Source organism: Bradyrhizobium sp. UFLA06-24 (assembly GCF_054967145.1).
The window spans coordinates 1-57,195 of the sequence record NZ_JADFUE010000024.1 but is presented as its reverse complement, the minus strand read 5'-3'; the positions used below and the strand labels follow the sequence as shown (position 1 = coordinate 57,195).

Here is a 57,195-nt window from a genome sequence, read left to right as displayed (position 1 = left end):
AACGCTTTCGCGCCTTCATACACCAGGCCTTCGGCGACGAGCTTGTCGGTGACCAGACGACGAAGATCGTCGGCCGCCTTTCCTTGCATGCGCGCGGGGATTTCTTCCGAAAACAGTTCAAGCAAAAGATCGGGCATCAGGCCGCTCCGCCCGCTTCAGTGTGGATCCAGGCTTCGCCGCAGGCTTTGGCCAGTTCGCGCACCCGAAGAATGTAGCTCTGCCGCTCGGTGACCGAGATCACGCCGCGCGCGTCGAGCAGGTTGAAGACATGGCTTGCCTTGATGCACTGGTCATAGGCCGGCAGCGCCATCAGATGCGCCTCGCGCTTGCCATCCTTCCAACCGGCGTCGAGGTATTTCTTGCAGGCCGCTTCGGCCATCTTGAATTGCTCGAACAGCATCGCCGTGTCGGCGACTTCGAAATTGTGCTTCGAATATTCCCGCTCGGCCTGCAGGAAGACGTCGCCATAGGTAACCTTGGCATCGCCCTCGCGGCCGTTGAAGTTGAGGTCATAGACCCGGTCGACACCCTGCACATACATCGCGAGGCGCTCGAGCCCGTAGGTGAGCTCGCCCGCAACAGGCGCGCATTCGAAGCCGGCGACCTGCTGAAAGTAAGTAAACTGGCTGACTTCCATGCCGTCGCACCAGCACTCCCAGCCGAGGCCCCAGGCGCCCAGCGTCGGGCTCTCCCAGTCGTCCTCGACGAAACGGATGTCGTGCACGGCGGAATCGATGCCGATCGCGGCGAGCGACTTCAGGTACAGCTCCTGAAGGTTCGGCGGCGACGGCTTCATGATCACCTGGAACTGGTAGTAGTGCTGCATCCGGTTCGGGTTCTCGCCGTAGCGGCCATCCTTGGGCCGGCGCGAGGGCTGCACATAGGCGGCGTTCCAGGGCTTCGGCCCGAGCGCGCGCAGCGTGGTCGCCGGATGGAAGGTGCCCGCGCCCATCTCCATGTCGTAGGGCTGCAGGATCACGCAGCCCTGCTCGGCCCAGAATCGCTGGAGCGCGAGGATAAAGCCCTGGAACGAGCGTTCCGGGCGCATATGGGCGGGCAATGAGGCGTCCATCGTCAGATCAGGCTCTCGCGGGGGGTTTTGAATCGCGCGGGACCGTATCGACGGCGGGGGTGGGAATCAAGGCAAAGGGGGGCGAAAATGGCCGTAATTCCGGGGCGCCCGCAGGGCGAGCCCGGAATCCATTGTGCCTTTCGCTCCGTGGTTCGATGGATTCCGGGTTCTCGCTTCGCGAGCCCCGGAATGACACTTGAGCGGACGGACCCTACCCCGGCCTATAGGCTCCGGTCACGGGGTCCCGCTTCAGCGTCTGGACGGTCCCCGTAGAGGCGGCTTCAGCGACGCGCGACAGGCGCATCTCCTCCAGCTCCTCGTTGATCCTGATGGCGGTCTTGTAGGCCCAGCGGACCACGGCAAGCCCACCCAGGACGCCCGCGAATGCGACGAACGGCGGCATCGGTCGATCCTTGTTCAATGCTCAACCCCCACACGCATATTCGCGCACTCCGGGCCGCGCCGCAATTGGCCCGGCTCCCGGCATCCTTGGGACCAAATGGCGCGGGTGGCCCCCGCCTAGAACCCGAATTTCGCCCAAATCGCCCGCGTCTCGACGGCCGAGATCACCTCATCCGGCAGCCCAGCCATTGATTCTATGGCCGAAAGCTGGCCCGCGCCGGGCGATTTCCGCCCAAGCAGGCTGGAGAGCAGCCCGGTCGGCTGCGCGATCACAGGGGTGAGAACCTTGTCGCCAAAGCGGGCACGAAGAGTTGAGCGGAGATCGCCGATGCCGTCGGCGAGCCCCAGCGCGACCGAGGTTTCGCCGGCCCAGTACTCGCCGGTGAACAGCGTGTCGTCGGCCCCCTTCAACCTGGCGCCGCGGCTCTCCTTCACCAGCGCGATGAAGATCTGGTGAATCTCGCGCTGAAGCGCCTTCAGCTTGGCGACGTCGTCGGGGTTCTCAGGCAGGAACGGATCGAGCATCGCCTTGTGTGCGCCGGCCGTGTAGAGACGCCGCTCGATGCCGAGCCGCTTGATCGCCTCCTGAAAGCCGAAGCTGCCGCCGACCACGCCGATCGAGCCCAGGATCGAAGACGGATCGCAGAAGATCTCGTCGCCGGCGCAGGCGATCATGTAACCGCCCGAGGCCGCGACGTCCTCGACGAACACCAGCACGGGCAGCTTCTTCTCCGCCGCAAGCTGCCTGATGCGCAAGAAAATCTGGCGCGACTGCACCGGCGAGCCGCCGGGCGAATTGATCACCAGCGCCACCGCCTTGGCATTGCGCATGGAGAACGCCCGCTCCAGCACCCGCGCGACGGCTGCGAGCGTCATGCCCGGACGCAGCGGCGTCACCGCACCGATAACGCCTGACAGCCGCACCACCGGCACCACCGCCGCGCCTGGCCGTAAGCGCGCCGGCAGATATTGCAGGAGCTTGTCGGCAAGGCCGGAATTTTCGCGATCGTTCAATTGTTCGGCCATGGCCTTACCTCTGGTTAACCATTCTTTATCACGCGACTGTCATTGAAGGTGCCTGGAACGTGTTTTGCAGAATGCCCGTTGGCAAGCTGCAATAAGGCAGCGGAGGAAGCGACATGAAGGTCTATCTGCTGTTGATGCTGATCGGCGCGCTTTTCACGGCGATTCGCTTCACGTCCCCGCAAGAACAGCAGTCGGAATCGCTGCCCCAGTAAGCCGTCACGGCTCTGCCAGCGGCAAGACCGCTCTCCCCTCCAGAATATTCCTCACCTCATTTTTAGGCGCACGTGACTCATCATTGAGCATGAGGCCCGGCAGCAACCGCGTCGGCGCCCGGCCACCCTTGGCGGCGCGCACCAGCACACGGATCGCCGGCCTTCCCGCTTCGCCATGAACCGGCAGGATCGAGACGCTGCCGAAGCCGCGTGACAGCGCTGCCAAAACGTCAGCAACCCCATCCGCGCGCCAGATCAAGGTCAGCACACCATTCGATCGAAGGAGCCGCCGCGCTGCATGCACCCACGCATTCAGCGTCTCCTCCGTCGCGACATGCGCGGCATGACGCGACTCGTCTGGCGAGCCGCGATGCCTGAGGGCATCGTTGAAGGGCGGATTCATCAACACGCAGTCCGCACTGTCGGGCATGAGCCCATGTGCGGCAAAAGCCTGCGCATCCGCGGTGACATCGAGCACAATCACGTCCGCGGCAATCGCATTCGCAGCCGCATTGCCACGCGCGAGGTCCGCCAGTTCCGGATCGATCTCGACGAGGCAGAGGTCGATCCCGGCGACACGCCGGGCCAGCGCCAGGCCGGCCGTGCCGACGCCGGCACCCAGATCGACCACCCGATCGCCTTCGCGGGCCTCCGTCGCAGCGGCAAGCAGGATCGCGTCGTGGCCAGCGCGGTGGCCGGATCGCTTCTGCCTCAGGAGCAACTGGCCGCCGAGAAAGGCGTCCTCGGTGATATCGGTGACGACGTCAATCATCGCCGCGCAGTTCGTGGCTGAGCCCGGCCTCGGTCAGGAGCGCCCTCGCCTCGACGGCGTCGTCCTCATGGACCAGGATCCGGCGCGGCAGGACACCGAGCGAGCCTTCGATGATGCTCATGTTCTGGTCCAGCACCAGATGGTGGATGTTGGCGCCGTCGAGCAGCGCGCCGATCGCCGACACCAGCACGATATCATTGGTCCGAACCAGTTCACGCAAACGAGCCTCCTGCCTGAAAGGGGTTAAGCGGCAAATGTCAATGGTTCCGCAGCACTTGCCGCGTCCGCCTCCAGTTTCTATTGTCTTTCCATCAGAATAGCCCCTTCGGGGCAAATATTGGAGACCGGCGTGGCCGTCATCGTACCTTTCGAAACCCCCGGCGCGTCGATCGAAGAGCTGGTTGGCCTTGTCGCCCCTGACATGGAGCGCGTCAACGCCACGATCCTGTCGCGGACCGGTTCGGACGTGACCATGATCCCGGAGGTCGCCAACCACCTGATCTCCTCGGGCGGCAAGCGGCTGCGGCCGATGCTGACGCTGGCCATGGCCAACCTCGCCGGCTACACCGGCGACGGCCATATCAAGCTCGCCGCCTCCGTCGAGTTCATGCATACCGCCACGCTGCTTCACGACGACGTCGTCGACGAGAGCGAGATGCGCCGCGGCAAGCTGTCGGCGCGCATGCTCTGGGGCAACGAGGCGAGCGTGCTGGTTGGCGATTTCCTGCTGGGGCAGGCCTTCCGCATGATGGTCGAGGTCGGCTCGCTGCGCGCGCTCGACATCCTCTCGGCGGCCGCCGCCACCATCGCCGAGGGCGAGGTGATGCAGCTGGCCGCCGCCAAGAACACCGCGACAACCGAGGACGAATATCTCGCCGTGATCCGCGGCAAGACCGCCGAGCTATTCGCCGCCGCCTGCGAGGTCGGCCCTGTGATCGCCAACCGTCCGAAGGCGGAACAGACCGCCTGCCGCTCGGTCGGCATGAATCTCGGCATCGCGTTCCAGCTCGTCGACGACGTGCTCGACTATGGCGGCAAGAGCGCCAAGCTCGGCAAGAACACCGGTGACGATTTCCGCGAGGGCAAGATCACCCTCCCCGTCGTGCTCGCCTTCCGCCGCGGCAACGACACCGAGCGTGCCTTCTGGATCAAGGCGCTCGAACGCGGCGAGATCGGCGACACCGATCTCGATCACGCCATCGGCCTGATGAACAAGCACCGCGCGCTGGAAGACACGCTGAGCCGCGCCCAGCACTACGGTGCCATGGCGGTCGATGCACTGGCGCTGTTCCCGTCCTCGCCGATGAAGAGCGCGCTGGAGCAGGTGGTGGCGTTCTGTCTGGCACGGTCGCACTAGGCGCCAGCCCACCTCGCTTCCGCACAGCGATTGACCCAGCAAACTTGTACATACCGCTCCCTCCGCGTCATTGCGAGCGCAGCGAAGCAATCCAGATTCCCTCGGCGGAAATAGTCTGGACTGCTTCGCTGCGCTCGCAATGACGGAGCAACAGGCGCGAACAGCGCTCTCCAACTTTCATCTCCAATCTCACCACATTTTCTGCAACGTCGCGCTCCTTCGATTTACAACTCGTCGTAACTTGCATTTTGCAAGTCACTGCCCTACCTTCCCTGCCATGCAGCCAAAGTCCCCGTCCGTCCAGGAATGCCCGGTCGGGCGCGCCGTCGAAACGGTCGGCGAGTGGTGGAGCATCCTGATCCTGCGGGATGCGTTTCAGGGTTCGACCCGCTTCGACGAATTCGAGCGCAATCTCGGCATCGCGCCGAATATCCTGTCGAGGCGCCTCGCACATCTGACCAAGACCGGCATGTTCGTCCGCCGCCGCTATCAGGAGCGGCCGCCGCGCTACGAATATGTGCTGACGGACAAGGCGCGGGATTTCTTCCCCGTGATCGTGGCGCTGCTCGCCTGGGGCAACAAGCATCTCGCCCCGAAGGGCGAATCCATCTTGCTGGCGAGCCGGAACGATGCTCGTCCGTTGGATCCGGTGGTAGTCGATGCCGCCGACAGACAGCCGATCACGCTCGCCAATACGATCGCCATTCCCGGGCCGCGCGCGAGCCGCGGGATGCGGGCTCGGCTCGCTTCGCTCAAGGCCATGAACCCGGCGGTCGCGCCGACTGGAGACTGAGATGCGTCGTATCGTCGTGACGGGTATGGGCGCGGTGTCGCCGCTCGGCTGCGGTGTCGAGATATCCTGGCGGCGGCTGCTCGCCGGTCAAAGCGGGCTGCGACCGCTGCCGGAATGGGCGCAGGTCCTGCCGGCGCGCATTGCCGGCCTGGTGCCCGACAAGGCGGACGACGCCGAGGGGGGCTTCGATCCCGCGCAAGCCGCCGCGCCAAAAGACCAGCGCAAGATGGACCGCTTCATTCTGTTCGCCCTGCTCGCCACCGCGGAGGCTGTCGCGCAGGCCAAATGGACGCCGCAGGAGGCTCACGCGCAGGAACGGACGGCGACGATCATCGCCTCCGGCGTCGGCGGCTTCCCCGCAATGGCGGAGGCGGTGCGCATCACGGAGCAGCGCGGCGCGCGCCGGCTGTCGCCGTTCACCATCCCCTCGTTCCTCGCCAACCTCACCGCCGGCCACGTCTCGATCAAATACGGCTACAAGGGCGCGCTGGGCACGCCAGTCACTGCGTGTGCCGCCGGCGTGCAGGCCATCGGCGATGCCGCGCGCATGATCCGCGCGGGCGAGGCCGATGTCGCCATCTGTGGCGGCGCCGAGGCCTGCATCGACATCGTCAGCCTCGGCGGCTTCGCGGCGGCGCGTGCGCTGTCGAGCTCTTTCAACGACGCGCCTGCCCGTGCTTCACGCCCGTTCGATCGCGACCGCGACGGTTTTGTCATGGGTGAAGGCGCCGGCATTCTGGTCGTCGAAGAGCTGGAGCACGCGCTGGCGCGCGGCGCCACGCCGATCGCCGAGGTTGTCGGCTACGGCACCACGGCGGACGCCTATCACATGACATCGGGTCCGCCGGATGGCGAGGGCGCACGCCGCGCCATGGAGATCGCGCTCCGCCAGGCGAGACTTGCCCCCGCCGAAATACAGCATCTGAATGCGCATGCGACCTCGACCCCGGCCGGCGACGAGAGCGAACTCGGCGCGATTCGTGCGCTGTTCGGCCGCAACCGCGGCATTGCTGTCAGCGCAACCAAGTCGGCCACCGGCCATCTGCTCGGTGCCGCTGGCGGGCTGGAGGCGATCTTCACCGTGCTCGCCCTACGCGACCAGATCGCGCCGCCGACGCTCAATCTCGAGAACCCCGACGCGAACGCCGACGGCATCGACATCGTCGCAGGCGGTGCGCGGTCGATGCCGATGCGCTACGCCATCTCCAACGGCTTCGGTTTCGGCGGGGTCAACGCCAGCGTGATCTTCCGCCGCATGGGCTGAACGAGATGGCTTTGCAATCGTGGCGCGCTGCGCTACGAAAACAGCATGCTTGAAACCAATCTCTGGCTGTTCCTGGCTGCCGCCGTTGTCATCGCCGCCGTTCCCGGCCCCGGCATTTTCTATGTCGCGGCACGAACGCTTTCGGCGGGCCGCGCCAGTGGTTTTGCGTCGACCGCAGGTACGGCGCTCGGCGGCCTGGTTCATGTCGTGGCAGGCAGCCTCGGCATCTCCGCGATCATCCTCGCCAGCGCCGAGCTGTTTGCTGCCGTGAAATTCATTGGTGCGCTGTATCTGCTCTGGCTCGGCGTCAAGATCTTTCGCGGCGCCGGCCGCGCGCTGACGCTGGAGAGCGAGGGCGTCGGCGACAAGCGGGCGTTCCGTGACGGCGTGCTGGTCGAGGCACTGAATCCGAAGACCGCGGCGTTCTTCCTCGCCTTCATCCCGCAATTCCTTGATCCCTCGGCGTCTCATCCCGCGCTGCAATTCATCGTGCTCGGCACGATCTCGGTGACGATGAACACGCTTGCCGATGTCGTCGTCGTGCTGATGGCGTCCGCAACGCGCAGGCATTTGACCGGACGGCCGCACCTGATGCGGCGCCTCACCCAGGGCTCCGGCGTGTTCATCGCCGGTCTTGGCCTGTCGCTCGCACTGGCGCGGCGGCCGGTAAATGGATAGCCACGATGCTCGTTCCGCAAAGTCGCTATTACGAGTCTCACGGACTACGGCTGCATTATGCCGATTGGGGCAACGAAGGTGCGCCGCCTCTCATGCTGGTCCATGGCGGCCGCGATCATTGCCGGAGCTGGGACGCCATTGCCCGCCCGCTGCGTCAGCATTTTCATGTGATCGCGCCCGACCTGCGCGGCCACGGCGATTCCGACTGGACCCGCGGCGGCAGCTACGCGCTGACGGAGTATGTCTACGACCTCATCCAGCTCGTCCGCGCCATCGCAGCGCCTCAAGTGACGCTCATCGGCCATTCGATGGGCGGCATGGTAAGCCTGATCTTTTCGGGGGCATTCCCCGAGCTGGTCTCGAAGCTCGTCGTGCTCGACGGTGTGACGATGTTGCCCGATGCGCCCAAGCCGCCGACGCACGAGCGCATCAGCAAATGGGTGAGCCAGCTCGACAGGCTGCACGATCGCACGCCGCGCCGCTATTCGACCCTGGAAGATGCGGCCGCGCAGATGGTGCTTCACAACAAGCGGCTGTCACGCGAGCTCGCGCAGCATCTTGCGACCCATGGCGCGCGCCGGAACGAGGACGGCACCTATAGCTGGAAATTCGATCCCTACCAGCGCGCCTCGGCGCCGCACCGGCTCTGGCCGGACGATCACGTCGCGCTGTGGTCGCGGATCGCCTGCCCGACGCTGCTACTGAACGCCGGCGAAAGTTTTCTCGCCGGCGCGCGCTCGGCGGGACTGGAGCGCTATTTCCAGCAGGCGCGCGTCGAGACCATCGCCGGGGCCGGACACTGGCTGCAACACGACAAGCCGGATGAGGTGCTGGGCGAGATCCGACGGTTTCTGGGGCTGGAGAGCATCGACTAGCTCCGCTGCCGTAGGGTGGGCAAAGCGTAGCGTGCCCACCGGCTGTCACGATCGGCGAAAGATCGCGGGCACGGCGCTTGCGCGCCTTTGCCCACCCTACAGGACCGTCGGCGAAAAAATACCTAGCTCAACGTTCCCGCATGCACCCACCAGCCGGGGTGATCCCTGTGGATCTTCTCGGCGGCGGCGTGCGCGTCGCTCGGCGCGCCATAAATCGCGAAGCAGGTCGCACCCGAGCCGGACATGCGTGCGAGCTTGACACCGGCGGAAGAGCGCAAGGCTTCCAGCACATCACCGATCACCGGCTCGATGCGCAGCGCGGGGGCTTCGAGGTCATTGGCGACGGTTTCGAGAACCTCGACCCAATCGGCAATCGATCCGCCCTCGCCCGGCCAGGCCGGAGCTCCGAGGACCGAAGTGGCCCCGACCAGCAATTCGCCATTGCGCAGGCCCAGCGCCTGGAACACGTCCTTGGTCGCGACCGGCACGCGCGGATTGACCATCACGCAGGGCATGCTCGGCAAGGCCAGCGGCAGCAGCTGCTCGCCGACGCCAGTCATGTCGCAGGCGCGCGAAAGCAGGCACACCGGCACGTCGGCGCCGGTCGCGAGCGCGACTTGCTGGAGCCTGGGATCATCGAGCGGAAGATCGTTGAGACGCGCCAGCAGCCGCAGCGCCGCAGCGGCATCGGCCGAGCCGCCGCCGATCCCGGCTGCGACCGGCAAAACCTTGTCGAGCGCGAAAGCGCCGAGCTTCAAGTTCGGCACGGCGTCCGCCAACAGCTTGGCGGTTTTGAACACGAGATTGTCCGAGGCCTCGCCGCAAGCCGCCGCAAGCGGCCCCGTGGTCGCAAGCCTGAGCTCGCTACCCGGCTCCAGGGTGAGCCGGTCGGCACAGTCGGCAAACGCGACCACGCTTTCGAGATCATGATAGCCGTCGGCGCGACGGCCGACCACGCGAAGGCTTAAGTTGACCTTCGCGCGCCCTTCTTCAACCAACGCCGGCATTGGCGATGCCCCCTCAACGCAACCTTAACCGCCCTTGTCGTCGTCTTTCTTCTTGTCCGCCTGCGCGGCCGAAGAGTTCGAGCTATCGTCGGTGAGGCCGTTCGCGATCTTGGCCTCGATCTTCGGAAGCTCCTCCGGCTCGGGCTTGAGATCACGGGCATGCGCCCACTGGAATTTGGCTTCCAGGGTACGGCCGACGCGCCAATAGGCGTCGCCGAGATGGTCGTTGATGGTGGGATCTTCGGGCTTGAGGTCGATGGCGCGCTCGAGATTCTTCACCGCCTCTTCGTAGTTGCCGATGCGGTAATAGGCCCAGCCGAGCGAGTCGACGATGTAGCCGTCGTCGGGACGCTGCTCGACGGCACGCTTGATCATCTTCATGCCTTCGTCGAGATTCACGCCCTGGTCGATCCAGGAATAGCCGAGATAGTTCAGGACGTGCGGCTGGTCGGGCTGGAGCTCGAGCGCCTTCTTCATGTCGGCCTCGGCCTTCGCCCATTGCTTGGAGCGCTCCTCGCAGATGCCGCGATAATAGTACCAGACGCTGTTGGCCTTGTCGTTGCCGGCAGGCAGCACGTCGATGCCCTGCGAATAGGTCGCCCCGCAGTCGCCGAACTTCTTGCGGCCGCGCTCGATATTGCCGAGCGCCATGATGGCTTCGAGATCCTTGGGATCCTCCGATGTCACGCCCTTGAGGATCTTGATCGCCTCGTCGGTGCGATCGGCGGAGTCCAGATCGATGGCGAGCTGGATCTGCGCGTTGCGCTTCAATGGCGAGCTCGACGGCACGCGCTCATAGATCTTGATCGCCATCTGCGGACGCTTCACGGATTCATAGAGGTCGGCGAGCGAGAGCAAGGCCAGGGGATGAGTGGGCTGGAGATAGAGCGCGAGCTGGAGATAGACCAGCGCAAGATCCTCGCCGCCGCGGCGGGTCAGCGTGGCGCCGATGCCGTAAAGCGCCTCGGCCGCGCCGGCCTGCGCGGAATCGACCAGCGGCGGCAGCTTCTTGCCCGCCTTGGTCTCACGCAGACCTTCCACGATCAGCGGATGACGGGCGAGCTTCTTGTCGAATGCTTCGTAGATCGCGGTTGCCGAGGCGGCGTCCTTGTTGCGCGACAGCCAGCGTGCATAGGCCTCGGTGACGCGCAGCATGGAATCGTCGAGCTTGTAGGCGCGCTCGAAGCGGGCGCCCGCGTCCTTCTCCTTGCCGGCGTTCTCGAGGATCATGCCGGCGTGCAGGTCCTTGAACAACGGATACCATTCCGGGCCTGCGAGCTTGTCGATGGTCGCAACCGCACCCTTGGCGTCGCCCGCGCCATAGGCGGCCCAGCCGGACAGCAGCGTCGCGACGAGATCGGTAATCGGTCCGCGGACCGACTGGTTGATGTTGCTCTGCGCGCTCGGATACTTCTTCAGCTTCAGATCATGCACGCCGACCACCAGGCGAGCGACGCGATTGGTCTTGTCGATGGTGAGAATCCGCTCGGCGAGCTTGACCGCTTCGTCGATGTCGCCGTCGTCGACCGACGAAATGAAGGCGCGATCGAGCAGTTCGTTGTTCTTGGGATCGGTCCGCAGCGCGGAGCGGTAGAACGCGGCAGCCGAGGTCGCATCCCGCTCGACGCTGGCGTGACGGGCGGCAAGATAGCTGCCGGCGCTGGTGAGCGACTTCAGATCGTTCCGGGTCGGAAACTGCGCCGCCGTGTCGGCCGGATGATCCGGTGTCTGCGCCAGCACCGCGCTGGGGACCGCCACGATTGCGGAGCCGGCAAGAGCGATGGCAGCAGCAGTCCAGCGGTTGAAACGATTTGAGAACATCAGGGCTCGCCTTGAGTTGGTGGTGCCTGGGTTTGGAGCAAAGGCCGTCTCGCACGCGAACGCGGCCGGCGACATCGGGACCCGGAACCGTCGGTCCGGACAATGCCGCTTTTGGCGCTTCACCGCAAGGATTCGGACCGGGCGATCCCCTCCGCACGCCCCAAATCGGCCAAGTCACCGTTCAAGTGACCGTCGAGAGGCCCCAAGACGCCGCTACTATGGCCTTATCGTGACCAGGGGCACCCGCAGGACTCCCGTTCTCACGCGAACGTGCGCTACATCACGCTTCGGAGCCATTTGGCGCCCTTGCGCGCCTACATCGCTTCGTAGTTCGGCCCGCCGCCCCCTTCCGGAGGAACCCAGGTGATGTTGCCGTTGGGATCCTTCACGTCGCAGGTTTTGCAATGGACGCAGTTCTGCGCGTTGATCTGGAAGCGCGGGCTGCCGCCCTCCTCAACCCATTCGTAAACGCCGGCCGGGCAATAGCGATTCGAAGGGCCGGCGAAGACGTCGTGCTCCGACGTCTTCTGGAGGTTCATGTCGGTAACCTTCAGGTGGACCGGCTGATCCTCCTCATGGTTGGTGTTGGACAGGAACACCGAGGAGAGCTTGTCGAACGAGATCTTGCCGTCGGGCTTCGGATAGGCCTTTGGTGCGTGGCTCTTGGCCGGATCGAGCGTCGCGCGATCCGGCTTGGCGTGCGACTGAGTGCCGAACAGCGAGGCACCGAACAGCGTGTTGCACCACATGTCGAAGATGCCGAGCCCGGCCCCGATGAAGGTGCCAAACTTCGACAAGAGCGGCTTGGCGTTGCGGACCGGATAGAGGTCCTTGCCCACGACGGAATCGCGCCAGGCGTTCTCGTATTCGACGAGTTCGTCATTGGCGCGATCGGCGGCGAGCGCAGCTGCGACATGCTCTGCGGCCAGCATGCCGGTGCCCATCGCATTGTGCACGCCCTTGATCCGCGGCACGTTGACGAACCCCGCCGCGCAGCCGATCAGCGCGCCGCCGGGGAAGCTCAGCCGCGGCACCGATTGATAGCCGCCTTCGGTGATCGCACGCGCGCCGTAAGCGAGCCGCTTGCCGCCTTCGAGCGTCGCACGCACTGCGGGATGGTTCTTGACGCGCTGGAATTCGTCGAACGGCGAAAGATACGGATCGTTGTAGTTGAGGTGGACGACGAAGCCGATCGAGACCAGGTTTTCGTCATAGTGATAGAAGAACAGGCCACCGCCGGTATCGTTCTTGAGCGGCCAGCCGACCGCGTGCTGGACCAGTCCCTTCTGGTGCTTGGCGGGATCGATCTGCCAGACTTCCTTGAGGCCGATGCCGAACTTCGGCGGTTCGCTCTTGGCGTCGAGCGCGAACTTGTTGATGAGCTGCTTGCTCAGGCTGCCGCGCGCGCCTTCGGCAAACAGCGTGTACTTGCCGAGCAACTCCATGCCGCGGGTGAAGGAGTCCTTCGGCTTGCCGTCGCGGCCGACGCCCATGTCGCCGGTGGCGATGCCCTTGACCTTGCCCTTCTCGTCATAGAGCACTTCGGCGGCGGCAAAGCCCGGATAGATCTCGACGCCGAGCGCCTCGGCCTTGCGCGCGAGCCAGCGGCAGACATTGCCGAGCGAACCGATATAGCAGTGATGGTTGTCCATCAGCGGCGGCATGATGAAGTTCGGCAGCTTGATCGCGCTGGTCTCGGTGAACCAGAAGAAGCGGTCGTCCTTCACCTGCGTCTTCAGCGGGCAATCGGAATCCTCGCGCCAGTCCGGGATCAGCTTGTCGAGCCCGGCCGGGTCGATCACGGCGCCGGAGAGAATATGCGCACCGACCTCGGAGCCCTTCTCCACGACGACGACGTTGAGATCGGCGTTGATCTGCTTCAGCCGGATCGCGGCGGCCAGGCCCGAGGGACCGGCGCCGACGATAACGACGTCGAATTCCATGGATTCGCGCGGGGGAAGTTCTTCGGTGCTCATCTGATCTCAGCCCTTGAGACGGTTCCTCGTCATTTGCGCCCCCTTGTTTCCGATTTTTCCGGGTAGGACAACCACGGAAATGCGTTCCGCTGGGATGCAAGGCGCCTTAAGATGAACTAATAGTCTGACTTTCCGATGATCCCCGAGCCCGCACCCACTGTCCGAGAGCTTCTCGCCTTCTATCTGGAGGCCGGTGTCGACTGCGCGCTCGCCGAGGAACCGATCGACCGCCTGGCGGAATTAGACGCCCCGCCGCCGGCACCTCGCGTAGCGCCGGTCGAGGCACCGCGCCCTGTCGCCGCGCCTGCGGTGATCCGTGGCGAGGCCGCTCCGGCCCCCGACGTCGCGATTGCCTCGGCACGCGAGGCCGCGCGCACCGCGCCTACGCTCGAGGCGCTTCGCGAACTCATGCAGAACTTCGAAGGCTGCGCGCTGAAACACACCGCGACGCGGCTGGTGTTCGCGGACGGCAATCCGCAGGCGCGCATCATGTTCGTCGGCGAGGCGCCCGGCCGCGACGAGGACATCGAGGGGCTGCCTTTCGTCGGGCGCAGCGGAAAGCTGCTCGACCTGATGATTGGTGCGATCGGGCTCAATCGTACCACGGCCTACATCACCAACGTCATCCCTTGGCGGCCGCCGGGCAATCGCACGCCGACGCCGCAGGAGACACAAATCTGCCTGCCGTTCATCCAGCGCCATATCGAATTGGTGAATCCCGACGTGCTGGTAACGCTCGGCAATCCCTCGACGCAGACGCTGCTGTCCACCCGCGAAGGCATCATGCGCACGCGCGGCCGCTGGTTCGACTACGAGACCGGCCAACGCACCATCCGCGCACTGCCGACGTTCCACCCGGCCTATCTCTTGCGTTCGCCGTCCTACAAGCGTCTAGCCTGGCAGGATCTGCGGGCGATCGCGAGGGCATTGGCGGGGGCGTGAGGCGGCGGAAATCTCTCTCCCGGTCATTGCGAGCGCAGCGAAGCAATCCAGAATCCCTCCGCTGAGACAGTGTGGATCGCTTCATCGCAAGGGCTCCTCGCAATGACTGCGGAGACAGTTCGCTAAGTCCCCTTTGGCCGCACGATCGCCCAGCCGATGCGCAATAATCCCTGGCGCCCGGTCACCAGCCATTCGAAGGCGCGCGGCACTTCCGGCACAATGCCGGGAAAGCGCGCGAGGATTTCGGGGGGCGGAGTCCCGGCGGTATCGGAGGCACGCCAGACCACCACGCCGCCGCTCTCGCCGAATTTGGCCTGTGACATCCACGGCGTGCGTCCAGGATCAGCATCGATGAACAGATGCGGCCGGCCGGAATGCAGCGCGATCAGGCTCGCGAGCTGGGTTTCGCCGGCGACCGCGCGCAGGCGATGGTTGGTGCGGCGGGCAAAGCTCTCGTCGAAGAAATCCGAGATCGCGCGCGCCGGCATCGAGGTCGCGATCTCGCCGGCACCCGTCCAGGGTAGGAACAGCACAGCCAGCACGACGCCGAGGGCGGGTGCGACAATGGCCGCGAGCCACACGGTCCGCAGCATCCGTGCCCGACGCATCGCGATGAGATCGCCTGATACGACAACCATGGCAAGGCCCGACATGAGCAGCAGGACGCCCGGGCCGCCGATGACGGCGTCGAATCCGAACACGCCTGATATCAGGACCGCCCCGAGTTCAGGCGCCAGCGCAAAGAAATAGACGAAGTTGCGCGCGAGCGGCTCGACCGGCGGCCGGTAGATGATCGGCGCCTCCTCGCCCTTACCGGCGAACAGGGGCGTGTTGAGGAAACCCAGCACCGGAACCGCCACGGCTCCGAGCGCAAGCCCGCCGAACAGCCAGGCGGCGTGGATCGCGCGCGCGCTGAGGTTGGCAAATTGCGGCAGCGCCGGCAGCACGAGGGTCTCGGCGCGCATCAGCCAGACGGCATAAGGCAGCGCCAGCACGGCGACGACGATGAGCGCGAACAGCGGATCGAGCGCGCGCAAGGTCCGGCGGCCGCCCGCGGTCGCGAGCGCGAAGATGACAAGCAGCGCGAGCAGGTAGATCGCGGCCGGCGTGGTCAGGAGCAAGAGGCCTGCTTCGATCGACCAGGCGAACCAGGCATTGCCGCGGCGCTGTCCGATGATCTGCCAGGAATGCAGCAGCAACAGCGTCCAGAGCGGCCGCGCCAGCACCAGGGGACCAAAATCGAGCGCGGACGAGGAGAAGGCCAGCACCGTCATGGTCAAGAGCACGGCGAGCACCGCCTGCTGCGTGCCGACCACCGCGCGCGCCAGGTGGTAGAGCGCGACGAAGGTCGCGATCTCGCAGAGCTCAGCGAGCACGTAGACGCCGAACATGTGGCCGCCCGCAGCGCGATAGGCGATGTCGGCGAGCCAGATCGAGAGCGGCGGGCCGAGATCAGTGCCGACCTGATATTCCCGGCCGAAGGCCAGCAGGGTCGCAAGGCTGCCGGGCGGGCTGCGATAGAACAACAGAGCGACCAGCAGCCACATCGCTGCCTGGAGCAGCACAGCGATCCAGACGATCAGCCGCGGCCGGGCGCGAATGAGCTCGATGACCAGGGAGGTAAACCGCATGCAACGCCCGAAAGATGCAGCCAACCCGTCCAGCCGGCCCTATTCGCTCAAGACTATTTTGATAAAGCGCGCTGCGCGTCGTGGCAACGACCGTCTGCGCTAGAGACCTGCTGAAACGTCGATTTCAACTGCGGTCTCAACCACCTCCACGTCGGCGACCTCGAACAGATCGCGCACCGGTTCGACCGTCCAGGGCATATGCTTGGCGCGGGCGGCGGCGACCGGAGCGAAGAAGCTGCGGTGGTGGATGGTGGGGCCGAGGCGATTGAGGGCGTCGAGATGCTCCGGGACGCCATAGCCCTTGTGCTGCTCGAAGCCGTAGCCCGGGCAGTCCTGCGCCAGCGCGCACATCAGCCGGTCGCGCGTCACCTTGGCGACGATGGAGGCGGCGGCGATCGACAGCACGATGCCGTCACCGCCGATCACGGCCTCGCAGTCGCAAGGCGTGTCGAGCCGATCGCGGCCGTCGACGAAGACATGGCGGGGCGCTTCGGGCAGCGCGAGCACCGCGCGCTTCAACGCCCACAGCGAGGCGCGCAGGATGTTGTCGCGGTCGATGCGCGCGGGCGAAGCGATGGCGACCGAGACCTGGGCGGTGGCGCAGATCTTGTCGAACAGCTTTTCGCGTTCTTCCGCCGTCAGCCGTTTCGAATCATCGATGCCGCGCGGGATGCGGTCGGGATCGAGAATCACCGCGGCCGCCACCACCGGGCCGGCCAGCGGCCCGCGGCCGGCCTCGTCGCAGCCCGCGATCGGCCAGACGCCGCGCTTGATCAGCGCGCGCTCGCGGCGGAAGCTCGCCTTGGCCGGCGCGGCCTTCCTGGCGACGTCCTTCTCCGGTGCGTCCTTGGCCGGCTTCTTGGCGGATTTGTCCCGAATCATGGCCGGGATCGTGCGCAAGCCGCCCGGCCAGCGCAACCGGGAACCCCACGCAATTCCCGTTATTCATCAGCGTCAGTCCGCCAGATGCACCCGCCTGTCGTCGCCGACTTCGATGCCGGGCGCGACCACGACCTCCCAGGGATGGCCGTCGGGATCGGCGAAATAGCCGGAATAGCCGCCGTAATCGGTCTCATGCGCGGACTTGAGCAGGATGGCGCCTTTGCTGAGCGCAAACATCAGCACCGCATCGACCTCCTCGCGCGAGGCGCAGTTCCACGCCACCGTGACGCCGCGGAAGGTCGTGGGCCTCGGCTTGTGAGGCAGCCTGGCATCGGCAGCGAGCTGGTCCCAGTGAAACAGGGCAAGCAGCGGACCGCCGGTGTCGTAGAACGCGACGGCCTCGCCTGTCGCCTTCAGCCGGCGTGAAAAGCCGAGCGCGTCGTAAAAGGCGATGCTGGTGCGGATGTCGCTGACGCCGAGCGTGATCACCGTCAGTCGCGGCACCGGGGCCGGTAGTTCCTTACTCATCGCACGCCTCGCGGGACCTCGTCTGTCAGAACAGGCTGAGCTGCTCGCCGTTCTGCTTCGGTCGCACAAAGTGATCCGTTGTCAGCTTCGAGCGGCGCTTGTTGAGACCGAGCCTGTCGCAGGCGATCTCGAAGCGGCGGCCGATGGTCCAGGCCATCGGTCCGGTGCCCTTCATCCGCTCACCCCATTTCGAATCGTAATCGCGACCGCCGCGCATGTCGCGGATCAGCGTGAAAACGTGGCGGTAGCGGTCCGGATAGTTCGCCATCAGCCATTCGCGGAAGAGATCGCGCACCTCGAGCGGCAGCCGCAGCAGCACGTAGGACGCTTCCTTGACGCCGGCATGGGCGGCCGCATCGAGAATGCGCTCGATCTCGGAATCGTTCAGCGCGGGGATCACGGGCGCGACCATCACGGTGGTCGGAATGCCGGCCTCCGAGAGCTGCTTCAGCGCCTCCAGTCGCTTCGGCGGCGTCGAGGCCCTCGGCTCCATGGTCCGCGCCAGCTTCGGATCGAGCGAGGTCACCGAAATCGCGACCTTGGCAAGGTTGCGCCTGGCCATCGCTGCGAGAATGTCGATGTCTCGTGTGACCAGCGCGGATTTGGTGACGATGCCGACGGGATGGCCGGTGCGCTCCAGAACCTCCAGAATGCCGCGCATGATTTTGCGCTCGCGCTCGATCGGCTGATAGGGATCGGTGTTGGTGCCGATCGCGATCATCCGCGGCTCATAGCCCGATGCCGCGAGCTCCTTCTCGAGCAGAACAGGCGCCTCGGGCTTCACGAACAGCTTTGCCTCGAAGTCGAGCCCCGGCGACAGGCCGAGATAGGCGTGCGTCGGCCGCGCGAAGCAATAGACGCAGCCGTGCTCGCAGCCGCGATAGGGATTGATCGAGCGATCGAAGCCGATGTCGGGGGAATCGTTGCGGGTGATCACCTTGCGCGACGTATCGACACCGACACTGGTCTTGAACGGCGGCAGTTCCTCAAGGCTCTGCCAGCCGTCGTCGAAGGCGACGCGCGCCTCGGCCTCATAACGGCCACTGGCATTGGACTGGGCGCCCCGCCCTCGCCGGCGTGCGCGGTCGATGGCGACACCAAGTTCTGGAAAATCGGCGGGGAAATCAGAAGGCGCACCCGCCGGCTCGGAGGGCGCCGTGACCGGCGGGTGCTTGAGAGCAGAAGAAGATGCTGGACTCATGCAAGCAAGATAACACGCAAAAGGAACAAATCAAGAACAAGAATCGAAAACGCGAAAACAACCCCATGCACAGTAGCGCTGCCCAAGCTTCACGCGTCGAGGTTTGACCTCACGCAACACCGCGTGACCCCGATGCCGTTTGATGTGGGAAAAGGATCGATCTCGCCGGAACTCGGTTGGTGACGATCTCCGGTGAAGGTCGGCAGGAATATGACATCTCAACAACAATCGGCCGCTGCAAGCAGCGACCTCGATCTCCTTGATCGCTATTGGCGGGCGGCGAACTACCTCTCCGTTGGACAGATCTATCTTCTGGACAATCCGCTCCTGCGCGAGCCGTTGGTCCCTGCGCACATCAAGCCGCGGCTGCTCGGTCATTGGGGCACGACGCCGGGGCTGAACTTCATCTATGCCCACCTCAACCGCGCCATCCGCGCCCAGGATCTCAACGTCATCTATGTCTGCGGTCCCGGCCATGGCGGACCCGGCATGGTCGCCAACACTTATCTCGAAGGCAGCTACAGCGAGATCTACCCCGATATCGGGCGGGATACGGACGGATTGCGCAAGCTGTTCAGGCAGTTCTCCTTCCCTGGAGGCATTCCGAGCCACGCGGCGCCGGAGACGCCGGGCTCGATCCACGAAGGCGGCGAGCTCGGCTACGCGCTGGTGCACGCCTACGGCGCGGCGCTCGACAATCCCGACCTCATCGTCGCCTGCGTCGTCGGCGACGGCGAGGCCGAGACCGGCCCGCTCGCGGCGTCCTGGCACTCCAACAAGTTCCTGAACTCGGCGCATGACGGCGCGGTGCTGCCGATCCTGCACCTCAACGGCTACAAGATTGCCAACCCGACCGTGCTCGGCCGGATGCCCGACAGCGAGATCCGCGAGCTCTTCCGCGGCTTCGGCCACGAGCCGCTGTTCGTCGAAGGCGACGATCCCAAGGTAATGCACCGGGCCATGGCCGATGCGCTCGACGTCGCGCTCGCCAGCATCCGCTCGATCCAGCAGCACGCCCGCGACGGGCGCAAGACGATCGAGCGGCCGCGCTGGCCGATGATCGTTCTGCGCAGCCCGAAGGGCTGGACCGGCCCGAAGGAAGTCGACGGCAAGAAAGTCGAAGGCTTTTGGCGCGCGCATCAGGTGCCGGTCGCAAGTTGTCGCGAGGAGCCGGCGCATTTGAAGATCCTTGAGGACTGGATGCGCAGCTACGAGCCTGAAAAACTGTTCGACAAGAACGGCGCGCTCGTTCCCGAGCTGCAGGCGCTCGCTCCCCAGGGCAACAGGCGCATGGGCGCCAATCCCCACGCCAATGGCGGCCTGCTGAAGAAGGAGCTGAAGCTGCCGGACTTCCGTAAATTTGCCCTCGAGGTGCCGCAGCCAGGCTCTGTGACGGGAGAAGCGACGCGCGAGCTCGGCAAATTCCTGCGCGACGTCATCCGGCTCAACGCCGGGGAACGAAATTTCCGCATCATGGGACCGGACGAGACCGCGTCAAACCGGCTGGATGCGGTGTTCGACGCCACAGAACGCGTCTGGATGGAGCCGATCGAACCCTACGACGTCCACCTCGCGCAGGACGGCCGCGTGATGGAGGTCTTGAGCGAGCATCTCTGCCAGGGCTGGCTCGAGGGCTATCTGCTCACCGGCCGGCACGGCTTCTTCTCCTGCTACGAGGCCTTCATCCACATCGTGGATTCCATGTTCAACCAGCATGCCAAATGGCTGAAGGTGGCGCGGCATCTGCCATGGCGGCGACCGATCGCCTCGCTCAACTATCTCCTGACCTCGCATGTGTGGCGCCAGGACCATAACGGCTTCAGCCATCAGGACCCCGGCTTCGTCGATCTCGTCGCCAACAAGAAGGCCGACATCGTCCGCATCTACTTCCCGCCGGATGCCAACACGCTGCTGTGGATCGCCGACCACTGTCTGCGCACCTACAACCGCATCAACGTCATCGTCGCCGGCAAGCAGCCGGCGCCGCAATGGCTGTCGATGCCGGAGGCCGCGACGCATTGCGATGCGGGCATCGGCATCTGGAATTGGGCCGGCACAGCGGACACGAGCGGCGAGCCCGACGTGGTGATGGCCTGCGCCGGCGACGTGCCGACGCTGGAGACGCTCGCCGCCGTCGACCTCTTGCGCAAGGCGCTGCCGGACCTGAAGATCCGCGTCGTCAACGTCGTCGACCTCATGACGCTGCAACCGAAGGAGCAGCATCCACACGGGCTGAGCGATCGCGACTTCGACTCGCTGTTCACGCGCGACAAGCCAGTGATCTTCGCCTATCACGGTTATCCCCACCTCATCCATCGTCTGACCTATAATCGCACCAACCATGCCGGCATGCATGTGCGCGGCTTTGCCGAGGAAGGCACCACGACGACGCCGTTCGACATGGTCGTGCTCAACGAGCTCGACCGCTATCACCTCGCGATCGAGGCGATCGAACGCGTGCCCGATCTGGCGACCAGGGCTGCGCATGTGAAGCAGCAATTTCGTGACAAGCTGATCGAGCATTCGCGCTACGTGCGCGAGCACGGCGAGGACATGCCGGAAATCCAGCAATGGGTCTGGCAGAACAGCGCCGGCGGCACCACGCCGGCCGAAGCCGGCGATTGACGGCGCCATGACGGACACGGTCCTCGTTCTCAACTCGGGCTCGTCGAGCATCAAGTTCGGCCTGTTCGACATCTCGACGGCCGAGCCCGCCCTGCTTTGCAACGGAGCGCTGGACGAGCACGAGGCGAAGCCGCGGCTTGTGGCCAAGAGCCCCTCGGGCGACATGCTGTTCGAGGCGCAGCGGGAGGCCTCGGATGGCGACGGCGGTCATCTGTTCGCCGACGTGCTCGGCTTCATCGAAGACCGTTTCGGCGAAGGCCGCTTGCGCGCGGTGGGGCACCGCATCGTCCACGGCGGTGCCGAATATTCCGGCCCCGTCGTGCTGACCGATGACATCGCCGCCAGGCTTGAGGCACTGACGCCGCTGGCGCCGCTGCACCAGCCGCGCTGCCTGGCACCGGTCCGCGCCCTTGGCGCACTCCGTCCCGCACTGACGCAGATCGCCTGTTTCGATACCGCCTTCCATCACGGCCTCGCGCCGCCCGCGAGCCGCTTCGCCATTCCGCGGCGCTATGAGGCGCGCGGTCTGCGCCGTTACGGCTTTCACGGCCTCTCGTTCGAATATGTCGCGGGCCGGCTTAGTCACATCGCGCCGGAGCTTGCGGCCCGGCGCACCGTCATCGCCCATCTCGGCAATGGCGCGAGCCTGTGCGCCTTGCACGAAGGCCGCAGCGTCGACACCACGATGGGACTGACGCCGCTCGACGGCCTCGTGATGGGCACGCGCTGCGGCACCGTCGATCCCGGCGTGCTGCTCTATTTGCTCCAGCACGAGCGCATGTCGGACGGGGACTTGCAGCACATGCTCTATCACGAGTCAGGCCTGCTCGGCGTCTCCGGCCTCTCCGCCGACATGCGCACACTCCTGGCGAGCCGCGAGGCTGCCGCACGCGAGGCGGTCGATCTCTTCACGTTTCGTGCGGCGCAGGAGATCGCGGTGATGGCGAACACGCTGGGCGGCCTCGACTGCCTCGTCTTCACCGGTGGCATTGGCGAGCATGCCAAGGACATCCGCAGCGAGATCGGCGAACGCCTCGGCTGGCTCGGCGTGCGCATCGATCAGACTGCGAACGAGGCGGCGTGTGAGCGCATCTACGCAGCGGACAGCGCAGTCGCAGTGTTCGTCATCCCTACCAACGAAGAGATCACAATCGCTCGCCACTGCGCCAGCATGCTGCGCGACCGCGAGCGTTTGTGACGGAAACATGAATGATCTGGCGCAACGCCAGCGCCGCCGCCCGGCGGCATGATGCACGCACCGAACGTTGTGCGGACACATCATGAAGACCCAGATCATCGAAGAACTCGGACAGGGCGGCATTCTGCTGCCTACCCTGGTGGCAGAAGGGCTCGCCGCCAACGACCGCATCAAGGTGCGCATGAGCGCCCTCCAGGCCGCGGCCCACCATGCACGGGAGCCCGACCGGCCCGCGAGCGATCTCAGCGTCGAGAGTCAGACTGCGGGCATCGCGCCTGCCGCGATCGCGACGCTGATCGGCGGCGCGCATATGGTTGGCCAGGATCGGGTTGCGGCGCCGAACCTCGCGAAGCTGATGAAGGAGATTCAGGACGACGCCGGGGCCATGATCCGCGCGGTCGTCGCTGGCGCTCCCGATGAAGGCAGAAAGGTGACGACACGGCTGGATACGATCTGCGGAGCCGGCCTGCTCGACGCCACCAGCGAGATCGAGCTCGCCCGCATCGCGCGTCTGACCGGCGTGACGGACTCGACCGGCGACAGCCTGCATCGGATGGTCATGGATCTGCACAAGAAGCTCAATGTGCTGGCCGCGAGCTGCTCCGAGGAAGTGCTCGACGGAGCCCATGTGTTCGGTCTGCATGGAGAAGATCGCAGCGCGGTGGAGGCCTTCATGAAAGGGCTCAATCAAACCCGCGGACTGAAGTTCAACCATCCCGGCCTCGATACGATGGCCACGCGCTCCGGCGGTCGGCTGCTGATTCAGAACGACATCGGCACCACCGACGCACATGTCGTGGTGATCGCCGTCAAGAAGCACGCGGTCACCGTCACCTACACCGACGTGCACCTGGCGCGGGCGGAGTTCTTCATCTCTCTGTTCGACGGGTTCGAAGCGACCTGGAGCGGGCTCGACCGTCATACCGCGGCCGGTCTCGGCGAAGACAATTCGTTCTATCTCGTCACCGGCCAGTTTCAGGCCAAGCATGCTGCGGATCGCAACGAATTCCTTGCGGCAGTCGGTGCTGCGCTGGTTTTCCTGATCGACTGGAACAAGGCGCGCAAGCTGCTGCGGACCTGGGTCGCCAAGGACGACGCGGCGCGCATCCTGGAATGGGCGGCGCGGCACCGGATCGGCCATCGCGGCTTCCTCGAACTCGGCGGCAATGAACTACTGGGATCCGCAGTCCGCAACGCCGCGCCCTCGCGGATCGGCTTCGGCGAGCGGCTCGACCAGGCGCTCGGCCGATCCGCCGCGATCGACTTCCTCAAGGCGGCGCTGCGCGCCTCCACCGAGGCGTTGCTTGCAGGCCGCTCCGTGAGAACCGTGCGTGACCAGATCGAAGCCGATCTCGTGCGGCACCTCGATCGCGTCGACGGGGCGCTGCTTGCGGCCGTGCTGCGCCAGGTCGGATTGGCTCACGATCTCGTCACCGCCATTGCACGCCATATCGCAGCTCTCAGGACCGGCCAGCCCGCCGACGGCACGCTGCTGGCAGGACGTTGCGCCGCGATCGAGCAGAAGGCCGACCGCATCGCATTGGAGAGCCGCAACGAGGTCGACCGTCTCGATGCCCGGCCCGTGATCGGCCAATTGATCGGCCGGGCCGAGGAGGCCATCGACGAACTCGAACAGGCGGCTTTCGTCGCCTCACTGCTCCCCGCGCGGACCGATCCGGCGCTGCTGGCGTCGCTGGCCGAGCTTTGCGCGGTGGCCGCGACCGCGGCCGAAACCGCGGCGAACGGTGTCGCTGCTGCGATCGACGTGCCGGAGGGACGGCGGATCGATTCCGAAGACGCACTGGCCGCGGTGACGCGCCTGATCGACGCCGAACATGCGGCGGACACCAAGGAGCGGGCCACGACCACGCTGGTCTTCCGCGGCGGCTACGATGTGGCAACCTCGCTTTCGGTGCTCGAGCTGGCACGGGCGATGGAACGCGCCACCGACCGCTTCGCCGCCTTCGGCCATCTGTTGCGCCGTCACATCATGATCGATCTCGCAGCCTGAGGACATCACCATGCACATCGTGCGTATCGGCGCTGGGGCGACCGAATTGCGGCCTGCCGAGGAGATCGGCGCCAAGGCCGCAAACCTTGCCCGAATGGCGGCGCTCGGCCTGCCGGTGCCACCGGCGTTCGTGCTGCCGATCAAGCTCTGCGCCGACATCGTTTCCGGCCGTGCCCACGCCGCGCAACATCTGCGCGAGGGCCTGAAGGAGGGCCTCGCCTTCCTGGAAGGCGCGACCGGCAAGCGCTTCGGCGATCGCAGGCGGCCGCTTCTGGTGTCGGTTCGGTCAGGCGCGGCGCGATCGATGCCGGGCATGCTCGACACCGTTCTCGACGTCGGCTGCACGTTGGATGCCGCGCACGGCCTGATCCGGGCGACGGGCCGGCCACGGCTCGCTTGGGATTGCCGGAGGCGTTTCCTGGAGAGTTTTGGCGAGACCGTGCTCGGGCTCGATCCTGCTGCCTTCGCCGCGCGCATCGCCGAGCTGGTCGATGCCGAAGGCGTCGCCAACGACCGGGAGCTGGATGGCGAAGCACTGGAACGGCTCGCCGCCGCGGAGCAAGCGCTGGTCGAGGATCGTGCCGACGGTTGGCTCGAGGACGCGGTCGCCCAGCTCGAGGCTGCCGCGCGGGCCGTCTATCAGTCCTGGACGAGCGAGCGGGCGCAGACCTATCGCAAGCTGCAGCAGCTCGACGACCTTCTCGGCACCGCCGTCACGGTGCAGGCGATGGTGTTCGGCAATGGCGGACTTGCCTCCGGCGCGGGCGTGGCGTTCTCGCGCGATCCATCGACCGGCGCGCCCCGCGCGATGATCGATCTCGTGCTGGACGCGCAGGGCGAGGACGTGGTGTCCGGCCGCCGCACGCCCGATAGCGAGGACGCGGTCGCCCGCGTGCTGCCGACGATCCGGAACGAGCTCGGCGTGGTTCTGGATCGGCTCGAACGCGAATTCGGCGACGTGCAGGACGTCGAGTTCACGGTCGAGGATGGCAAGCTGTGGATGCTGCAGACCCGTGCGGCCAAGCGGACACCGCGCGCCGCGGCGAGGATCGCCATCGACCTTGTGCGCGAGGGATTGATCGCAAAGGACGAAGCGCTGGCGCGTCTCTCCGGCATCGATCTCGCTTCGCTCGTCGATATCTCCCTGGTTTCCGCAGGTACGCCGGCAGCGTCCGGCATCGGCGCCTCCGGCGGCATCGGGATCGGCCGTGCGGCATTCGATTCCGAAGGCGCCAAGCGGCTTGCGGCAGCAGGCGAGCCGGTCATCCTGCTGCGCCCCGACACCAGCACCGCCGACGTCGCGGGCTTTGCGGTGGCGGCCGGTATCGTCACGGCGGTCGGCGCCCGCACCTCGCATGCCGCGCTGGTGGCGCGGCAGATGGGCAAGCCCTGCGTGGTCGGCTGCGGCGAACTGAAGATCGACACCGGGACGCGGAGCGCCCGGCTCGGCGAGATAACGCTGTGTGAAGGCGACTGGGTTACGATCGAGGGCGACGCCGGGCAGATCTATCTCGGCCGCTGCCAGACGACAGAGACGCGGCCGGAAGCCGAGCTCGCCGAAATCGCGGAATGGCGGTCGCAGTCCTGCGGCCGCCGGTCGGAATGCGCCGGCGCGTCTCAGTGAATCCCGGCGAAAATCTGGAAGCACCCGATCGCGACTTCGATCACGATCAGCACCACCACCGCGATCTCGAGCCGCAGCGAGCGCTGGGTGTCGATGATGTCGGTCAGTGCATCGGCCGTCTCGGAAATGACCTTGAGCTTGCGCTCGAGCGTGTCCAGGCGCTCGGTCAGCTCATACTCGTCTTCCAGTCGCGCATAGAGCCGGTCGAGCTGAGGCTTCTCCCAGAGCGCATCGGGCTTCTCGGCGACGGCGACGCGGCCGGCGACGCGCTGCTGCACGAGCAGCGCATTGCCGATGAGCTGCAGGATGCCCTTGCGCCGCCGCGACGTACGGCCTTTTTCGGCAAGCTCCCGCGCAAAGGGCTCGATGACGTCGAAGACCGCGGCAACGCGCCGCTCGTCGCGCGCCAACGACGTGCTCTTGGCGAGCGCATCGGCGATCAGCAGCAGCCGTTCGTCGGAAAATTTCGACACGCAGATCGGCCCGCCGGGCTGGATCGTCTCCGCGTTTTCGTCGAGGCAAAGCTGCGCCTGTGCGGTCTCCTCCTCATAGGGGCTGAACTCGCCGGTGACGCGTGATTTCAGGCTGTCGAGCACCACCTTCTCCTCCGAGGGAAGGAGGCCGATCAGCACCACGACTCCGTAGCGGAAAACCACGGCGAGACCGGCATGGACGCGAAAGGCAGCGGGCGTCGAGGACACCAGCGTGCCGAGTTCGAGGTTCGACGCGTTGATGCGCTCGCCCAGCATCACGGCGCGGATCCGCAAGGTCGGCGGGGCCTCCGGCTTGGGCGATGTGGACGTCATGGCAACGGGAAGTTGATCGGCATTCATCAGGAGACATCTCGCTCGGCGCACTCGCAATCACGCGTATTTCCTCGCCGCAAGGTCCGTGTCAGATTGCTGACATAGCCTTGCGGAAGGTGCCGTCCTCACATATCGGCAGAGAAAGGCCCGGTTTGAAGCCCACGACAGCGAGATTCGCTGAAACATTCGGCAACAGTCCCGCCACGAAGCGACATTTTCGGCCGAATGTGCTCGCGGCGATTCACCAACGCACGCCGGCACGCGGGCCGAAAAGTTGCGCTCGGCAGCGTCGCGTGTTTATGACAACGTCATGACGAGTTGCGTTTCTCTCGAAGTGCGGACATCGAAGTCTCCATCATGCTGAGTGTCATCATACCGACCGAAGGGGTCGAGCAGACCGCGGTCGCAACTCTGGCCGCACTGGTACCCGGCGCCGCAGCGGGCATCATCAAGGAAGTTCTGCTGGTCGACGGCACCCGCAACGGCGTCATCGAGCGCGTCGCGGATGTCGCCGGATGCCGTTTCATCGGCTACGAGGGATCTTCGCAAGGCGCGGCGCTCGCCGCAGGCGCACTCCAGGCCCGCTCCCCCTGGCTGATGTTCCTCCCGGCCGGCGCGGTGCTGGAAACCGGCTGGATCGAAGAGACCACCCAGTTCATCCAGGCCGTCGCAGCCAGCGGCAAGGATCGTGCGGCCGTATTCCGTTACGCCCGCTCGCCTTATGCCGACACCAGCTTCCAGGATGTCCTGTGGTCCGTGGTGCGCAAACTGGTCGGTCCTCTCGGCGATCAGGGGCTTTTGATCGCACGTGATCATTACGACCGGATCGGCGGCTACCCGCCCGAGGCCCGACGTTCCGAGGCGCGGCTGCTCAGGCGGCTTGGTCGCTCCTCCCGGACGCTGCTGCGCAGCCGGATCGTCATGGTGGGCTGAAGCGCACGATATACTTGCCAAAGTCAATTGATTGTTTGACAATGGCAAGTATTGAGGTGACACGCCATGTACGACAACGGTGCCGACGACCAGATCGCCGCGATCCGCGCCTTCAACCGCTTCTATACCCGCAAGCTCGGTGTGCTCGACCAGCACCTCGGCAAGAGCCCGTTCTCGCTCAGCGAGGCCCGCGTGCTCTACGAGCTCGCCCATCGCGACGACGTTTCGGCAAAAGAGATCGGAAACGAGCTTGGCCTCGACCCCGGATATCTCAGCCGCATCGTCCAGAGCTTCGACGAAAAGGGGCTGATCACGCGCAAGCCCCTGCCCGCTGACCGCAGACAACACCAGCTCAGCCTCACCGCCAAAGGCCGCCAGGCCTTCGCCAAGCTGAACCTGGGCTCGCAAACCGAGGTCGCCGCCATGCTGGCGCAGCTTCCGGCCGGCGAGGCAGCGCGGCTCACGCAGGCCATGGCGACCATCGAGGACGTGCTCGAGCAGCGACCGAGCCGGCGCGCTGCCGTGGTGCTGCGCAGCCATCGCGTCGGTGACATGGGCTGGGTCATCTCCAAGCAAGCCGCCGCCTATGCCGCGGACTACGGCTGGGACATCAGCTACGAGGCGCTGGTCGCCGAGATCTGCGCACAGTTCATCAAGAGCTATGACGCCGCCCGCGAGCACTGCTGGATCGCGGAAGTCGGCGGCGAGCCGGTCGGCTCGATCTTCCTGGTCAAGGCCACGGACGAGATCGCCAAGCTCCGCCTGTTGCAGGTGGAGAAGAAAGCACGCGGCCTGGGTGTCGGCCGCGCGCTGGTGCAGCAATGCATCGAGGGCGCGCGCCAGAGGGGCTACAGGCGGATGACGCTATGGACGCAGAGCATCCTGGTGGCCGCCCGCGGCATCTACAAAGCCGCCGGCTTCGAGCTGGTCGCGGCGAAGCCGCATCACAGCTTCGGGCAGGATCTGATCGGCGAGACCTGGGAGCGGGATCTGTGACTATGGCGCCGCACGTCAGGAATCGTAGGGTGGGCAAAGGCGCATGAGCGCCGTGCCCACGATCTCACGCAATCGACAAAAATCGTGGGCACGCTTCGCTTTGCCCACCCTACGATACTGCGCACGCGGATCGATACCCCTCATCCGGCGCCATAGCCGAAGCTTCGCTTCGGCGTTTGTTAAGTACGGCGGCCGAAGGCCGCCTATGCCACCTTCCACAAGGGGAAGGGAAAAAGAAGCTACGCCGTCGCGCCCTGCGCTTTCGGCCGTCGCAGATGCTCGTCCAGGCGCGGCATGATCTCGACGAAATTGCAGGGGCGCGTGCGGTAGTCGAGCTGGGCCTTGAGGATGCCGTCCCAGCCGTCGCGGCAGGCGCCGGGTGAGCCGGGCAGACAGAAGATGTAGGTCGCCCCCGCAACGCCCGCGGTGGCGCGGCTCTGGATCGTCGATGTTCCGATCTTGGCGTGGCTCAGCATGTGAAAGGCGATCGAGAAACCGTCCATGCGCTTTTCGAACAAGGGCTCGATCGCCTCCGGCGTAACGTCGCGCCCCGTGAAGCCGGTGCCGCCGGTGGTGATGACGACGTCGACGCCGGCATCCGCAATCCAGCGGCGGACGACGGCGCGGATCGCCTCGACGTCGTCGGTGACGATCTCGCGCGCGGCGAGATGATGGCCCGCAGCTAGGAGACGATCGGCGAGGGTCTGGCCGGACTTGTCATCGGCAAGCGCGCGCGTGTCGGAGACGGTGAGCACCGCGATGTTGAGCGGGATGAACTGTTTGGATTCGTCGATGGACATTACGACTTAACTCCTGCTCCCACACTCACCACCGTCATCCCCGGACGAACGCATTTGCGTTCGCCGGAGAGGTGCGCGCCGTGCGGTGCAACCGCACTGCACGGCAAGCCTCGAAGGATGGGCCGCGGGCTCCGCCATCCTTCGAGGCTCGCCGAAGAGGCGAGCACCTCAGGATGACGCCACTGCATCCGAGGCACAAGACCGCTACGGCCCGCCGCCGCCGAACGTGTTGCAGGCCTGCAGCGTGCCCTGCTGATAGCCCGTCATGAACCATTGCTTGCGCTGCGCGGCCGAGCCGTGGGTGAAGGAGTCGGGCACGACGCGCCCGGTCGCCTGACGCTGCAGCGTATCGTCGCCGATGGCGCTGGCCGTGCTCAGGGCCGCGTCGATGTCGCCGGCCTCGAGGAAGTTCGGCCGCTTCTTCGCCTCGCGATTGACCCAGATGCCGGATAGGCAGTCGGCCTGCAATTCGACCTTGACCTGGAGCGCATTGGCCTCGGCCTTGCTGCCGGCCTGCTGCTGCTTCTGCGTCACCTTCGGGATGATGCCGAGCAGGTTCTGGATATGATGGCCGGCCTCATGCGCGATGATATAGGCGGTGGTGAAGTTGCACGCCGACTTGCCGGCGCAGCCGTGGAAGCGCGTCTCGACCTCGCGGAAGAACGAGGTGTCGAGGAAGATGGTACGGTCCGGCGGGCAGTAGAACGGCCCCATCGCCGACTCGGCCCGGCCGCAGCGGCCGCCATTGGTGACATTGCGGAACAGCACGACCTTCGGGCCGGTGTAGGACTGGCCCGAGGCCTGGAAGATCTCGCTCCAGCGATCGTCGATCTCGCCAAGGATGCCCGATATCATGCTGCCCATTTCGTCGCTGGGCGCACCGCGCTTGGCCTGGGGCGACGGACGGTCGCTCTGGTAGCTCGGCGCCTGGCCGCCGCCGGAGAGAATCTCGGCGCCGCCGATCAGGAGGCGTGGATCGATGCCGAAGGCATAGCCGATCAGGCCGAGCACGATGATGGTGCCGATGCCGAGCCCGCCGCCGCCCATCGGCAAGCCGAACCCGCCGCCTCCGCCGCCGCCAAATCCTCCGCCGCCCTCGTCGCGACGATCCTCGATATCGTCGCTGCGGCGGAAATCATCGTAGCGCATGGTCGGCTTCCCTCAAGTCTTCATGGCGTCAATTGGGCGGTGCAGGAGCGCCGGAGCTCAACGCGCCACATACGTAAAATTTCCGTTGCCTTTATCAATATCGTGGCCGGCAAAAATTGCCTAGTGCGACAGCGCGCCCGCATCAGCAATTTTTTCCGGGGGCCATGCATTTTTTTCCGAGAGAAATTCGACCGCCGCGAGGCCGCCGCAGCGCGATGACGCGCGAAATACGCTGCAAAACACGGCAGATGCAAGCGACCACCGGCTCGCGCAATGCGATGCAGGTCTCGCTCGCGCAAGCAGCGGGTTAAGTCGATTTTTACTTTGCCGCTTCATTGTAACGGTCAGTCGGTTGTTTGGTCCCGCGTCGCCGACAGCGTCGCCTGAGTCAGAGTTCTTGAGTCATGGTAGTGTCGCGTCGCGGGGCGTCTGCAAAGGCGCCCCGCACAAATTTCGAGTCTGCTTCGCACAGCATCATCGTCGGCGATTGCGTCGCCGAGATGTCGAGGCTTCAGCCCGGTAGCGTCGATCTGGTGTTCGCAGATCCGCCCTACAATCTTCAGCTCAAGGGCGACCTCAAGCGCCCCGACGAGTCCCACGTCGATGCCGTCAACGACGACTGGGACAAGTTCGATTCATTTTCCGCCTATGACGATTTCACCCGCGCCTGGCTGCTGGCCGCGCGCCGTGCCATGAAGCCGTCGGCGACGATCTGGGTGATCGGCTCGTATCACAACATCTTCCGCGTCGGCGCGATCATGCAGGACCTCGGCTTCTGGCTCCTGAACGACATCGTCTGGCGCAAGACCAACCCGATGCCGAACTTCCGCGGCCGCCGCTTCACCAACGCGCACGAGACCATGATCTGGGCCGCGCGGGACGAGAAGGCGAAGGGCTACACCTTCAACTACGAGGCGCTGAAGGCCGCCAACGAGGACGTGCAGGCACGGTCCGACTGGCTGATCCCGCTGTGCACCGGCGAGGAGCGCCTCAAGGGCGCCGACGGCAAGAAAGTGCATCCGACGCAGAAGCCCGAAGGGCTGCTCGCGCGCGTGCTGCTGTCGTCGTCGAAGCCCGGCGATCTCGTGATCGATCCCTTCAACGGCACCGGCACCACCGGCGCCGTCGCCAAGCGTCTCGGCCGCTCCTATATCGGCTTCGAACGCGACAAGACCTACGCCAAGGCGGCCGAGGCGCGCATCGCCGCGGTCGAGCCGCTGCCGGAAGAGAGCCTCGCCCCGTTCATGACCGCGCGCGAAGCGCCGCGCGTGGCGTTCTCCGAGCTGATCGAGCGCGGCATGATCATGCCCGGCAGCAAACTGTTCGACGCCAAGAAGAAGCTTGGCGCGCTGGTCCGTGCCGACGGCGCCATCATGTTCGGCGACAAGGTCGGCTCGATCCACCGCATCGGCGCGGTGGCGCAAGGCGCGCAGGCCTGCAACGGCTGGACGTTCTGGCACGTCGAGACCAAGAAGGGCCTCAAGCTGATCGACGAGCTCCGCGCCGAGATCCGCGCCGGCATGGCGGCGGAATAGCGACGGCCTTACGGCGGCGACCGGCCTTTGTTACGCTGGCCGGTCTGCGTAGCGCGCAGATACCGCACGGCAATCTCGCCGGTTGCATCCCCTGACTGGGTTCGGGCATGAGAAGGCGCCCGTGACCACAAGAACTGGGGAAATGCCAGATGCTCAAATTCTATTTCAACGGATCGCCGAACCCGACCAAGGTCGCGCTGTTCCTCGAGGAAGCCGGCCTGCCTTACGAGCCGGTGAAGGTCGACACCCGCAAGGGCGAGCAGTTCGCACCGGACTATCTGAAGATCAATCCGAACGCCAAGGTGCCGGCGATCGACGATGGCGGCACCATCGTGTTCGACAGCAACGCCATCCTGCTCTACCTCGCCGAGAAGACCGGCAAGTTCCTTCCCGCCAACCGCGCCGAGCTGCTGTCCTGGCTGATGTTCGTCGCGTCGGGCGTCGGGCCGTATTCGGGTCAGGCCGTGCACTTCAAGCATTTTGCGCCGAAGGACCAGAACCACGATTACGCTCATAATCGCTATCAGTACGAGACCGATCGCCACTACAAGATTCTCGACGGTCACCTCAAAGATCGCCGTTACATGGTCGGCGATGCCTATTCGATCGTCGACATGGCGCTGTGGGGCTGGGCGCGGATGGTGCCGTTCAAGCTCGGCGACGACGCCTTCGCCCGCTATCCGAACGTCAAGCGTCTGGTGGACGAGATCTCGGCGCGGCCGGCCGCCGCCCGCGCGATCGCATTGAAGGACAAGTTCACCTTCAAGGCCGAGATGGACGACGAGGCGCGCGCCAACATGTTCAGGCACATGACGACGAAAGTGGCCTGATCTCACTTCGCCGTAAACGAAAGGCCACGCGCATGCGCGTGGTCTTTTGCTTTCAGGCGGCGTGGACCGAGTCGAGGAATTTCGCCACCTCGAGTTTTAGCCGGCTGCTGTCCGAAGACAGCGAGCGCGCCGCCGACAGCACCTGCGAAGACGCCGAGCCGGTTTCCGAGGCGCCGCGCTGCACGTCTTCGATGTTGGTCGAGACGCGGCGGGTGCCGTGCGCGGCCTGCTGGACGTTGCGCGAGATTTCCTGCGTGGCGGCGCCCTGCTGTTCCACGGCGGCGGCGACCGTGGAGGAAATCTCCGACAGCCGCTCGATGGTGCCGCTGATCTCCCTGATGGAGCCGACCGACTCTTCCGTCGCGGCCTGGATGCCCGAGACCTGCTGGGCGATCTCGCCGGTGGCTTTTGCGGTCTGCTCGGCCAGTGCCTTGACCTCGGTGGCGACCACGGCAAAGCCGCGGCCTGCTTCGCCCGCACGCGCCGCCTCGATCGTTGCGTTCAGCGCCAACAGGTTGGTCTGGCCGGCAATCGTGCTGATCAGCTCGACCACGTCGCCGATGCGCGCGGCCGCCTTGGAGAGCTCGCCGACGCGTGCATTGGTCTTGCTCACCTGCCCGACGGCTTCGCTGGCGATGCGGGCGGATTCCTGAACCTGACGCGCGATCTCGCTCACCGAGGAGGATAGCTGTTCGGTAGCAGACGCCACGGCCTGGACGTTGGTGGTCGCTTCCTGCGAGGCGGAGGCGACTTCCGTCGACAGATCCTGGGCCCGTGTCGCGGTGGCGGTCAGCGTGCCGGCGGAGGCCTCGAGTTCGCTCGAGGCCGACGACACGGTGTCGACGATCTCGCCGACCGTCTGCTCGAACTGATCGGCGAGCCGGACCATGTCCTTCTTGCGGTCCTCGGCTTGCCGCGCCTCGGTCTCGGTCTGCTCCCGGCGCAGGCGCTCGGTGTCGATCATGTTGGTCTTGAACACCTCGATGGCCTTGGCCATGTCGCCGATCTCGTCGGCCTTGCCGCGCCCGGGGATCTCGATTGCGAGATCGCCGCCGGCGAGCCGCCCCATCGCGCGCGTCATCGCGGTCAGCGGCCCGACGATGCTGCGCGCGATCAGGAAGGCAACGATCAATCCGAACAGGGTGGCCAGCCCGCCCGCGATCTCCTGCACCGAGGTCGTGCCGTCAATCACGGCTTCGGCCCGGCTGCGCGAGCTCTTGTAGTCGCTTTTCAGCGTGGTCTCGGCAACCTTGAGCTTGGCAATGCTGTCGACGATCAGCGGCGCGAGACTCTTGTGGTAGATCTCGTCGGCCTGGAGCATCGCGGCCGACGTGGTCTCGAACGCCGATTTGTAGATGCCGAGCGAGCTCTTCACCGGCGCGAGCGTCGCACGCAACTCGGTCGCCTGCGGGCTCTTTTCGAGCGCCGAAAGCCGCTGCATCGCCCTGTCCACATTCGTTCTGAAATTGGCCGGACCCTTGGTGTCGCGCAGGGCCAGGAAGCGCCAATTGGCGATCTGGACGAAAAGCAGCCTGGATTCGAGGTCCGCCACGAGGGACGCGGTGTCCTCGTCGACAGCCGCGCGCGCGACATCGACCAGTTTGGCCACCTTGGCGGTCAATTCGTCGCCGCTCGGCAACAACGTCGCCTTGCCGGTTCGCGCTTCATTGACCGCATCGCCGAGATTGTCGCGGAGGCTTCGCATTCTTGCGATGTCGGCGATCAGACCGTTGTAGAGCCTGCGCCGTTCCTCGGAGATCGTGCCCTTGGCGCCGACCTGCAGCAGCTCGGTCGCCGCGGCCTCGCGCTCCGACGCCTCCTTCATCGCGGCTTCGTCGGCGTCATAGATGTAACGCAGATTGGCGCGCTGGATGGCCTGGAGATCGGTCGAAATCTCCAGCACCCGCGCCGTGCTGTCCGAGAGCGTGGATTGCTGTGCGACCTGGTCCTGCACGGACCGCAAATTCCAGACGGCGACCACCGCCATCACCAGTCCAACCGCCACCAAGGTCATGAAGCCGGCATAGAGACGGCCCCTGATCCGCAAACGAAAGCTCGGCATTCCACTGTCCACCCGGATGCATGTGAATTCGGACGGACGCACAATTCCGGTGTCGTAGCCGCCGCCCCCGGCAGCCGCGCTTCGCACTTTGTACGACTCACGCTGCACCGCGACACAATGCGGGACACTCGTTAATTGAACCTTCAAATTCTTCGCGCGAGCTCTACGAAGTATCCGCAGGCTCTGCTGATATTATCGGCAGTTGCGCAGACCATTGGCGCAAGGCACGCAGCCGTTTGCAGCTCTCTGCAATGAAGGTGCCGGCGATCACACTCAAGCTATCGCCTGCTGTAGCTTGCCGAGGGCGTTCTCGACCACTTCCAGGGTGTAAGGTTTTTGCACCACCGGTGCCGAGGCCAGATCGAGTGGAATCGGCGCGCGCTCACCATAGCCGGTCGCAAAGATGAAGGGGACACCGAGCTCCTTCAACTTCTGCGCCACCCTGATGCTGCTCTCATTGCCAAGGTTGAGGTCGAGCAACGCAAAGCTCGGACGCGTGCGCGCGAGCGCGCGCAAGGCCTGGTCGACGCTCGCCGCTGTCTCGACATGTCGCGCCCCAAGATCGAGCAGGATGACCTCCGCCGCCATGGCGATGATGAGATTGTCCTCGACGATCAAGGCCGTGTCCGAGATGCGCGGACGGACGGGCTGCTGTTCCTCGACACGCATGGCGGCTCCCGCCATTGACGGCACCAGGTCGACGAAATTAGGCGGGATTACGAACCTCGCCTGGACGCCGAGCAGGTCGAAGCGGATTTCCGCTTCGCCCTTCAGGTCGAACGGGACGGAGCGCTCGATGATCGTAGTGCCGAAGCCGCGGCGCGACGGCGGCTGCACCGGCGGGCCTCCGCTCTCCTTCCACTCAATTTCGAGGCTCGAACTTCGGTCGACCTGCCACACCACCTCGACTTGGCCAGTGGAATCGGCGAGCGCGCCGTATTTGGCCGAATTGGTCATCATCTCGTGGATGACGAGCGCCAGCGTCGCGAATGCCTTGGGATCGAGAGCGACATCCGGGCCAGCGATCTTCACCCGATCCGCGCGTGAGCCGAGATAGGCGCCGGCCTCGGATTCGAGCAGCGTACGTAACGCCACCGGCGCCCAGTTCAGATTGGTGATCTGGTCGTGGGCGCGTGCCAGCGCCTGGATCCGGCCGCCGAGAACGTTGGCGAATTCGTCGATGCTTCGGGCGGTGTCCTTGCTCTGCGCCACCAGCGCGCGAACGAGGCTCAGAATGTTACGGACGCGATGATTGAGCTCGGCAATCATCAGTTCCTGCCGCTCCTGCGCGCCGCGGCGCTCGCGCGCCGCAAGATCGGACAATTGCAGGATCACCTCCAGCAGCGTGACGCGCAGACTTTCAGCGATGCGGATGTCGGCCGCCGACCATGGTTTCGACTGCCCCGCGACCGTCTGCTGCCAGACCTCGAAGCTCTTGCGCGGGGTCAAACGCGAGCCGTTCGGTCCTTCCTCGTAAACTTTTTCGGGGGCGCCAGCCCAGTTGACGGACCGCGTCACCTCGCGACGGAAGAAGATCAGGCAGTCGCGCGGGGTCCTCGAGATCGGAATGGCGAGGAAGCCGGCGGCGCGGTCGCGGAACACCTCGCCGGCCGCATAAAGCTTGGCGATCTCCGCGCTGGCGCAAATGCGTCCCGGCGAGGTTCTGTTGATGAAGGCGACGAGATCCTTCACCTCCTCCTGCGTGGGTGTCTCGCCGTGGAGTGTGACCGCGTTGTCGGACCAGACCGCCACACCATCGCAGGCGATCATCTTCCGGTAATCACCGACAAAATCGACGATCGCCCGCCGACTGTGCTCGTGCGTCGCCGCGATCTCGATCAACCGTTCCTGTATCTTATGGGCATTGGCCTCGTAAGCCGCATCGTCCTCGCGCTCGCGTCCCTCGACGATCCAGGAGAACATCTGCCCGAACAGTTCGGAGGCGGTACGTTTGTCGAACGAAATGTAGCGTGGTGAATAGTGATGGCAGGCGAACAGCCCCCATAGCTTGCCGTCGCGCAGGATCGACACCGACATCGAGGCGGCGACGCCCATATTGCGCAAATACTCGATATGGATCGGCGACACAGAGCGCAGCACGCTCATGGAAAGATCGAGCAGACCGGCATTATGTGCGGCCGTCGAAAGCAGCGCAGCGGGCTTTGCGTTGATGTCGGCAATGATACGTAGCCAATTGCGCTGATAGAGGACACGGGCCTGTTTCGGGATGTCGGACGCTGGGTAGTGCAGGCCCAGAAATTGTTCGAGCCCCGCTTCTGCCGCTTCCGCTATCACCTCGCCCGAACCATCGGGATGAAACTGATAGACCATGACGCGATCGAAGCCGGTCAGCACCTTCAGCTGACGCGCAGCCTCGCGGGCAAGCTCCGTCGTGCCGCGGGCTTTGCGGATGCGTTCCAACATCCGCCGCACCAGTTCGCCGGAATTGACGCCGGGCTCGATGACGCTGGGCTCGGCCTCCACGACGAGATAGGCGCCCGAGAAATGGATCGCGAGATCGTAGAGCGGCCTGCCGAGCTGGATCTCGACGCCAAAAACACGCTCGGTCGAGTCGGGCCCGCCTAGCTGGTCGACGCGGCGGCGGACAGTGTCGATCGCGGCAGCGCAGAAGACCTCGGCAAGCGGCCGTTGCAAGAAGTCGGTAACGTCGCCGCCCAGAAACTCGCCGGCATTGTCCGAGATCATGCAGATCGTGAAATCCGACAGCAGCGCCAGCAGGAATCCGAACGGCTGCACACTCCCTGGAATGTGGATCGGCTCGCGATCGCAATTGGTGAGATTGACCGTCTCGTTCATGAGCGATCTACCGCCCGCTCGAAAGCCGCAAAGGCGCTGCGCGCGGCCTCGATCGCCTCGCCCTCGTCGCAGGACTCCTCGCAGGCAAGCTTCGACAGGAAGCTCTGCCACAGTCGCTTACCGTTCCCGTGGCTGAGATACGCCGTGGCCTCGCGGATGCGCGGATCCGCCGCAGCTGCGACCGCCTTCAACAAAAATTTGGCACCGAGGCGAGAGCCTTCCAGCACGTACATTGTGCCGATGATCCCGCTGGCCGTCAGTGGCCGCACCGAGACAGTGGCGTGCGCAGTCCCGCCAAGCTGATCGAGATCGGCCGCGATCGCGGCACTACGCGTACGCTCCGGCCAGTCCGAAAACATTTTGGCGACGCCCGCATCCACAAGCGCCGCTTCGAGCGGCAACAGCGCGCCCGCGCTGGCCTGAAGGAAACGACGGTAGCCAGACGAGAGGGTGAGATCGAAGGCGGACATCCGAGCATCGAGCTCCCGATGTGCGGTCGCAGTGGCATCTCTCAATCGTTCGCGGAGTCCGGGAAAGTTGCGGCACACCTGTATTGAAACGTCCGAAGCCCCAGCCAGCATAGAATTCCCACGCGCGCGCAAAGCCGGCGCGCAATTGCCCCGGAAGCGAAGGAAATGCCGGCGGAACTCAAAGGTTCCCGCCGAGATTGAAGAAATCAGAGGGCGTGGCTTGGCCGCGCCCTCTGACCTGTCTCCATCGTGAAAGCTTGCCGATCTGGTATTCGCTCTCCGCTCTGGTCACCCCAATGTCCTGAAGCTCCCTCTCGGTCATGGTCGCGAGCTGAGACCGGTCGCGCGACGCTCTTGTTCAAAGGCAGCGTCTCGTGAGCGACCGCTAGGCTCGCGGGACCGTGCCTCGCGGCCGTCGACCCAGCCGGCCGAACACAGCGACGCGGCTCAGCGCGCTCAGCCTTCAGCCCTCACAGCCGCCTGCGGAAACGGGCCGAGCGCCTTCTCGGTCAGCACCGAGTCGCAATACTCGCGGATCTCCTTGATCTTGCCGTTCTCGAACTGGAATACGAGACAGTAATCGTTGTCGTAGCGCACGCCCTTAGGGGTGACGTTGTCGCCCTTGGCCTCCACCACGACTATATCGTCATCGGCGATGAAGCGGTGAGCGATCGTGCGGGTTCGGTCGCGGAGACGAGTGCGCACATAGCCGTGCAGATCGTTCAGGATCGCCTCCTTGCCTGCGAAGGTGCGCGACCAGGAATACTGACCGGTCACGACCCATCTGGCATCGTCGGCAAGGCTTGCGGTGAACAGGGAGCGGTCGCGCACGGCCGGATCGGGGCTGGCGGCGGCGGCAAAGATTTCCTGCATCAGTTTCTTGTTGGCGCTCGTGCTCATGGCGGCATCTCCTGCTAGTGGCAACACGGAGAACATCGCCGCCCGATCGGAATTCTTCAAATCGATAGAGAATATGATATCTATTCATTCTATGAATTTGAATTCGCTCGACCTCAATCTATTGACCGCGCTCGACGCGCTGCTGCGCGAGGCCAATGTCAGCCGGGCCGCCATGCGCATCGGGCTGTCGCAACCGGCCACGAGCCACGCGCTGCAACGCCTGCGCGACATCTTCGGCGATCCGCTGCTGGTCCGCACCGGCGCACGGATGGAGCTGACGCCGCGGGCCCAGGCCCTGCGCGCGCCGCTGGCGCAGGCACTCGACCAGGTGCGCGGACTGCTCGTGCCGGAGGCGTTCGACGCCGCGCGCAGCGAGCGAGCATTCCGGCTGATGATGCCTGACCTCGCCGTCGAGCTGTTGATGCCACCTTTGATGGAGAGGGTGACGCGCTTTGCTCCCAACGTCCGCATCGACGTGGTGCCTTGGCGGGGGCCGGCGATCTTCCACGCCGAGTTCGCCCGCACCATCGATCTCGTGATCTCGATCGGCAACGCCTTCAAGGGCTTTCACCGCCAGCTGCTCTACACCGACAGCGACGCACTGGCGGTCCGGCGCGGCCATCCGCATGCACCGAAGCTGAAGCGGCGGGAGACGTTCCTCGCCGCACGCCATCTCGGCGTGATCATCCGCGGCAATGCTGAGGATCTGATCGACACCTGGCTGCGATCCAAGGGTATCGAGCGGCATATCTCACTCGTGGTGCCTGGCTATCTCGAGGCCCTGCACGTCGCCGCCCGCACCGACCTCGTCGCCTTCGTGCCACGCCGGTTGATCGCGGCACTGTCGAAACAGCTCGGGCTTGTGACGGTGACGCCGCCGCTCGATCCCGGGATCGACGAGCAGTTCATGTTCTACCCGACGCGGGCGCAGATGGACCCGGGCTCGATCTGGTTGCGGCGACTGATGCTGGAGACGGGGCGGGAGTTGGAGAGGAAGGGCCGTAGGGTGGATTAGCCGAAGGCGTAATCCACCGCTGTTTGTCTCCGCGGAAACGGAAGTTGGCGGGTTACGTCCTGCAGATGCGCGAAACGCATCTGCAGGACCAACCCACCCTACGAAGCCGACGTCCTCAGGCCTTCTGCGCGGCCATCACCTTTGCTACGGCGGGCCGGTCGGACATGCGCTTGAAATGATCGGCGATCTTCGGCGTGGCGTTGATGTCGACGCTGTCGCCTTCGAGCCAGGTCGAGAGCGTGTAGAGATAGGGATCGCAGACCGTGAACTGGTCGCCCATCACCCACGGTCCCCTGAACATCCTCTGTTCGATCAGCTTGAAGCAGGCGGCCATGGTCTTCGGCACCATCGCCTTCATGTCGGCGAACGAGCTTTCTTGCGTCGCCCAGCGCGCGCCGCGCATCTTGTGGGCATGGTTGATGTGCACGGTCGAGCAGAGATAGGAGTTGAACGACTGCACTTGCGCGAAGTCGAAGGCATCGTCGAGCGGCGCGAGCTTCGCCTTGGGGAAGACTTGCGCGAGGTAGGCCAGCATCGCCGGCGTCTCTGTCAGGACACCGCGATCGGTGACCAGCGCCGGGACGCGGCCCTTCGGGTTGATGGCGAGATAATCCGGGCTGTTCTGCTGGTTGTCCTTGAAGCTCAGCCGTTCGGCCGTGTAGTCGGCGCCGGCCTCCTCGAGGGTGATGTAGGTGGCGAGAGCGCAGGTGCCGGTGGCGTAGTAGAGCTTGAGCATGTCGGACCTCATGGGAAACCCGGAAATTAACGACTGCCGGTCCCGGCGTCCATAGCACGGCATTCTCCGGTGTTGTTACTCTTCGCAGTTGCCCACGGCCGGCCCGCTGTGCCAAGACGCCTGCAATTGGAGGGGCTTTCTCATGACGGTACTCATCGCCGGCGGCGGCATCGGCGGGTTGACGCTTGCGCTCAGCCTGCATCAGATCGGCGTTCCCGTAAAAGTGTTCGAGAGCGTTGCGGAACTGAAGCCGCTCGGCGTCGGCATCAACGTGCTGCCACATGCGGTGCGCGAGCTGATCGAGCTCGGGCTGCTGGACAAGCTGGACGCCAGCGGCGTGCGCACCCGCGAGCTCGCCTATTTCTCCAAGCACGGCAAACCGATCTGGAGCGAGCCGCGCGGGCTCGAGGCCGGCTACAAATGGCCGCAATTCTCGATTCATCGCGGCACGCTGCAGCAGATCCTGCTCGACGCCGCGATCGAGCGGCTGGGCCGCGACAACATCCTCACCAGCCATCATCTGACCGGCTGGAGCGAGACGGCGGCCGGCGTTAGGGCCGACTTCGTCGACAGGGCGACCGGCAAGGCCGCGGGGACTTACGAAGGCGCGATCATGATCGCCGCCGACGGAATCCATTCCGCCGCGCGAGAAAAGCTCTATCCCAACGAGGGCCCCCCGATCTGGAACGGCCGCATCCTCTGGCGCGGCGTGACACCGGCAAAGGCCTTCCTCACCGGCCGCACCATGATCATGGCGGGCCACGAGATCCTGAAATTCGTCTGCTATCCGATCTCGAAGGAGCCGGACGCGAACGGCAACCACCTGATCAACTGGGTCGCCGAGCGCCATATGCCGCCGACCTATCAATGGCGACGCGAGGACTATAACCGCACCGCCCGGCTGGAAGAGTTCTTGCCGTGGTTCGAGAGCTGGACATTCGACTGGCTCGACGTGCCCGGCCTGATCAGGAACTGCCCGCACGCCTACGAATATCCGCTGGTGGACCGCGATCCGGTGTCGCAATGGACTTTTGGCAAGGTCACGCTGATGGGGGACGCCGCGCACCCGATGTACCCGATCGGCTCGAACGGCGCTTCGCAGGCGATCCTCGATGCTCGAACCATCACGCGCGAGATCCTGAGGCATGGCCCGACGACGGAGGCGCTGCTCGCCTATGAAGCCGAGCGGCGGCCGGCGACCACCGACCTCGTGCTGCTCAACCGCAAGAACGGCCCCGAGCAGGTCATGCAACTCGTCGAGGAGCGCGCGCCTGACGGGTACAAGGTCGTCACAGACGTGCTGTCGCAGCAGGAGCTGGAAGACATCGCCGCGAATTACAAGCGCGTGGCGGGGTTCCAGGTCGAGGCGCTGAATGCGAAGCCGCCGATCGTGAGCAAGGACGCGCGCGCGAGTTAGCCAACAATGGAGCCGCAGGCTCCCTCCTTCACCTAGCCCGCCTGCGGGGAGAGGTCCGATTGCATCGAAGATGCAATCCGGGTGAGGGGGTACAGGTCTCACGGTCACCTCGCGCGTTGAGAGAGGCCCCTCACCCCACCCTCTCCTCGTAAGAACGGGGCGAGGGAGTGATAGAGCGGCGCCCGCCTCACTTCACCACCCTCGCCGCCTCCAGCAGGCGCTCGCTCGCGCTCGCCGTCGCCAGCACGGTGCCATCCTCGGCAATCAGCTTCGCCTCGACGAACGCAATGGTCTTGCCGAGCTGTCTCACCTTCGCTTCGCCGATGATCGGTCCCGGCTTCGCGGGCGCCAGGAAATTCACGGTCATGCTGATCGTCGTGGTGTAGAGCCGACCTTCGCTCATCACCAGCACGGCCGGCCCCATGCTGTCGTCGAGCATCGCGGAGAGCATGCCGCCCTGGATGAATCCTGCGGGATTGCAGAACTCAGGCTTGCCTTCGAAGCCGAGCTTGATCCAGCCCTCTTCTGGGCGGGCATCGAGCAGCCGCCATCCGAGCAGCTCGGCACAGGGCGGTCTCTTGAAGTTGTCGAGCGCGGTCTTGATCATTGGCAGCCTCCATATCGCACCCGATAGCGCGACCCAGCTGCCAGCGTGCTGTCAGGAGGATGGGCCCGACGGCAGATTCAGCGCATGCGCGATCACCTTGCGCATGACGTTGGGCAGCGCCTCGTCGGCCAGGGTTGCGATCGGCACCCAGCGCATGCCCGCGGGCGCGCGCGTGCGGGGTTGGGCCTTCGCGGTGTAGACCACAAGCTCCAGCGGGAAATGCGTGAAGACGTGATTGACGACGCCGACCTTGCGCTGCCAGCGCGACAACCCCTTTAAGTCAGGCGCCTGCTGTCTTGCGGTCGCATCCTCCTGGCCGGCGAGCCAGTTCGAGCCCGGCACCTCGGTCATGCCGCCGAGCAGTCCCTTTTCCGGTCTTGAGCGGACCAGCAGCTCGTCGCCGCGCGTGACGACGAAGGCGGCGCCGCGCCGCAACGCTCCGCCCTTCTTCGGCGCCTTGCGCGGAAACGTCTCCTGCGTGCCGAGCGTGCGGGCCTTGCAATCCTCGTTCAATGGGCACAGCGAGCAGGCCGGCTTCTTCGGCGTGCAGATCGAGGCGCCCAGATCCATCAACGCCTGTGCGCTGTCGCCGGCGCGAGAGTTAGCCAGCAGCGTCGCCGCCAGCTGCTGGATCAGCGGCTTCGCCTGCGGCAGCTCCTCCTCCACCGCAAACAGGCGCGACACCACGCGCTCGATATTGCCGTCGACGGGCATGGTGTGGCGATCGAACGCGATCGCCGCGATCGCAGCCGCCGTGTAGGGCCCGATGCCCGGCAGCGCCCGCAGGCCCTCCTCCGTGTCGGGGAAGACGCCGCCATGCTGGCGCGTCACCGCAACGGCGCAGGCATGGAGATTGCGTGCGCGCGAGTAATAGCCGAGCCCGGCCCACATCCGCAGCACGTCATCCTGCGAGGCGTTCCCCAACGCCGTGACCTCGGGCCAGCGCGCGACGAACTTTTCGAAATACGGCCCCACCGCCTTCACCGTGGTCTGCTGCAGCATGATCTCCGACAGCCAGACGCGATACGGATCGGATGTCTCTCCGGGCGCAGCCCGCCAGGGCAGCCTGCGGCGATGGCGGTCGTACCAGGCGAGCAGAGCGATCGGACGCGACACGGTCTCCGACTGACCGGGTTCCGATTTCGCCTTCAGGGCAGATTTGGGGCTCATGCTCTTACTGTAGCGGCAACGTGCCGGCCTCTCCACGTCAGGCGCGCGCCCGTCGCGGGCATCCACGTCTTTCTTCGCCGCGAGAAGTCTGTGGCCCACCCGCCGAAATGCTATAAGGCCCCATGGCCAAATTCCCTCCCAAACCCGGCCCCATCAGCGCCAAGCCGCTCGGGATCCTGCTCGACGACGTCTTTGCCGAGGCCTATGCCAAGCAGGGGTTTGCGGCGCGCGAGCTGGTGACGCGGTGGCCGCAGATCGCGGGGGCTGAGATCGCCGCTCATGCCGAGCCTCTGAAGATGCAGTGGCCACGGCCGGTCGAGGGCCAGCCGCAGGAGCCGGCAACGCTGGTGCTGCGGGTCGAGGGGCCGATGGCGCTGGAGATCCAGCACTCGGCCGACGTGATCCTGGAGCGGGTCAACCGCTTCTTCGGCTGGGGCGCGGTCGGCAAGCTCGCCTTCCGCCAGGCTCCCCTCTCGCGCCCCCGGGCCCGAAAGCGGCCCGGGCCGCCGGACCCCAAGGCCGTTGCCAAGGTCGCAGAAGGCCTGGGCGCGATCGAAGATGAAGAGCTCAAGTCGGCACTGGCGCGGCTCGGGGCCGCCATCAAGCGAAATTGAGCCTTATTCCGCTGCCAATCTGAACCTGTCCTTGCCGCTCGCCATTGCCTCAAACCACGTTTCAAGCTAGCGACAGGCCGTCCGGGGGGAACTCGGGCAAAGACCAGCCAATCCGGGAGCCGACCTTGATCATCACCCGCCGCGCCTTCACCACGATGCTGTCGCTGACCGGGCTTGCCGCGCTCGCCGGGTTCTCGCCGCTGCGGTTCATCTCAGAGGCCATGGCGCAGTCCGCCGCTGATGTGGCGAAGCCCGTGTCGCTCCCCGACATGGCGCTGGGTCCGAAGGACGCCGCCGTCACCATCACCGAATACGCCTCCATGACCTGCCCGCATTGCGCGGCCTTCAACGAGCAGGTCTTCCCCAAGATCAAGTCGGAATACATCGACACCGGCAAGGTGCGGTACATCTTCCGCGAGTTCCCACTCGACATCAAAGCCGCCGCCGGCTCGATGCTGTCGCGCTGCATCGCCAAGGATGACGCGGCGAAGTACTTCGCCGTCACCGACATGCTGTTCCGGCAGCAGAACGACTGGGTGGTGAAGAACACCACGGAGACGCTGACGCGGATCGGCAAGCAGGCCGGCCTCACCCAGCAGCAGGTCGAGACCTGTCTGAAGGACCAGGCCCTGCTCGACAAGATCGCCGCCGACCAGAAATATGCCAGCGACGTGCTGAAGGTCGATTCCACGCCGACCTTCTTCATCAACGGCGAGAAGATCAAGGGCGAGGCCTCGTTCGAGGAGTTCGCCAAGAAGATCAATCCGCTGCTGAAGAGCTGATTCGCTCGTCAAGATCCTGATTCGCATCTCAAAAGCCGTAGCTTTCCCGGCATAAATCCCTTGGGAAAAGCGGCTTTCGCAGGTTGCCCTCACGGCGCACCGCGGCCATTGTCCGCCGCATGAGGCGCCCCGCGCGACTCGCCCAGACAGCGACATTGCCTTTCCATGGTATTGTCCCGGCAGGGGGATTCGCGCCTGCCAACAGAGATGCGTGCTTATGAAAATCACCCGCCTGCGCCTTCACGGCTTCAAGTCCTTCGTTGAGCCCACGGACTTCGTCATCGAGCCCGGCCTCACCGGCGTGGTCGGGCCCAACGGTTGCGGCAAGTCGAACCTCGTCGAAGCGCTGCGCTGGGCGATGGGCGAGACCTCGTACAAGAGCTTGCGCGCCGCCGACATGGACGCGGTGATCTTCGCCGGCTCCGGCAACCGTCCTGCGCGCAACCACGCCGAAGTGACGATGACGATCGACAATGCCGATCGCACCGCGCCTGCGGCGATGAACGACAGCCAGATTCTGGAAATCTCCCGCCGCATCGAGCGCGAAGCCGGTTCGGTCTACCGCATCAACGGCCGCGACGTGCGCGCCCGCGACGTGCAGATCCTGTTCGCGGACGCAGCCACCGGCGCGCGCTCGCCGGCTCTCGTCCACCAGGGCAAGATCGGCGAGATCATCCAGGCCAAGCCCGAGCAACGCCGCCGCGTGCTGGAAGACGCCGCCGGCGTCGCCGGTCTGCACGCCCGCCGCCACGAGGCCGAGCTGCGGCTGAAGGCGGCCGAGACCAACCTCACCCGCGTCGAGGATGTGATCGGCCAGCTCGCAGGGCAAATGGAAGGCCTGAAGAAGCAGGCCCGCCAGGCCGTGCGCTACCGCGAGGTCGCCGCCAAGGTCCGCAAGGCCGAAGCCACGCTGTTCCACCTGCGCTGGATCGGCGCCCATGCCGATGTCAACGAATCCGGCCAGACTCACGATCTTGCCGTCCGCGAGATGGCCGAGCGGACCCAGCACCAAGCCGAAGCCGCCCGCATCCAGGCGATTCGCGCCGCCGAGATGCCGGCGCTGCGCGATGCCGAGGCGCGCGCCGCGGCCGGGCTGCAGCGCCTGACCAATGCCCGCGAGCAGCTCGACCGCGAGGAGGAGCGCGCCAAGGAGCGCGTCGCCGAGCTTGAGCGCCGCCTCGCCCAGTTCGAGGGCGACATTTCCCGTGCCCAGCAGCAAACCATGGACGCCGACGTCGCGCTGCAGCGGCTCGACACCGAAGACGCCGAGCTGAAGGAAGAGATCAAGTCGCGCGTCGAGAAGCGTTCCGGCGTCGACGAGCGCGTCGCCGAAGCCGAGGCGGTGCTGACCGAGACCGAGCAGCAATTCGCCGAGCTCACCACCGCGCTCGCCGACCTCACGGCCAAGCGCAACCAGCTCGAAGCCAACGTCCGCACTCATCGCGACAAGCTCGCCCGGCTCGACCAGGAGATCGCGAACGTCGCGGCGGAAGAGCAGAAGCTCGCAGCCGAGACCGGCGGCTTCGGCGATCTCGACGAGCTGACCGCGGCGGTCGAGACGGCCGAGCAGACGCTGGCCGCTTCCGAAGCCGCGGCGCAGGCGAGCGAAGCTGCGCATGTTGCCGCCCGCCAGACGCTGGAGGCCTCGCGCTCGCCGCTGGTCGAAGCCGACAAGCGCGCACAGCGGCTCGAAACCGAAGCGCGCACGATCTCCAAGATCCTCAATGGCGAGACCAAGAATCTGTGGCCGCCGATCATCGACGGCATCACCGTCGACAAGGGTTTTGAGAAGGCGATCGGCGCCGCTCTCGGCGACGATCTCGATGCACCGATCGACCCGTCCGCGCCGATGCGCTGGACCAATGTCGGACACGCCGAAGGCGATCCGGAGCTGCCGGAAGGCGTCACCCCGCTCGCCAATCACGTTCAGGCGCCTGCCGAGCTGACGCGCCGCCTGGCGCAGATCGGCGTGGTGCCACGCGAGCGCGGCGCCGAGCTGGTCTCGCAGCTCAAGACCGGCCAGCGGCTGGTCTCGCCCGAAGGCGACGTCTGGCGCTGGGACGGCTTCGTCGCCGCCGCGCACGCCCCGACGGGCGCGGCCCGGCGCCTCGCCGAACGCGCCCGGCTCGTCGACATCGAGAACGAGCTGGAGCAGGCCCGCATCGACGCGCAGATCAAGCGCCAGGCGCTGGAGAATGCCGAGTCCGAATTGCAGATGGCGGCCAACACCGAAGGCGCCAGCCGCGAAGCCTGGCGCGCCGCGCAGCGCGAGCTGAACGTCGCGCGCGAGCGCCATGCCACAGCGGAGCGTGAGATCAGCCGCCACGCCGCGCGCAAGGCGACGCTGTCGGAAGCGCACAGCCGTCTCGCCGCCGACCGCGCCGAGGCCGAAGCCGCCTACGAATATGCCGAGGCGGGCATCAGCGAGCTGCCGTCGAGCGAGGACACCGAGACCCGCCTCGCCGCCGTCCGCAGCGACATCGAAAACCATCGCCGCATCGCCGCCCAGGTCCGCGCCGAAGCGCAGGCACTGGCGCGCGAGGCCGAGCTTGCCGACCGGCGCGTGCAGGCGATCCTCGCCGAGCGCACCGAGTGGCAGAACCGCAAGGAGAGCGCGGCCTCCCACATCGACACCATCCAGGCCCGTATCGCCGAGCTCACGATCGAGCGCAGCGAGCTCGAAAACGCGCCGGCCGTGTTCGCCGAGAAGCGCAGCGCGCTGATCACCGAGATCGAGTACGCGGAGAACGACCGCCGCATGGCCGCCGACGCGCTCGCCACCGCGGAAAGCGCGATGGCCGAGACCGACCGCGTCGCCAAGCTGACGCTGGAAGCGCTGTCCAGTGCCCGCGAGGCCACCGCCCGCGCCGAGGAGCGCATGGAAGGCGCGCGGCGCCGGCTCGAGGACATCGAGCGCGAGATCCGCGACATGCTCGAGGTCGAGCCGCAGGCCGTCGCCGGCCTTGCCGAGATCGAGCCCGGCACCGCGCTGCCGCCGCTGCACGACATCGAGGAAGACCTCGAAAAGATGCGCCGAGACCGCGAGCGCCTCGGCGCCGTCAATTTGCGCGCCGAGGAAGAGCTGCGCGAGGTCGAGACACAGCACACCGGCCTGGTCACCGAGCGCGATGACCTGGTCGAGGCCATCAAGCGGCTGCGCCAGGGCATCCAGAGTCTCAACAAGGAAGCGCGCGAGCGGCTCCTGACCTCGTTCGAGATCGTCAACAACCACTTCAAGCGCCTGTTCGTCGAGCTGTTCGGCGGTGGCGAGGCGGCGCTGCACCTGATCGAGAGCGACGACCCGTTGGAAGCCGGTCTCGAAATCATTGCCAAGCCCCCGGGCAAGAAGCCGCAGACGCTGTCGCTGCTCTCGGGCGGCGAGCAGGCGCTGACCGCGATGGCGCTGATCTTCGCGGTGTTCCTGACCAATCCCTCGCCGATCTGCGTGCTGGACGAAGTCGACGCGCCGCTCGACGACCACAACGTCGAACGGTACTGCAACCTCCTGCACGAAATGACCGGCTCGACCGACACGCGCTTCATCATCATCACGCACAATCCGATCACGATGGCGCGGATGAACCGGCTGTTCGGCGTCACCATGGCCGAGCGCGGCGTCTCGCAACTCGTGTCGGTGAGCCTGGCCGAGGCGGTGGACATCCTCGACCAGAACGTGGCGTGATATAGCGACCGTTCCGCACCCATTGACGTCATCATCCGCGAAGGCGGATGATCCAGTACGCCGCGGCTTCTCGGTTGACGGCACTGTCTCGGAGTACTGGATGCCCCGCCGTCGCGGGGCATGACTGCGGATGATGATAGCGCCCACACTCCCGCCTGAACTGAAAGCGGCCCTCGACGCCAGGCTCCAGGGCTTTTCGCGCACCGACGCGGCGCAGCGTTCGCAGAAGATCTCGACCACCTACCGCGCGGGCGGCGGCTCCGGCACGATCAAGTCGGAAGCCGATGCACTCGCCTATGCGCTGGCGCGCATGCCGGCCACCTATGCCGCCGTGGCCGCAAGCCTGAGCGCCTTCATCGAAATTGCACCGGACTTCGCCCCGGAAACGTTGCTCGACGTCGGCGCAGGCCCGGGCACCGCAAGCTGGGCGGCCGCAGAGGCATTCTCCTCGCTGCAAGATTTCACCCTGCTCGATGCCAATGCGACGCTGAGCCGGCTCGCGCTCGAACTGGCGCGCGACAGCTCGCGCCTCTCCGACTGCCGCTACTTACCGGGCGACGCCGCCACCAACCTTGCCGAAGTCGCGCAAGCCGATCTCGTCATAGCCAGCTACGTCATCGGCGAGCTCAGTGAGGGCGACCAGCGCAGGCTGGCGGAGACGATGTGGGCGAAGGCGCGCCAGGCGCTGGTCGTGATCGAGCCCGGCACGCCCTCCGGCTATCTCCGCATCCTCGCGCTGCGCCGGCAATTGATCGCGGCCGGCGCCTATGTCGCCGCCCCCTGCCCGCACGAAAAGCCCTGCCCGCTGGTTGCGCCCGACTGGTGCCATTTCAACCAGCGCCTGCCGCGCTCGCAAGCGCACCGCCAGATCAAGGGCGCCGAGGTGCCGTTCGAGGACGAGCGCTTCATCTACCTCGCCCTGACCCGCATGCCGCCCGCAACCCGCGCCGCGCGCGTGCTGGCGCCGCCTGACGTCGGCAAGGCCGAAATCACGGCCAAGCTCTGCACCGAGGACGGCCTCGAACTCGCGAAGGTGCCGCGGCGTGACAAAGCCGCCTATGCAGGCGCCCGGCGCTGGCGCTGGGGCGATGCCGTTCTGTCCGAAAGTTAACCCCATCAGGCACTTTTCCCATTGAACTCGGATGGCGCCCGATCCGACCAAGTCTTACCTTCTCTCCGCGGGGCTCTTCCCGGCCTCGTTTTGGTTTACGCTGTCCGCCTCAATTCCCTTCAGGAGTTTTCCATGTCGACCGGCTGGATCGTTCTCGGCATCATCGTCGTCCTCGTGCTGTTCGCCTTCAGCGCCTATAACCGGCTGGTGGCGTTGAGCCAGCGCGTCGGCCAGGCCTTTGCCGATGTCGACGTCCAGCTCAAGCAGCGTCATGACCTGATTCCGAACCTGGTCGAAACGGTGAAAGGCTATGCCTCGCACGAGCGCGGCACGCTGGACGACGTCATCAAGGCGCGCAATTCGGCGATGTCGGCGCAGGGGCCGGCGCAGGTGTCCGCAGCCGAGACCCAGCTGTCGGGCGCGCTCGGCCGCTTGATCGCGCTGTCGGAAGCCTATCCCGACCTCAAGGCCAACGCCAATTTCCAGCAGCTCGCATCCGAGCTGTCCGATCTCGAGAACAAGATCGCGGCGAGCCGGCGCTTCTTCAACAACGCGGTCCAGGAATACAACACCGGCATCCAGCAGATGCCCGCCGCACTGTTCGCCGGCATGTTCGGCTTTACCAGGAAGGACTTTTTCGATCTCGGCACCAGCCGCACCGAGGTCGAAGCTGCGCCCCAGGTGAAATTCTGATCTGAGCGAAAAGGCCGGCAGGGCAGCGCGTCATGGCCGCGTATGGTCTCTACACGCACATCGCCTCGAACAAGTTTCGTTCGATGCTGCTGCTCGCCGGTCTGTTCGCGCTGGTCTATGTGCTGGTCTTTGCCGGCGCGCTGGTCGCCGAGGTCGTCATCAACGGCAACGGCACCGTCACCTATTATCTGAACCAGGCTTTCGCCGACCTGCTCAAGGCCGCCCCCTTCGCGACGATCGCGGCGGCGGCCTGGATCGTCATCGCCTATTTCTTCCACCAGTCGATGATCGACGCGGTCACCGGCGGCCACGACGTCACCAGGCAGGAGGAGCCACGGCTCTACAACCTGCTCGAAAATCTCTGCATCTCGCGCGGCATCATCATGCCGAAGCTGAAGATCATGGAGAGCCCGGCGCTGAACGCGTTCGCGACCGGGCTCAATCCCAGGCAGTATTCGATCACCGTCACCACCGGCCTCCTCGACGCCCTGGACGACCAGGAGATCGAGGCGGTGCTGGGCCACGAGCTGACCCACATCAAGAACGGCGACGTGCAGCTGATGGTGGTCGCCGTCATCATCGCCGGCGTCGTGGGCTTCTTCGGCGAATTGTTCTTCCGCCTGTTCACCAATCTGAGCTGGAATTCCGGCGGCTCGTGGTCGTCGGGCTCCTCCTCGTCACGGTCGTCCTCGTCATCGAGCGACAGCAAGAATTCCGGTGGCGGCGCGGTGATCGTGATCATCATCGCGGTCGTGCTGATCGTGGTGGCATGGCTGATGTCGCAGGTCGTCAAGCTGGCGCTGTCCCGCTCGCGCGAATATCTCGCCGATGCCGGCTCGGTCGAGCTGACGAAAAACCCGGATGCAATGATCTCGGCGTTGCGCAAGATCGAGGGCCGCGGCGAATTGCCGGACGCGACCTCCGCGGTGATGGAGCTCTGCGTCGACAATCCTCGCGAGGGGTTTGCCGATCTGTTTGCAACCCATCCCTCGGTACAGTCCCGCGTCGACGCGCTGGTCAAATTCGCCGGCGGCCACGATCCCGGCCCGCTGCCGCTGCCGCTGCCAGCCGACGAGACGGAACAGTCCGCCCCGGACGAGCCGGAGGCGCAGGGCCAGCAGCAGGACGCCCCTCCGCCGCTTCCACAGGGACCGTGGAATGATGCGGGCAGCCGAGCCACGCCATCGTCCATCCCCGCCCCCGGCGCATCCGGAACCGCAGGAGGCAATCCCTTGGGCCCGATAGGCAATCCCATGGGCCCGTGGGGCCGCCACTGAGCGCGCGATCTGCCTTTGTCTTGAGCCGATTTCGCAGCGATCCGGAAAAACTTCGGGAATTGCAGCTACGGGCTGCCGAGGAATTGAATTCTCCCTTGTTTCTGCCATGTTCGCGCCCAACAGCAGACTCGGGACACCGATTTGGGGCCTGGCCGATTGCGACCTCGCGATCGGGGGCGCGCGTTAGGGGACAGCGATGGCAAAGCCGGCAGTGGTTGTGGTGGGCGCAGACAAGGGCGGGGTCGGCAAGACCACGGTATCGCGTACCCTGCTCGATTATTTTTCCGCCAACAACGTGCCGACGCGCGCGTTCGACACGGAGTCGCCGCGGGGAACGCTGAAGCGCTTCCACCCCGAGATCACCGAAATCGTCGATATGACGACGACAGCCGATCAGATGAAGATCTTCGATACGCTCAACGCCGTGAGCCCGTCGGTGACCGTGATCGACGTTCGCGCCGGCCTGCTCTCGCCCGCACTGGCCTCGCTGCGCGACATCGGCTTCCTCGATGCGGCCAAAGCCGGGCAGATCACCTTCGCCGTGTTCCACATTCTCGGCCCCTCGATCGCCTCGCTCGAGGAGATCGCGGAGACGGCCGGCTTCATGGGCGGCGCAAAATATTTCCTGGTGAAGAACTTCATCAACGATACCCAGTTCTTCCAGTGGGACCAGGCCACCTACAATTCCTACTTCCACCGCATCAAGGACGCGACCGAGCTGACCATCCCGAAGCTCAACGAAATGGCCTATGAGCAGGTCGAGGTCTCCTCCGTCCCGTTCCTGAAATTCGTCGCCAACAAGGGCATCAACGACGAAGCCGCGAACTATTCCTTCGTGTTGCGCGGCTATGTCCGGCACTGGCTGGCCAATGTCTGGAGCGAGTACGACCGCATCCGCCTGACCGACATCGTCGGTTCGAAGCCGGTGACCCGCAACAGCGAAAAATAGTTGCGAAGGCCGGGCTGATACGGCTGGATTGGGCGCAAAGTTGGCCTGATATAGCTGTCGATGTCCGCGACACCTCTCTACATCATCTGCTCGCCCCGCCCGCAGGTCGGCAAGACCCTGCTGGCGCGGCTGCTTGCCGAATTCCTGCTGCTCAAGAACGGCAACGTCGCGGCCTTCGACGTCAATCTGAAGGAGCCGTCGCTGCTCGATTACCTGCCGCGGGTCACCGAAACGGCTGATGTGATCGACACCTACGGCAAGATGCAGCTGATGGACCGGGTCATCATCGATGACGGGCTCGCCAAGGTCATCGACCTCGGCTTCCACGCCTTCGACGAGTTCTTCAAGATGACCGACGAGATCGGCCTGCTCAAGGAGGCCGCGCGGCGGCATGTCGCGCCACAGATCCTGTTCATGGCCGACACCGACCGGGTCTCGGCTCGCGCTCATGAGATGCTGCGCCAGCAGATCCCGCGGATGAACCTCATCACCATCGACAACGAGTTCGTCATCCGCGGCGAGTTGCCGCCCGCGATGGAAGGCGGTCGCCTGTTCCGCCTGCCGGCGCTCCCCGGCTTCCTCAAGACCTATATCGATCGCCTGAACTTCTCCTTCACCGGCTATCTGCGCCACGAGAAGGATTCCTCGACCGAGCTGCACCAGTGGATCCGGCGGAATTACCTCGCCTTCCGCGAGCTCGAGCTTAGCCTGATCCTGCAGCGGTCCTGAATATTTCATCCGGGTAATATTGACGCCGAGCGTCTGTGCCGCTACTGAGGCTGCGCAACAGCGTCCTCAGCAAGGCCCCTCCCGTGAACACCGACCGCAAAGCAGCCATCGCCGCGTACAAGGAGCGGAAGACCATCGCTGGCATCTATGTCGTGCGCTGCGCCGCCTCGGGCGAGGCCTGGGTCGGCCAGGCTCCGAACCTCGAGACCATCCAGAACCGCATCTGGTTCACCCTGCGCCAGGGCGGCCATCCCTGCCGCAGCCTGCAGGCCGCCTGGAACACGCATGGCGAAGCCGGCCTGACGTTCGACGAATGCGAGCGTCTGGAGGATGAGGAAAGTACCTATGTCAGGAACGCGCTGCTGAAGGAGCGCGTGCAGCATTGGCGGGCCGAATTGAAAGCCGAGGCGATCTAGAGATGGCCGCGACCTCAATGCCCCTCGAACGTCATCAGCGTGCGCACCGGCACGTCCATGGCGCGCAGCTTGGCCGCACCGCCGAGCTCGGGCAGGTCGATGATGAAGCAGGCAGCGACCACATTGGCGCCGATCTGGCGCAGCAGCTTCACCGCGCCCTCGGCGGTGCCTCCGGTGGCGATGAGATCGTCGACCAGGATGACGCGCTCGCCGGGTTGAATGGCGTCGATATGCATCTCCATCTCGTCAATGCCGTATTCGAGCGAGTAGGCGATCCGCACGGTGGTATGCGGCAGCTTACCCTTCTTGCGGATCGGCACGAAGCCGGCCGAGAGCTGATGCGCCACGGCGCCGCCGACGATGAAGCCGCGCGCTTCCATGCCGGCGACCTTGTCGATCTTATTGCCGGCCCAGGGATTGACGAGCTCGTCGACCGCGCGGCGGAAGGCGCGCGCATCGGCGAGCAAGGTCGTGATGTCGCGGAACATGATCCCCGGCTTCGGGTAGTCGGAGATGGTGCGGACGCTCGCCTTGATATCGTGATCAAAGGTCATTGGTGCCTCTCAATTGACCGGTGCGTCCAGCCGGAACGCATTTTCAACAATACGCAATCCCACTTCGTTGCCGAGCGACATCAGTGATTCCGGGTGAAATTGCACGCCGGCGACCGGCAGGGTCTTGTGCTCCAGCGCCATGGCAACACCGTCCTCGGTGCTGGCGGTGACGCTGAGCACCTCGGGCATACTCTCCCGCTCGACGAAGAGCGAGTGATAGCGGCCGATGACGATCTCGTTCGGCAGGTTGCGCATCAGGCGCCCGCCGCGCACCTGCACCCGCGACGGCCGGCCGTGGGCGGGATGGGTGAGCTGACCGAGCTCGCCGCCGAAATATTCGCCGATCGCCTGCACTCCGAGACAGACGCCGAACACCGGCAGCTTGTTCTCCAGCGCCGCATCAATCGTCTTCTTGATCCCGAAATCTTCCGGTCGGCCCGGGCCGGGCGACAGCACCAGCAAATCCCACCTCTTCTGCTTGAGCATGTCGAGCGCATGCACATAGCGGACCACGGTGACGCTGGCGCCGACCTGACGGAAGTAATCGGCGAGCATGTGCACGAAGCTGTCGTCGTGGTCGATCAGCAACACCCGCTTGCCTGAGCCGGTCGCGTCAGGCGCAAAGCTCGACAGCGGCTTCGGCGGATCGCCGCGCAGCGCCTGGAACAGCGCCGCGGCCTTGACCTGGCACTCGCGGTCTTCCGCCGCGGGATCAGAGTCGAACAGGCAGGTGGCGCCGACGCGGACCTCGGCGAGACCATCCTTCATGCGGATGGTGCGGATGGTGAGGCCGGTGTTGATGCTGCCGTCGAAATTCACCGCACCGATCGCACCCGCGTACCAACGCCGCGGCGAGCGCTCGTGATCCTCGACGAACTGCATCGCCCAGAGTTTTGGCGCACCTGTGACGGTGACGGCCCAGGCATGGGTCAGGAAGGCATCGAGCGCGTCGAAGCCGGGGCGCAGCATGCCTTCAACATGGTCGACGGTGTGGAACAGCTTTGAATAGGTCTCGATCTGCCGCCGCGCCAGCACCTTGATCGTGCCGGGCACGCAGACGCGCGCCTTGTCGTTGCGATCGACGTCGGTGCACATGTTGAGCTCGAACTCGTCCTTCTCCGAGTTCAGGAGCTGGCGGATCTGCTCGGCATCGCCGATCGCGTCGCTGCCGCGCGCGATCGTGCCCGAGATCGGGCAAGTCTCGACCCGGCGTCCGTCGGACCGCACGAACATTTCGGGCGAGGCGGAGACGAGGAATTCGCCCTCGCCGAGATTCATCAGCGCGCCATAAGGCGACGGGTTGATGACGCAGAGCCGCTGGAAGACCTCAGCCGGCGAGCGCTCGCAGGGTTCGGCGAAGAGCTGGCCTGGTACCGCTTCGAACAGATCGCCGCGGGCGAAGGCCGCGCGCGCGGTCTCGACTGTCGCCTGATATTCGCCGGGCGCGTGATCGGCAAAGCCCTGGCGTCCCGTTTTCACATAGGGGCTCTCGGCCGTCTCGCGCAGCAGGCCTTCAGTCGATCGGCCCTTCCACGCGAAATCGTAAGAGAGCACCACGCCACGCCCCGTGGCGCGGTCATAGGCCAGCAGACGATCGGGGACGTAAAGCACGATGTCGCGCTGGTCTTGCTCGCGCGGGCGCTTCTGGACGAGATCCTCGATCTGGAACACGAGATCATAGGCGAAAGCACCAAACAGACCGAGCAGCCCGTCGTCATTGGCAGAGAAGGCGGCAACGATGTCGCGCACCAACGACATCACGCTGGCACGCCGCGTGCGCTGGTCTTCCTCCACGGGCGCATCGCCGCGGATGATGTGACCGGCAAGCCGCGTGGGGGTTTTCTGCGCGATCACGACGCAGGGCTCGCGCAGGACGTCCGCAAGGAAGGCGATCAGCACCTGCCCGCGATCGTTGAGCGCTTCCAGCTTGAAATTGACGCCTGATGTCTCGAGCTTGAGCGGCGGATCGGAGAAGCCGAGATCGAAGCTTTCGTAGCGGCCCGGAACGGTCGTCCCCGAGGAGAGCACCACGCCGCGGCGGCGGTCGAGCAGATTGATGAGATCGTCGAGCCGGTCGGCGTGACCGGTGAACTGCTCGGCCACGCGGGCGATCGCAAGACCCCCGCGGGTGACGTAGTCGCTTTTGGGCGGAAGAGCAAAGACTGTCCTGTTCATGGGGTCCTCTTACGAAACTTGCCGAGGGAACGCCACACAGGACAAACGATCAGGCCGCCGCGCTGTGCTGGCG

General features: G+C 65.4%; 50 protein-coding genes and 1 pseudogene (1 of these 51 only partly in view). 25 read left to right on the top strand and 26 right to left on the bottom strand.

Features of this window, described 5'->3' with window-relative positions:
* The 6 genes from glyS to IF809_RS20395 form a co-directional block, all read right to left on the bottom strand.
* A protein-coding gene (gene glyS, locus IF809_RS20420) for a glycine--tRNA ligase subunit beta (protein ID WP_462838313.1) crosses the window boundary here: on the bottom strand, window positions 1-137 show its beginning. Its footprint begins 1,963 nt before the window's first position; the window shows 137 of its 2,100 coding nt (coding positions 1-137); the start codon lies at window positions 135-137; its stop codon lies beyond the left edge, outside the window.
* Window positions 137-1,072 (bottom strand): glycine--tRNA ligase subunit alpha, encoded by a 936-nt coding sequence (locus IF809_RS20415; protein ID WP_453980093.1) that lies wholly within the window; start codon window positions 1,070-1,072, stop codon window positions 137-139. Before IF809_RS20415 ends, glyS begins: the two co-directional genes overlap by 1 nt.
* 211 nt (window positions 1,073-1,283) lie before the next feature.
* Window positions 1,284-1,475, bottom strand: coding sequence for a hypothetical protein (locus tag IF809_RS20410; protein WP_128967807.1), 192 nt, complete (start codon window positions 1,473-1,475; stop codon window positions 1,284-1,286).
* Window positions 1,476-1,591: 116 nt separating this feature from the next.
* Window positions 1,592-2,500, bottom strand: coding sequence for a S49 family peptidase (locus tag IF809_RS20405; protein ID WP_453992498.1), 909 nt, complete (start codon window positions 2,498-2,500; stop codon window positions 1,592-1,594).
* Window positions 2,501-2,716: 216 nt separating this feature from the next.
* Entirely contained in the window at window positions 2,717-3,484 is a 768-nt protein-coding gene (locus tag IF809_RS20400) for a tRNA1(Val) (adenine(37)-N6)-methyltransferase (protein ID WP_128967809.1), read from the bottom strand.
* Window positions 3,477-3,704, bottom strand: coding sequence for a putative signal transducing protein (locus IF809_RS20395; RefSeq protein WP_092298505.1), 228 nt, complete (start codon window positions 3,702-3,704; stop codon window positions 3,477-3,479). Before IF809_RS20395 ends, IF809_RS20400 begins: the two co-directional genes overlap by 8 nt.
* 129 nt (window positions 3,705-3,833) lie before the next feature.
* Here IF809_RS20395 and IF809_RS20390 point away from each other — a divergent pair, with 129 nt between their 5' ends.
* The 5 genes from IF809_RS20390 (at window position 3,834) to IF809_RS20370 (ending at window position 8,451) form a co-directional block, all read left to right on the top strand.
* Window positions 3,834-4,841 carry a polyprenyl synthetase family protein gene (locus IF809_RS20390; RefSeq protein WP_092298991.1) on the top strand — a complete coding sequence of 336 codons (1,008 nt, stop codon included), beginning with the start codon at window positions 3,834-3,836 and terminating at the stop codon, window positions 4,839-4,841.
* 277 nt (window positions 4,842-5,118) lie between these two features.
* A complete protein-coding gene (locus IF809_RS20385; protein ID WP_462838312.1) occupies window positions 5,119-5,634 on the top strand; it encodes a winged helix-turn-helix transcriptional regulator in 516 nt (171 codons plus the stop codon).
* 1 nt (window position 5,635) lies between these two features.
* Window positions 5,636-6,898, top strand: a complete 1,263-nt coding sequence (gene fabF, locus IF809_RS20380; RefSeq protein ID WP_128967811.1) for a beta-ketoacyl-ACP synthase II — start codon at window positions 5,636-5,638, stop codon at window positions 6,896-6,898.
* 45 nt (window positions 6,899-6,943) lie between these two features.
* Window positions 6,944-7,576, top strand: a complete 633-nt coding sequence (locus IF809_RS20375; RefSeq protein WP_462838311.1) for a LysE family translocator — start codon at window positions 6,944-6,946, stop codon at window positions 7,574-7,576.
* A gap of 5 nt (window positions 7,577-7,581) precedes the next feature.
* The gene (locus IF809_RS20370; RefSeq protein WP_462838310.1) at window positions 7,582-8,451 is read left to right on the top strand and encodes an alpha/beta fold hydrolase; all 870 of its coding nucleotides are present in this window, start codon (window positions 7,582-7,584) and stop codon (window positions 8,449-8,451) included.
* 122 nt (window positions 8,452-8,573) lie between these two features.
* On the opposite strand, the gene IF809_RS20365 is transcribed toward IF809_RS20370, so the two are convergent.
* The 3 genes from IF809_RS20365 to IF809_RS20355 form a co-directional block, all read right to left on the bottom strand.
* Entirely contained in the window at window positions 8,574-9,458 is an 885-nt protein-coding gene (locus IF809_RS20365) for a 4-(cytidine 5'-diphospho)-2-C-methyl-D-erythritol kinase (RefSeq protein ID WP_128967814.1), read from the bottom strand.
* Window positions 9,459-9,482: 24 nt separating this feature from the next.
* Window positions 9,483-11,279 carry a tetratricopeptide repeat protein gene (locus IF809_RS20360; RefSeq protein ID WP_453992512.1) on the bottom strand — a complete coding sequence of 599 codons (1,797 nt, stop codon included), beginning with the start codon at window positions 11,277-11,279 and terminating at the stop codon, window positions 9,483-9,485.
* Window positions 11,280-11,593: 314 nt separating this feature from the next.
* Window positions 11,594-13,255, bottom strand: a complete 1,662-nt coding sequence (locus tag IF809_RS20355; RefSeq protein ID WP_128967816.1) for an electron transfer flavoprotein-ubiquinone oxidoreductase — start codon at window positions 13,253-13,255, stop codon at window positions 11,594-11,596.
* A gap of 135 nt (window positions 13,256-13,390) precedes the next feature.
* Between IF809_RS20355 and IF809_RS20350 the strand changes: the two genes are divergently transcribed.
* Window positions 13,391-14,197, top strand: a complete 807-nt coding sequence (locus tag IF809_RS20350) for a uracil-DNA glycosylase (protein WP_128967817.1) — start codon at window positions 13,391-13,393, stop codon at window positions 14,195-14,197.
* 122 nt (window positions 14,198-14,319) lie between these two features.
* On the opposite strand, the gene IF809_RS20345 is transcribed toward IF809_RS20350, so the two are convergent.
* From IF809_RS20345 to IF809_RS20330, 4 genes are all read right to left on the bottom strand, one after another.
* Window positions 14,320-15,828 carry a glycosyltransferase family 39 protein gene (locus IF809_RS20345; protein ID WP_453992515.1) on the bottom strand — a complete coding sequence of 503 codons (1,509 nt, stop codon included), beginning with the start codon at window positions 15,826-15,828 and terminating at the stop codon, window positions 14,320-14,322.
* A 99-nt stretch (window positions 15,829-15,927) separates the two neighbouring features.
* Entirely contained in the window at window positions 15,928-16,710 is a 783-nt protein-coding gene (locus tag IF809_RS20340; RefSeq protein ID WP_453992517.1) for a ribonuclease HII, read from the bottom strand.
* Window positions 16,711-16,782: 72 nt separating this feature from the next.
* Window positions 16,783-17,238: a VOC family protein gene (locus IF809_RS20335; protein WP_462838309.1), complete on the bottom strand. Its 456-nt coding sequence runs from the start codon at window positions 17,236-17,238 to the stop codon at window positions 16,783-16,785.
* A gap of 25 nt (window positions 17,239-17,263) precedes the next feature.
* Window positions 17,264-18,439, bottom strand: coding sequence for a PA0069 family radical SAM protein (locus IF809_RS20330; protein ID WP_453992519.1), 1,176 nt, complete (start codon window positions 18,437-18,439; stop codon window positions 17,264-17,266).
* 210 nt (window positions 18,440-18,649) lie between these two features.
* Here IF809_RS20330 and IF809_RS20325 point away from each other — a divergent pair, with 210 nt between their 5' ends.
* The 4 genes from IF809_RS20325 to IF809_RS20310 all read left to right on the top strand — a co-directional run bounded on the left by IF809_RS20325 (window position 18,650) and on the right by IF809_RS20310 (window position 25,897).
* Complete coding sequence (locus tag IF809_RS20325) at window positions 18,650-21,064, top strand: phosphoketolase family protein (RefSeq protein ID WP_462838308.1); 2,415 nt, start codon at window positions 18,650-18,652, stop codon at window positions 21,062-21,064.
* Between the two features lie 7 nt (window positions 21,065-21,071).
* Window positions 21,072-22,262 carry an acetate/propionate family kinase gene (locus IF809_RS20320; protein WP_453992523.1) on the top strand — a complete coding sequence of 397 codons (1,191 nt, stop codon included), beginning with the start codon at window positions 21,072-21,074 and terminating at the stop codon, window positions 22,260-22,262.
* Between the two features lie 82 nt (window positions 22,263-22,344).
* Window positions 22,345-24,273 (top strand): hypothetical protein, encoded by a 1,929-nt coding sequence (locus IF809_RS20315; RefSeq protein ID WP_462838307.1) that lies wholly within the window; start codon window positions 22,345-22,347, stop codon window positions 24,271-24,273.
* Between the two features lie 10 nt (window positions 24,274-24,283).
* Window positions 24,284-25,897: a PEP/pyruvate-binding domain-containing protein gene (locus IF809_RS20310; protein ID WP_462838306.1), complete on the top strand. Its 1,614-nt coding sequence runs from the start codon at window positions 24,284-24,286 to the stop codon at window positions 25,895-25,897.
* Here the strand turns inward: IF809_RS20310 and IF809_RS20305 are convergent.
* The gene (locus IF809_RS20305; protein WP_462838305.1) at window positions 25,891-26,730 is read right to left on the bottom strand and encodes an RMD1 family protein; all 840 of its coding nucleotides are present in this window, start codon (window positions 26,728-26,730) and stop codon (window positions 25,891-25,893) included. The genes IF809_RS20310 and IF809_RS20305 overlap by 7 nt on opposite strands.
* Before the next feature lie 330 nt (window positions 26,731-27,060).
* Here IF809_RS20305 and IF809_RS20300 point away from each other — a divergent pair, with 330 nt between their 5' ends.
* Together IF809_RS20300 and IF809_RS20295 are read left to right on the top strand one after the other, a co-directional pair.
* Entirely contained in the window at window positions 27,061-27,636 is a 576-nt protein-coding gene (locus tag IF809_RS20300; protein ID WP_128967827.1) for a glycosyltransferase family protein, read from the top strand.
* 66 nt (window positions 27,637-27,702) lie between these two features.
* Window positions 27,703-28,632, top strand: a complete 930-nt coding sequence (locus tag IF809_RS20295; protein WP_462838304.1) for a bifunctional helix-turn-helix transcriptional regulator/GNAT family N-acetyltransferase — start codon at window positions 27,703-27,705, stop codon at window positions 28,630-28,632.
* Between the two features lie 239 nt (window positions 28,633-28,871).
* On the opposite strand, the gene moaB is transcribed toward IF809_RS20295, so the two are convergent.
* Entirely contained in the window at window positions 28,872-29,432 is a 561-nt protein-coding gene (gene moaB, locus IF809_RS20290) for a molybdenum cofactor biosynthesis protein B (RefSeq protein WP_128967829.1), read from the bottom strand.
* 204 nt (window positions 29,433-29,636) lie between these two features.
* On the bottom strand, window positions 29,637-30,581 hold the full coding sequence (gene ypfJ, locus IF809_RS20285) for a KPN_02809 family neutral zinc metallopeptidase (RefSeq protein ID WP_462838303.1): 945 nt from the start codon (window positions 30,579-30,581) through the stop codon (window positions 29,637-29,639).
* A gap of 404 nt (window positions 30,582-30,985) precedes the next feature.
* Between ypfJ and IF809_RS20280 the strand changes: the two genes are divergently transcribed.
* Both IF809_RS20280 and IF809_RS20275 read left to right on the top strand, forming a co-directional pair.
* Window positions 30,986-32,116, top strand: coding sequence for a site-specific DNA-methyltransferase (locus IF809_RS20280; protein ID WP_128967831.1), 1,131 nt, complete (start codon window positions 30,986-30,988; stop codon window positions 32,114-32,116).
* A 149-nt stretch (window positions 32,117-32,265) separates the two neighbouring features.
* Entirely contained in the window at window positions 32,266-32,946 is a 681-nt protein-coding gene (locus tag IF809_RS20275; protein WP_128967832.1) for a glutathione S-transferase family protein, read from the top strand.
* 52 nt (window positions 32,947-32,998) lie between these two features.
* On the opposite strand, the gene IF809_RS20270 is transcribed toward IF809_RS20275, so the two are convergent.
* The 5 genes and pseudogenes from IF809_RS20270 to IF809_RS20250 form a co-directional block, all read right to left on the bottom strand.
* The gene (locus tag IF809_RS20270; RefSeq protein WP_128967833.1) at window positions 32,999-35,008 is read right to left on the bottom strand and encodes a HAMP domain-containing methyl-accepting chemotaxis protein; all 2,010 of its coding nucleotides are present in this window, start codon (window positions 35,006-35,008) and stop codon (window positions 32,999-33,001) included.
* Window positions 35,009-35,281: 273 nt separating this feature from the next.
* A complete protein-coding gene (locus IF809_RS20265) occupies window positions 35,282-37,825 on the bottom strand; it encodes an HWE histidine kinase domain-containing protein (RefSeq protein WP_128967834.1) in 2,544 nt (847 codons plus the stop codon).
* Window positions 37,822-38,295 carry a biliverdin-producing heme oxygenase gene (locus tag IF809_RS20260; protein ID WP_347339906.1) on the bottom strand — a complete coding sequence of 158 codons (474 nt, stop codon included), beginning with the start codon at window positions 38,293-38,295 and terminating at the stop codon, window positions 37,822-37,824. Before IF809_RS20260 ends, IF809_RS20265 begins: the two co-directional genes overlap by 4 nt.
* A gap of 178 nt (window positions 38,296-38,473) precedes the next feature.
* Window positions 38,474-38,638, bottom strand: a pseudogene (locus IF809_RS20255) (YjiS-like domain-containing protein); the annotation flags it as partial.
* Between the two features lie 113 nt (window positions 38,639-38,751).
* The gene (locus IF809_RS20250) at window positions 38,752-39,195 is read right to left on the bottom strand and encodes a nuclear transport factor 2 family protein (RefSeq protein ID WP_128967835.1); all 444 of its coding nucleotides are present in this window, start codon (window positions 39,193-39,195) and stop codon (window positions 38,752-38,754) included.
* Between the two features lie 91 nt (window positions 39,196-39,286).
* Here IF809_RS20250 and IF809_RS20245 point away from each other — a divergent pair, with 91 nt between their 5' ends.
* Complete coding sequence (locus tag IF809_RS20245; protein WP_128967836.1) at window positions 39,287-40,210, top strand: LysR family transcriptional regulator; 924 nt, start codon at window positions 39,287-39,289, stop codon at window positions 40,208-40,210.
* 115 nt (window positions 40,211-40,325) lie between these two features.
* On the opposite strand, the gene IF809_RS20240 is transcribed toward IF809_RS20245, so the two are convergent.
* Complete coding sequence (locus IF809_RS20240) at window positions 40,326-40,946, bottom strand: glutathione S-transferase family protein (RefSeq protein WP_128967837.1); 621 nt, start codon at window positions 40,944-40,946, stop codon at window positions 40,326-40,328.
* 142 nt (window positions 40,947-41,088) lie between these two features.
* Between IF809_RS20240 and IF809_RS20235 the strand changes: the two genes are divergently transcribed.
* A complete protein-coding gene (locus tag IF809_RS20235) occupies window positions 41,089-42,363 on the top strand; it encodes a flavin-dependent oxidoreductase (RefSeq protein WP_128967838.1) in 1,275 nt (424 codons plus the stop codon).
* A 187-nt stretch (window positions 42,364-42,550) separates the two neighbouring features.
* On the opposite strand, the gene IF809_RS20230 is transcribed toward IF809_RS20235, so the two are convergent.
* Window positions 42,551-42,970 (bottom strand): PaaI family thioesterase, encoded by a 420-nt coding sequence (locus IF809_RS20230; protein WP_128967839.1) that lies wholly within the window; start codon window positions 42,968-42,970, stop codon window positions 42,551-42,553.
* 51 nt (window positions 42,971-43,021) lie between these two features.
* Window positions 43,022-44,140 (bottom strand): A/G-specific adenine glycosylase, encoded by a 1,119-nt coding sequence (gene mutY, locus IF809_RS20225; protein ID WP_164938835.1) that lies wholly within the window; start codon window positions 44,138-44,140, stop codon window positions 43,022-43,024.
* Between the two features lie 122 nt (window positions 44,141-44,262).
* Here mutY and IF809_RS20220 point away from each other — a divergent pair, with 122 nt between their 5' ends.
* The 9 genes from IF809_RS20220 to IF809_RS20180 all read left to right on the top strand — a co-directional run bounded on the left by IF809_RS20220 (window position 44,263) and on the right by IF809_RS20180 (window position 54,393).
* Entirely contained in the window at window positions 44,263-44,754 is a 492-nt protein-coding gene (locus tag IF809_RS20220; RefSeq protein ID WP_128967841.1) for a DUF721 domain-containing protein, read from the top strand.
* Between the two features lie 125 nt (window positions 44,755-44,879).
* On the top strand, window positions 44,880-45,536 hold the full coding sequence (locus IF809_RS20215; RefSeq protein WP_128967842.1) for a DsbA family protein: 657 nt from the start codon (window positions 44,880-44,882) through the stop codon (window positions 45,534-45,536).
* Window positions 45,537-45,753: 217 nt separating this feature from the next.
* On the top strand, window positions 45,754-49,218 hold the full coding sequence (gene smc / locus IF809_RS20210; RefSeq protein WP_128967843.1) for a chromosome segregation protein SMC: 3,465 nt from the start codon (window positions 45,754-45,756) through the stop codon (window positions 49,216-49,218).
* A gap of 130 nt (window positions 49,219-49,348) precedes the next feature.
* Window positions 49,349-50,329, top strand: a complete 981-nt coding sequence (locus IF809_RS20205) for a small ribosomal subunit Rsm22 family protein (protein ID WP_128967844.1) — start codon at window positions 49,349-49,351, stop codon at window positions 50,327-50,329.
* A 132-nt stretch (window positions 50,330-50,461) separates the two neighbouring features.
* Window positions 50,462-51,022, top strand: a complete 561-nt coding sequence (locus IF809_RS20200) for a LemA family protein (protein WP_128967845.1) — start codon at window positions 50,462-50,464, stop codon at window positions 51,020-51,022.
* A 32-nt stretch (window positions 51,023-51,054) separates the two neighbouring features.
* Window positions 51,055-52,299 (top strand): M48 family metallopeptidase, encoded by a 1,245-nt coding sequence (locus IF809_RS20195; RefSeq protein ID WP_128967846.1) that lies wholly within the window; start codon window positions 51,055-51,057, stop codon window positions 52,297-52,299.
* 196 nt (window positions 52,300-52,495) lie between these two features.
* Window positions 52,496-53,248, top strand: a complete 753-nt coding sequence (locus IF809_RS20190; RefSeq protein ID WP_128967847.1) for a P-loop NTPase family protein — start codon at window positions 52,496-52,498, stop codon at window positions 53,246-53,248.
* A gap of 60 nt (window positions 53,249-53,308) precedes the next feature.
* Window positions 53,309-53,977, top strand: a complete 669-nt coding sequence (locus IF809_RS20185) for a P-loop NTPase family protein (protein ID WP_128967848.1) — start codon at window positions 53,309-53,311, stop codon at window positions 53,975-53,977.
* Window positions 53,978-54,060: 83 nt separating this feature from the next.
* Window positions 54,061-54,393 (top strand): GIY-YIG nuclease family protein, encoded by a 333-nt coding sequence (locus IF809_RS20180; RefSeq protein WP_128967849.1) that lies wholly within the window; start codon window positions 54,061-54,063, stop codon window positions 54,391-54,393.
* 14 nt (window positions 54,394-54,407) lie between these two features.
* Here the strand turns inward: IF809_RS20180 and IF809_RS20175 are convergent, their stop codons facing one another.
* On the bottom strand, window positions 54,408-54,947 hold the full coding sequence (locus IF809_RS20175; RefSeq protein ID WP_128967850.1) for an adenine phosphoribosyltransferase: 540 nt from the start codon (window positions 54,945-54,947) through the stop codon (window positions 54,408-54,410).
* Between the two features lie 9 nt (window positions 54,948-54,956).
* Entirely contained in the window at window positions 54,957-57,122 is a 2,166-nt protein-coding gene (locus IF809_RS20170; protein WP_128967851.1) for an anthranilate synthase component I, read from the bottom strand.
* Window positions 57,123-57,195 lie beyond the last annotated feature (73 nt).

Excerpts from the sequence above, each read along its gene's own strand:
- IF809_RS20415 (WP_453980093.1), bottom strand. The coding sequence starts at position 1,072 with ATGGACGCCTCATTGCCCGCCCATATGCGCCCGGAACGCTCGTTCCAG.
- IF809_RS20410 (WP_128967807.1), bottom strand. The coding sequence starts at position 1,475 with ATGCCGCCGTTCGTCGCATTCGCGGGCGTCCTGGGTGGGCTTGCCGTG.
- IF809_RS20405 (WP_453992498.1), bottom strand. The coding sequence starts at position 2,500 with ATGGCCGAACAATTGAACGATCGCGAAAATTCCGGCCTTGCCGACAAG.
- IF809_RS20400 (WP_128967809.1), bottom strand. The coding sequence starts at position 3,484 with ATGATTGACGTCGTCACCGATATCACCGAGGACGCCTTTCTCGGCGGC.
- IF809_RS20385 (WP_462838312.1), top strand. The coding sequence starts at position 5,119 with ATGCAGCCAAAGTCCCCGTCCGTCCAGGAATGCCCGGTCGGGCGCGCC.
- fabF (WP_128967811.1), top strand. The coding sequence starts at position 5,636 with ATGCGTCGTATCGTCGTGACGGGTATGGGCGCGGTGTCGCCGCTCGGC.
- IF809_RS20375 (WP_462838311.1), top strand. The coding sequence starts at position 6,944 with ATGCTTGAAACCAATCTCTGGCTGTTCCTGGCTGCCGCCGTTGTCATC.
- IF809_RS20370 (WP_462838310.1), top strand. The coding sequence starts at position 7,582 with ATGCTCGTTCCGCAAAGTCGCTATTACGAGTCTCACGGACTACGGCTG.
- IF809_RS20365 (WP_128967814.1), bottom strand. The coding sequence starts at position 9,458 with ATGCCGGCGTTGGTTGAAGAAGGGCGCGCGAAGGTCAACTTAAGCCTT.
- IF809_RS20360 (WP_453992512.1), bottom strand. The coding sequence starts at position 11,279 with ATGTTCTCAAATCGTTTCAACCGCTGGACTGCTGCTGCCATCGCTCTT.
- IF809_RS20355 (WP_128967816.1), bottom strand. The coding sequence starts at position 13,255 with ATGAGCACCGAAGAACTTCCCCCGCGCGAATCCATGGAATTCGACGTC.
- IF809_RS20350 (WP_128967817.1), top strand. The coding sequence starts at position 13,391 with ATGATCCCCGAGCCCGCACCCACTGTCCGAGAGCTTCTCGCCTTCTAT.
- IF809_RS20345 (WP_453992515.1), bottom strand. The coding sequence starts at position 15,828 with ATGCGGTTTACCTCCCTGGTCATCGAGCTCATTCGCGCCCGGCCGCGG.
- IF809_RS20340 (WP_453992517.1), bottom strand. The coding sequence starts at position 16,710 with ATGATTCGGGACAAATCCGCCAAGAAGCCGGCCAAGGACGCACCGGAG.
- IF809_RS20335 (WP_462838309.1), bottom strand. The coding sequence starts at position 17,238 with ATGAGTAAGGAACTACCGGCCCCGGTGCCGCGACTGACGGTGATCACG.
- IF809_RS20330 (WP_453992519.1), bottom strand. The coding sequence starts at position 18,439 with ATGAGTCCAGCATCTTCTTCTGCTCTCAAGCACCCGCCGGTCACGGCG.
- IF809_RS20325 (WP_462838308.1), top strand. The coding sequence starts at position 18,650 with ATGACATCTCAACAACAATCGGCCGCTGCAAGCAGCGACCTCGATCTC.
- IF809_RS20320 (WP_453992523.1), top strand. The coding sequence starts at position 21,072 with ATGACGGACACGGTCCTCGTTCTCAACTCGGGCTCGTCGAGCATCAAG.
- IF809_RS20315 (WP_462838307.1), top strand. The coding sequence starts at position 22,345 with ATGAAGACCCAGATCATCGAAGAACTCGGACAGGGCGGCATTCTGCTG.
- IF809_RS20310 (WP_462838306.1), top strand. The coding sequence starts at position 24,284 with ATGCACATCGTGCGTATCGGCGCTGGGGCGACCGAATTGCGGCCTGCC.
- IF809_RS20305 (WP_462838305.1), bottom strand. The coding sequence starts at position 26,730 with ATGAATGCCGATCAACTTCCCGTTGCCATGACGTCCACATCGCCCAAG.
- IF809_RS20300 (WP_128967827.1), top strand. The coding sequence starts at position 27,061 with ATGCTGAGTGTCATCATACCGACCGAAGGGGTCGAGCAGACCGCGGTC.
- IF809_RS20295 (WP_462838304.1), top strand. The coding sequence starts at position 27,703 with ATGTACGACAACGGTGCCGACGACCAGATCGCCGCGATCCGCGCCTTC.
- moaB (WP_128967829.1), bottom strand. The coding sequence starts at position 29,432 with ATGTCCATCGACGAATCCAAACAGTTCATCCCGCTCAACATCGCGGTG.
- ypfJ (WP_462838303.1), bottom strand. The coding sequence starts at position 30,581 with ATGCGCTACGATGATTTCCGCCGCAGCGACGATATCGAGGATCGTCGC.
- IF809_RS20280 (WP_128967831.1), top strand. The coding sequence starts at position 30,986 with ATGGTAGTGTCGCGTCGCGGGGCGTCTGCAAAGGCGCCCCGCACAAAT.
- IF809_RS20275 (WP_128967832.1), top strand. The coding sequence starts at position 32,266 with ATGCTCAAATTCTATTTCAACGGATCGCCGAACCCGACCAAGGTCGCG.
- IF809_RS20270 (WP_128967833.1), bottom strand. The coding sequence starts at position 35,008 with ATGCCGAGCTTTCGTTTGCGGATCAGGGGCCGTCTCTATGCCGGCTTC.
- IF809_RS20265 (WP_128967834.1), bottom strand. The coding sequence starts at position 37,825 with ATGAACGAGACGGTCAATCTCACCAATTGCGATCGCGAGCCGATCCAC.
- IF809_RS20260 (WP_347339906.1), bottom strand. The coding sequence starts at position 38,295 with ATGTCCGCCTTCGATCTCACCCTCTCGTCTGGCTACCGTCGTTTCCTT.
- IF809_RS20250 (WP_128967835.1), bottom strand. The coding sequence starts at position 39,195 with ATGAGCACGAGCGCCAACAAGAAACTGATGCAGGAAATCTTTGCCGCC.
- IF809_RS20245 (WP_128967836.1), top strand. The coding sequence starts at position 39,287 with ATGAATTTGAATTCGCTCGACCTCAATCTATTGACCGCGCTCGACGCG.
- IF809_RS20240 (WP_128967837.1), bottom strand. The coding sequence starts at position 40,946 with ATGCTCAAGCTCTACTACGCCACCGGCACCTGCGCTCTCGCCACCTAC.
- IF809_RS20235 (WP_128967838.1), top strand. The coding sequence starts at position 41,089 with ATGACGGTACTCATCGCCGGCGGCGGCATCGGCGGGTTGACGCTTGCG.
- IF809_RS20230 (WP_128967839.1), bottom strand. The coding sequence starts at position 42,970 with ATGATCAAGACCGCGCTCGACAACTTCAAGAGACCGCCCTGTGCCGAG.
- mutY (WP_164938835.1), bottom strand. The coding sequence starts at position 44,140 with ATGAGCCCCAAATCTGCCCTGAAGGCGAAATCGGAACCCGGTCAGTCG.
- IF809_RS20220 (WP_128967841.1), top strand. The coding sequence starts at position 44,263 with ATGGCCAAATTCCCTCCCAAACCCGGCCCCATCAGCGCCAAGCCGCTC.
- smc (WP_128967843.1), top strand. The coding sequence starts at position 45,754 with ATGAAAATCACCCGCCTGCGCCTTCACGGCTTCAAGTCCTTCGTTGAG.
- IF809_RS20205 (WP_128967844.1), top strand. The coding sequence starts at position 49,349 with ATGATGATAGCGCCCACACTCCCGCCTGAACTGAAAGCGGCCCTCGAC.
- IF809_RS20200 (WP_128967845.1), top strand. The coding sequence starts at position 50,462 with ATGTCGACCGGCTGGATCGTTCTCGGCATCATCGTCGTCCTCGTGCTG.
- IF809_RS20195 (WP_128967846.1), top strand. The coding sequence starts at position 51,055 with ATGGCCGCGTATGGTCTCTACACGCACATCGCCTCGAACAAGTTTCGT.
- IF809_RS20190 (WP_128967847.1), top strand. The coding sequence starts at position 52,496 with ATGGCAAAGCCGGCAGTGGTTGTGGTGGGCGCAGACAAGGGCGGGGTC.
- IF809_RS20185 (WP_128967848.1), top strand. The coding sequence starts at position 53,309 with ATGTCCGCGACACCTCTCTACATCATCTGCTCGCCCCGCCCGCAGGTC.
- IF809_RS20175 (WP_128967850.1), bottom strand. The coding sequence starts at position 54,947 with ATGACCTTTGATCACGATATCAAGGCGAGCGTCCGCACCATCTCCGAC.
- IF809_RS20170 (WP_128967851.1), bottom strand. The coding sequence starts at position 57,122 with ATGAACAGGACAGTCTTTGCTCTTCCGCCCAAAAGCGACTACGTCACC.